Consider the following 56963-nt stretch of genomic DNA (forward strand, 5'->3'; position numbering starts at 1 on the left):
AGAAACGGACGGACCCGCTCCCACTGCTCGTCGCTTAATCCGTGTCGATCCAAGATGGCGCTCCCTTCGCCAGTCTTGAATCCGATCTGCGCGGAAAAGGGAATCCCCTAATTGTCCACAGGCCTTAGTCGGCACCAGATTGCGCCCAGTAGCGGTGCTACATTGGCCCGAATGGGTTGCGATGCCCGAACTCGCATCCTTGCGCGACTGAACCGGCCTGAACCCAGAAGTCGGATATCCCTGTCGCCGTAAAGCCGAAGCGCCGACCGAGGGATAGAGAAACACCCAGAAAATAGCGGCGCGGTCCATTATCGCGGCCCTGACTGCCTTCATGCGTTCACCCGCGCCGGAGCATTTCGCCCCGGCGCGGGTAGGCGTATGGTCAGAATTTGTAACCCAAGGTCATGCCATAGGTGCGCGGCGGAAGATAAGTGACGCCGATGATGCGGCCGGTGGAGATCGCAAAGGTGCTGCTCTCGCGCAGCGTGTTGTTGATATTCTTGATCCACAACGACGCCGTCACCGTGTCCGTCCGGTCGATCCAGCGTAGCGATGCGTCGAACATCGTATAGGCCCGCGTGCCTTCCACCAGTCGCTTGAACTCGGTGAAATAGACATTGCTCTTGCCCGACATGTCCCCGCTCAGCGTCAGCGTGCCGGTCTCGGTCAGGACCGGCAGGTCCACCTCTATCCCCGCGCTATAGGCCCATGTCGGCGAATTGCGCGTCGGGTTGCCCGCCAGCTGGATGTTGCACGGCGCGTTGGCGTTGAGCGCACCGGCCCCGCATGGCGCGCCAAAGGCGGTCGGATCGGGATTGGTGACGGGGTTGTAGGCGGGCTGCCCCGCCTGCGCGACGTTGACGGGGTTCAATGGATCGACGGTGATGAAGTCGTCATATTTGCTGTCGGTGTAGGACAGGGAGCCACGCAGGCGCACGCCATCGACCGGACGGGCCATCAGGTCCGCCTCGACACCGGTGGCCGACGTCTTGGCCGCATTTTCAAAGATGGTGGTAAAGCCCGCGGGGCCGCCGCCGATCGTCTTGTTGATCTGCAAATCGTCCAGCTTGTAATGATAGGCCGCCAGATTGATCTGCAATCTCCGGTCGAGCAGTTCCGCCTTGATGCCCAGTTCGTGGTTCTTCATCTTTTCCGGCCGCACGATCGTGGTGCTGCCCGCCGCATTTTCGCCCGACCCGGCCTTGAAGCCTTCGGAATAGGTATAATAGAGCAGCAGGTCGCGGTTGGGCTGCCATTGCAGGCCGATTTCCGGCGTGAAATCCTTGAACGTCTTTTCGCGGTAAGTGCCTGCGACCGTCGTCTTGCGCACCTGCGCCACAGCGGGATTGCCGTTGGCGGTCAGGATGATCGACGGGTTGGCGCTGTCCACCTTCTCATGGCTGTAGCGGCCACCCAGTTTCAGCGACACGCCATTGAGGCCAAACGCCTCGCCCATGTCGAAATTCAGCTGCCCGAACGCGGCATAGGCGCGGGTGCCCAAGCTGGATTTCAGGCAGACGCGGTTGGGCGATGTCCCGGCGGGGAAGTTGCACATCGCCAGCGCTTCGGCCAGCGTCACGGAACCCACAGGCGCTGCGACATTGTCGACGAAGGTTGGCCGCGTCGCCAGCACGGTGATGTTGGACGCCAGGTCGTTGGTCGAACTCAGGCCCACCTGATCGCGTGGCCGCTGCCGCTCGTGGAAATAATAAAGGCCGACAACGCCCTTCACGATGGCGCTGTCATATTTGAATTGCAGCTCGTTGCTGAACTGCTGCGCATCGATGGTGCGGGTCTGGATCGACGTCGAATTGGGCAGGGTGGCGACCAGCGCCGACCCGTCGAGATCCTGAATGAGTTGCGTCTTGAAATCGCGATAATTGGTGATGTTGCCGATGCTGAATGCGTCGCTCAGCTCGATATTGAGCGTGCCGGTGACCGAATAGCTTGTGGTGTCGACCGAGGGCGGCTCGTCGCTGCCCAGATCGCGCGGGTTCGTGGCAAAGCCGCCGGTGCCGGTCGGGGCCAGCCGGGGGACGCCGGGGAAGGCCGGACCGCGATAATGGACCGCGCCGCTATTGTCATTCTGGCGGAAATATTCGCCCGACAGCAGGAAATCCACCTTGTCCGACGCGATCAGATGGACCTGCCCGCGCACCATGTAACGGAACAGGTCATCGACATCGCTGCCGCCCTTGAACGGATTGCCGCCATAACCATCGCGCGCCTCGACCTTGCCCGCCAGGCGAAAGCGGATGGCATCGACGATCGGGCCACCGACCGCGGCTTCGGCGGTCATGGCATTATAATTGCCATAGCCGATGCGGGCATAGCCGGCAAAATCCGCGGTCGGCTTGGCTGTGATCAGGTTGATCGAACCGCCAACAGCGTTGCGGCCATAGAGGCTGCCCTGCGGCCCGCGCAGCACTTCGACCCGTTCCAGATCGAACAGGGACGTCAGTTGCGCTTCGGCACGGGCGACATAGGCGCCATCGACATGCAGCGCGACGCCAGTGCTTGACCCGGTCGTCGAAGTATTGGCACCCACGCCGCGAATGAACACCTTGGCCTGGTTGAAATCATTGCCGAAGGTGACCGATGGCACCAGCTGCTGGATGTCCTGCAAATTGCTGACCCCGGCATTGGCCAGTTGATCCCCGCTGACCGCGGATACCGCGACGCTGACGTCCTGCAAGGACTGGCTGCGCTTCTGCGCGGTCACGATGATGTCCATGCCGTCGGTCTGCGCCTGAACAAGGGGGCTCAGCCCGATGCTGGAAACCGATGCGAACAAGGCGCACATGGCGCGCGCATTGATGGATGCTTTCAAAGCGTCTCTCCCTGGAACCGGACATCGTGAAATTGTGTCCTGGGAATACAATTAGCATGGCGCTTGAGTGCGCACAATCGGCCCCATCACCTGTCTTTAGGATCATGTGGCTAATTGGCCACTATCGCCTCCAGCGCCGTCAGGATCGGTGGCATCGCCTGGCTCAATCCTTGCGCCCGCGGGCTGAACAACAGGCCGATCGTACGCCGCGCGCCAAAGTCCTTGAGCGCCGCGCGCGCCATGCCCGGCCAGCCATAGCCCATCGGCATCACCGTCACGCCCAGTCCGGCCGCGACCATCTGCATCACCCGCTCGTCATTGGTCGCGCGAAAGGCGAAATGCGGGCGCACGCCGCGATCGACAAAATAGCGGCTGGTCGCCGACAGCGCCTCGCAATGACGCCGCACGATCATCACCTCGCCCGCCAGTTCCTCCGCCGCGATCATGGCCCGTCCGGCCAGTGCATGGCTGGCGGGCAGCGCCAGCCCATAGCCTTCTTCCGCGATCGGTCGCGCCGCATAGCGATCCGCCCCGTCGCGCACCAGGGTCAGCGCCACGTCGATCCGTTCCGCGTCCAGCCGCGCCAGCAACTCGCGCTCGGTCCCCGGCACCAGTTCCAGCGCCTGCGCATCGCCCGGTGCGCAGCCCGCCACCGCCTGCGCCACCAGCGCGCCGGGGATGCTGGTCAGCAGGCCGATGCGCAGCGGTGCGCCCTGCGCCGATCGCGCGCCTGCCTGCTCGGCCAGGTTGAATTCCCTCTCGATCCGTCGCGCATGGCCCAGCAGCCGCGCCCCCGCTCCGGTCAGCTCGACCCGCTGGTTGCTGCGCAGGAACAGCGGCGCGCCGACCGTCTGCTCCAGCTTGGCGATACCGACCGACAGGGTCGGCTGCGACACATGGCAATGCGCCGCCGCGCGGGAGAAATTGCCTTGGTCGACCACGGCCAGGAAATAGCGGAGCAGATAGCGTTCGATCATAGATGGAAACTATACACTATGCCGCGCCCTTTCAATTTTTCTCTTGGGCTGCCAGCCGCTAGGATGGGGACAATGGAGAGATGCCAATGACCGATTTCGATTTTGCCCTGGGCGAGACTGCGGACATGATCCGCGACACCACCCGCCGTTTTGCCGATGACCGCATCGCCCCGCTGGCCGGGCGGATCGACGCGGAGGATTGGTTCCCCCGCACGCTCTGGCCCGAAATGGGCGAACTGGGCCTGCACGGCATCACCGTCGATGAGGCGGACGGTGGCCTGGGCCTTGGCTATCTGGAGCATGTGGTCGCGCAGGAGGAAGTCGCCCGCGCCTCCGCCTCCATAGGTTTGAGCTATGGCGCCCACTCCAACCTCTGCGTCAACCAGATCCGCCGCTGGGGCAATGCCGAGCAAAAGGCGCGCTACCTCCCCAAACTCATTTCCGGTGAGCATGTCGGCAGCCTCGCCATGTCGGAAACAGGCGCGGGGTCGGACGTCATGGCGATGAAGCTGCGCGCCGACAAAAAGGGCGATCACTATATCCTGAACGGCACCAAATTCTGGATCACCAATGCGTCGGAAGCCGACACTTTGGTCGTCTATGCCCGCACCGCGGACGGATCGAAGGGGATCACCACCTTCCTCATCGAAAAATCCATGCCGGGCTTTTCGATCGGGCAAAAGATCGACAAGGTCGGGATGCGCGGATCGCCGACCGCCGAACTGGTGTTCGACGATTGCGCAGTGCCGGAAGAAAATATCATGGGTCCGCTCAATGGCGGCGCTGGCGTGCTGATGTCGGGCCTGGACTATGAACGCACCGTGCTGGCGGGCATCCAGCTTGGCATCATGCAGGCCTGCCTCGACGTTGTCCTGCCCTATGTCCGCGAGCGTCAGCAGTTCGGCAAGCCGATCGGCGCGTTCCAGCTGATGCAGGCCAAGATCGCCGACATGTATGTCGCCCTCAACAGCGCGCGCGCCTATGTCTATGCCGTCGCCAGGGCGTGCGACGCGGGCCGCACCACCCGCTACGACGCGGCGGGCGCGATCCTGCTGGCCAGCGAAAACGCGGTGAAGGTCGCGCTCGAAGCGGTGCAGGCACTGGGCGGCGCGGGCTATACGAAGGATTGGCCGGTCGAACGCTTCATGCGCGATGCCAAGCTGCTCGACATTGGCGCAGGCACCAACGAAATCCGCCGCATGTTGATTGGCCGCGAACTGTTGAACGCGTGAATCACGGCTTGCCCACGAACAGGAACGCGACCCCCGCCATGATGCAGGCGAAGGCGGCGAAATGGCGCCAGTGCAGCGGTTCGCCCAGCACTACGACCATGAACCCGCCGAAGATCACCAGGGCGATGGCTTCCTGTGCGACTTTGAGTTGCCCCGCCGACCAGCCATGGGCAAAGCCGATGCGGTTGGCAGGGACGGCAAAGCAATATTCGACCAGCGCGATGCCCCAGCTGATCAGGATGACCAGCACAAGCGGCTTGGTCATCCCGCCTTTCAAATGCCAGTACCAGGCGACGGTCATGAAGAGGTTTGAAATGACAAGGAGAGCGATGGTGGGCATGAACAGCCTCGAACAGGGCAGGGGGCTACCCTGTGGCACCACCGGGCGCGGGAGCGCAAGGGCATGAGCGCGCCAATCCTCGACACCAAATTGTTCCCCGATAGCGACGCCTTCCGCAGCAATGCCGCGCACAATCGCGCACTGGCCGACGAATTGCGCGCCAAAGTCGCCGCCGCAGCGGCAGGCGGCTCCGCCAGCGCCCGCGACAAGCATACCGCACGCGGCAAGCTCCTCCCCCGCGACCGCGTCGAGCGGCTGCTCGATCCCGGCTCGCCCTTCCTGGAAATCGGGCAGCTTGCCGCCAATGGCCTCTATGGCGATGAAGTCCCCGGCGCGGGCCTGATCGCCGGGATAGGCCGGGTCGCGGGTCGTCAGGTCATGATCGGCTGCAATGATGCGACGGTAAAGGGCGGCACCTACTACCCCGTCACCGTGAAAAAGCATCTGCGCGCGCAGGAAATCGCACTCGAAAACCGGCTGCCCTGCATCTATCTGGTCGACTCAGGCGGCGCGAACCTGCCCAACCAGGCGGAGGTATTTCCCGACCGCGACCATTTCGGCCGCATCTTCTATAATCAGGCGAATCTGTCCGCGCAGGGCATTCCCCAGATCGCCTGCGTCATGGGCAGCTGCACCGCGGGCGGCGCTTACGTCCCCGCCATGTCCGACGAAACCGTCATCGTCCGCAATCAGGGGACGATCTTCCTCGCTGGCCCCCCGCTGGTGCAGGCCGCGACCGGCGAAGTCATCACGGCGGAGGATCTGGGCGGCGGCGACCTGCATGGCCGCAAGTCGGGCGTGGTCGATCATGTCGCCGACAGCGACGATCATGCGCTCACGATCGTGCGCGACATCGTCTCGACCCTGCAACCCGACCGCAAGCCGGACCTCTCCTCACGCGAACCCCGCCCGCCCAAATATGATGCGAGCGATCTCTACGGCATCATCCCCGACGATGTCCGCGCGCCCTATGACGTGCGCGAGATCATCGCCCGCATCGTTGACGCCTCCGAATTTCACGAATTTAAAGCTCTCTACGGCACCACGCTCGTCTGCGGCTTTGCCCATATCTGGGGGATGCCGGTCGCCATCCTCGCCAATAACGGCGTCCTGTTCAGCGAAAGCGCGCAAAAGGGCGCGCATTTCATCGAACTCGCCTGCCAGCGACGCATCCCCTTGCTCTTCCTCCAGAATATCTCCGGCTTCATGGTCGGCGGCAAATATGAGGCGGAGGGAATCGCCAAACATGGCGCCAAACTCGTCACCGCCGTCGCCACCGCGCAGGTGCCAAAGATCACCGTCCTGATCGGTGGCAGTTTTGGCGCAGGCAATTACGGCATGTGCGGCAGAGCCTACCAGCCCCGCTTCCTCTTCACCTGGCCCAATGCCCGCATCAGCGTGATGGGCGGCGAACAGGCCGCATCCGTCCTCGCCACCGTCCACCGCGACGCGGCTAAATGGACGCCGGAAGAAGCCGAAGCCTTCAAAGCCCCCGTCCGCCAAAAGTACGAAGAAGAAGGCAACCCCTATTACGCCACCGCCCGCCTGTGGGACGACGGCGTCATCGACCCGGCGCAAACGCGGGATGTGCTTGGGTTGGCCTTTGCGGCGACGCTCAACGCCCCGGTCGGTGACAGGGCGCAATTCGGGGTGTTCCGGATGTGATGGCGCGCGCAGACGACAACGCCATACCTCCCCGGAACGGGGAGGGGGACCGCCCGAAGGGTGGTGGAGGGGTCTTCAACACCACCTCCGCGACGATCAGGATGGCAAGGCGCGAACGACGTTCCGGCAATCTTCCCGAAGTGATACTGTGGCACGCGTTGCGTCAGCGCCCCGGCGGCTTCAAGTTCCGCCGCCAACACCCGATAGGCCCATATAGTCTGGATTTCGCCTGCCTGTCCGCGAGGCTTGCCATCGAAATCGACGGCGAAGTTCATAATCGCGGCGATCAACCGAAAAACGATGCCGTCCGCGATGCCCATATGCGCGAGCGCGGGTTCGACACAATCCGCATTCCCGCCAGAGAAGTCCTGCAATCGGTCGACACTGTCGTCATCTCCATTGTCTCCGCGTGCCGTGAGCGCCAACCCCTCCACCAGCCTTCGGCTGGTCCCCCTCCCCGTTCCGGGGAGGTAGAAGGACGCCTGCCATGATCCAATCCCTCCTCATCGCCAATCGCGGCGAAATCGCCTGCCGTATCATCCGCACCGCGCGCGCGATGGGCATCCGCACCGTCGCCGTTTACTCCGACGCCGACGCACAAGCCCTCCACGTCCGCTCCGCTGACGAAGCCGTCCATATCGGCCCGTCGCCGGTGCGTGAATCCTATCTGCTGGGCGACCGCATCATCGCCGCCGCCCAGCAGACCGGCGCGCAGGCGATCCACCCCGGCTACGGCTTCCTCAGCGAAAACGCCGAGTTCGCCCAATCGGTCATCGACGCAGGCCTCATCTGGGTCGGTCCCAATCCGTCCTCCATCACCGCCATGGGCCTCAAAGACGCCGCCAAGCAGCTGATGCAGGACGCCGGCGTCCCCACCACGCCCGGCTATCTCGGCGCGGACCAGTCGCCCGCCTTTCTCGCAGCGCAGGCTGACGCGATCGGCTACCCGGTCCTGATCAAGGCGGTCGCGGGCGGCGGCGGCAAGGGAATGCGCAAGGTCGATGCCCCCGCAGACTTTGCCGACGCGCTCGCCTCCTGCCAGCGCGAGGCTGCATCCAGCTTCGGCAACGATCATGTCCTGCTCGAAAAATGGGTCACCAACCCGCGCCATATCGAGGTGCAGGTCTTTGGCGACACACACGGCAATGTCGTCCACCTGTTCGAGCGCGACTGTTCGCTTCAGCGCCGCCACCAGAAGGTGATCGAGGAAGCGCCCGCACCCGGCATGGACGCCGCCACCCGCGAAGCCATCTGCCAGGCTGCCGTCCGCGCCGCAAAGGCGGTGGACTATGTCGGCGCAGGCACGATCGAGTTCATTGCCGACGGTTCGGAAGGCCTGCGTGCCGACCGCATCTGGTTCATGGAAATGAACACCCGGCTTCAGGTCGAACATCCCGTGACCGAGGAAATCACCAGCGTGGATCTGGTCGAATGGCAACTGCGCGTCGCATCGGGCGAACCGCTGCCGCTGGCGCAGGATCAGCTCAGCATCAACGGCCACGCCATGGAAGCCCGGCTTTATGCGGAAGATCCGATCAAGGGTTTCCTGCCCTCCATCGGTCGCCTCGACACGTTCGACCTTGGCGAAGGCTGTCGTATCGACACCGGCGTGGGGCAGGGGGCGGAGATTTCACCCTTCTACGACCCGATGATCGCCAAGATGATCGCGCATGGTCAGACCCGCGATGAGGCCCGCGAAACCCTCGCCGCTGCGCTCGACGATACCGCCATCTGGCCGCTCAAGACCAATGCCGGTTTCCTCGTCAAGGCGCTGGAGCATCCCGATTTCGTCGCTGCCCGGCTCGACACCGGGCTGATCGGGCGCGAAGGCGATGCGCTGATGCCGCCCCATCATCCCGATGCCGAAGCGCTGGCCGACGCGGCGGCTGCGCTGACGCCGGGCGGGGTGCTGGCGGGCTTCCGTCTCAACGCGCCGGTGCGGGCGGAGGCGCCTTTCCTGCTCGACGGAGAGACCGTCACCATCGCTTTCGACCCGCGCGGTGGGGAGGCTGATCCCAACCATGAGGATGCGCTGATTGCACAGGCGGGTCAGGTCTGGCGGCTGGCCCCATGGCGCGCCAACGGCGGTGCAGGCGGCGCAGCCTCCGACGGCGCAATCCTCTCCCCCATGCCCGGCCGCATCATCACCGTGTCGGTCGCGGCGGGTGATGCAGTGGTCAAGGGTCAGAAGCTGCTGACGCTGGAAGCCATGAAGATGGAACACAGCCTCATCGCCCCCTTCGACGGCACAGTGGCCGAACTCAACGCCAGCGAAGGCGGACAGGTGAGCGAAGGCGTGCTGCTGGCGAAGATCGACAAGGCGGAGGGGTAAGGCGGAAAGACTCTACAACCGTTCGTCCTGAGTAGCCGCTGAGCGAAGTCGAAGCGGCGTATCGAAGGATCGCGCCATATGCTTCGATACGGGATTTCGACTTCGCTCAATCCCTACTCAGCACGAACGGATATGATTGATCGCATCCATACCATCACCCGCCTGTCCTACCGAACTTCCATCTGCTATAACCAACTGTAATCGCTAAACTTTCTATTAAATCCCATCGCTCATATGGGCGAAGATCGAACAGTTAGACCCAAGGGGGGGCAAAATGGCCGGCCGTTATTTCGACCAGTGGACCATCGGCGACAATATCGCCCACGACATCCGCCGCACCGTGACGGAGACGGATAATCTCCTCTTCACGACGATGACCCATAATCCTCAGCCGCTCCATCTCGACGCGGAAGCGGCCAAAGCCTCGGAATTTGGCCAGATTCTCGTCAACGGCACCTTCACCTTCGCGCTGATGATCGGCCTGTCGGTTGGCGACACGACGCTCGGCACGCTGGTCGCGAACCTGGGCTATGACAAGCTCGTCATGCCAAAGCCGGTATTCATCGGCGACACCATGCGATGCGAATCCGAAGTCACGGACCTGAAGGAAAGCCGGTCCCGCCCGGACGCGGGAATCGTCACTTTCACCCATCGCCTGATCAACCAGCGTGACGAAATCACCTGCCAATGCCTGCGCATGGCGCTGCTGAAGAAGGCGACGGCCTGAGCGATGATCGGGCGGCCCATGGCCAATATTTTGCGCAAAAGACCGTTGCCAGCCCGATTTCCCTCGCCTATAGCCGCGCACATCGGGGCCTTAGCTCAGCTGGGAGAGCGCGTCGTTCGCAATGACGAGGTCAGCGGTTCGATCCCGCTAGGCTCCACCATATTTCCAGAAAGGCCGGATTTCGCGCAGCAGCGAAGTCCGGCTTTTCCCGTTGGTCCCCGGCTCCAGTCCGGCGGCAATGGCCCTTCACCCGCTCGGCTTGCCGTTCTAGACCGGCAGCAATAGGGGGATCAGTCCATGTCCAATGCGCCTTTCGCCATCACCGCCCATGACGTCGCCGACGCCGCCCGCATCATTGCGCCCGCCGCCATCGTCACGCCCTTGCTGGAAAATGCGGCACTGAACGCTTTGGTCGGCCGCCGGGTTTTCCTGAAGTTTGAGGGCGCGCAACATACCGGATCATTCAAATTCCGCGGCGCCTATAACCGCCTCGCCCGGCTGAACGCAGCTGAGCGCGCGGCGGGCGTCGTCGCCTGGTCATCGGGCAATCATGCCCAGGGCGTGGCCGCCGCCGCCCGCTTGCTCGGCATCCCGGCCACTATCGTGATGCCCGCTGACGCGCCCGCGATCAAGTTGGCCAACACCCGCGCGCTGGGTGCAGATGTCGTAACCTATGACCGCCATCGCGACAGCCGCGAAGCAATCGCGGCCGAATTGGCAGGCGATCGCGGCGCGACCATCGTGCCGTCTTTCGACGATCCTTTCATCATCGCAGGGCAGGGGACGGCGGGACTGGAAATCATGGCGCAGGCGCAAGCGGCGGGCGCTTCCGTCGGGCAGATACTCGTCTGCTGTGGCGGCGGCGGCCTGACGGCCGGAATCGCAACGGCGGTAAAGGCCCAGTCACCCGACACCGCCATCTACAGCGTCGAACCACGCGACTTTGACGACACCGCCCGGTCGCTGGTCAGCGGCGCGCGCGAACAGGTCGTCCCCGGCGCAAGATCGATCTGCGACGCCTTGCTGTCGCCCAGCCCCGGCGAACTGACCCTGCCGATCATGCAGGCGCTGGTGACCGATGGCCTGACCGTCAGCGACGATCAGGTGTGCGACGCGATGCGCTTTGCCTTCTCGACGCTCAAGCTGGTGGTCGAGCCGGGCGGCGCAGTCGCGCTGGCGGCCATCCTGGCGGGGCTTGCCCCATCGTGTGAGGGTGCAAGCGTCATCGTCATGTCGGGCAGCAATGTCGATCCGGCGATGTTTGCGCAGATCATCGCCCAATGATCGACCCGCGCGCCATCCGCACCTTCCTGGCCGTTGTGCGCAGCAATTCAATCAGCGGCGGCGCGCGCCTGCTTAACATATCGCAGCCGTCCGTATCCAACGCCATCGCCCAGTTGGAGCAGACGCTGGGCGTGTCCCTGTTGGAACGCTCGCGCAGCGGCATCATGCTGACGCCGGAAGGGGAAGCACTGCTGCGGCGGGCGGAATCGATCGACAGCCTGCTGCGCGATGCGGAGGCGGAGGTGAAGCTGGCGAGTGCGGGCGTCGCCGGGCCGCTGCGCGTGGGTGGCACGCCCGGCGCGCTGGTCAGCCTGCTGCCCGATGCAGTCCGGCGGCTGGAGGAGCAATTCGGCCAGTTCGCGCTCCATGTGGTGGAGCGGCCCGACCATGATCTCGCGGCCATGCTGCACCGGGGCGAGATTGAACTGGCCTTCGTCACCACCGGCATAGAAGAACCGCCGGAGGGGATAGAGGAACGCACCTTCTCGCGCGATCCTTTCGCCCTGATCGTCGGGCGGCAGAATGATCATCTGCCCGCGCGGGTTTCCCTGCGCGACATGAGGGCGATGCGCTGGGTGCTGCCCGAAGCGCGCGGCGCGTTTCGCCGACAGATCGACGCGCTGTTCATGGCCGCCAACGTGCCAGCGCCGCAGGACATCATCCGCTGCGATTCCCTGTTGACGACCAAGGCGCTGGTGCGGGGCAGCCGCCGCGTGACGATATTGCCGATGCAGGTCGCGTCGGCGGAACTGACGATCGGGGTGCTGCGCGCAATTCCGATAGAGGAAGCGCAATTTCCCCGCGCGATCGGTGTCCGGCAGGTGGCCGGGCGACGGCTCTCGCGGCTGGGCACGGCGCTGCTCGATGTGCTTATCCATAGCTCCACGCTATGACATTGCCAAAAATCATTATTTTTGTTGTGGATCAAATTGCGGCATAAGGCGCTTCAACATAGAGGCTTCGGGAGAGCGCGCCGTGCGGCAACTGATCCGCAACATCAGCATATTCGACGGCACCGGCAGCGCGCCTGCGCCCGGCGCGGTTCTGATCGACGGCGACCGCATCGCGGCTGTGCTGCGCGAGGATGCTGACATTGTCCAGCTCACTGTCGATAAGGTGATCGACGGGCAGGGCGGTACGCTGATGCCCGGCATGGTCGATTCCCACACCCATCTGACCTGGGGCAGCTCGGTCGAGAAGATTTACCACCAGTTCATCCTGCCCGCCGACGAACTCAAAGTCGCGGCATGGCGCAATGCCCGCGTGCTGCTCGACCATGGTTTTACCAGCGCCTATTCGGCCGGTGCGCTGGGCGATCATATCGAACCCGAACTGGCCCGCGCCATTGCAGCGGGCGAAACCCCCGGCCCGCGCCTCGTCCCCTCGACGCTCGAACGCAGCCCGGAAGGCGAAGAGGGCGTCGAAACCGGGGACGTGTTCAACGGTCGTGGGGCGCAATCCATGCGCGATTTCGTCGCCTATTGCGCGGACCAGGGCGTCCAGTCGCTCAAGCTGGTGATTTCGGGCGAAGATGCGTTGAAGCCCGGTTCGTCGGGCGACATCCTCTACACCGACGAGGAAATGCATGCGGCGGGCGACGCGGCCAAGCAAGCGGGTCTGTGGATAGCTACCCACGCTTACTCGCCCCGCGCCATCCAGCTGGCCCTCGAAGCCGGCGCGCGCATTCTCTACCATTGCTCCTTCGCTGATGAAGCGGCGATCGACGCGATGGTCGCGCACAAGGACCAGATTTTCTACGCCCCCGGTCCCGGCGTATCGGTCGCCGCGCTGGAAGCGACCCCACCGCCCCATGTCAATATGGCGTCGATGAAGGCCAGCGCCGCCGAACGGCTGGAACTGGAAGCGGTGCTGGTGCCAGAACTTAAGCGCCGCGGCGTGCGCGTGCTGATCGGCGGCGACTATGGCTTTCCGTTCAACCCCAATGGCCGCAACGCCCGCGACCTCGAACATTTCGTAACCCGCTTCGGCTTTACGCCTGCTGAGGCACTGAGCGCTGCGACGATGCTGGGCGGGGAGCTGATGGGGCTGGATGTGGGCCAGGTGAAGGCCGGCTACCTCGCCGACCTTTTGCTGGTCGATGGTGATCCGACGCAGGACGTCACCATCCTCCAGGACGCCAGCCGCCTCAAGATGATCATGCAGGGCGGCAAACTGCACAAAGCCCCCGTCACCGAGCCGGTAACGGCCTGATAACGCCACAAGAAAGACGATCATGTTCGATGTTGCGATTATCGGCTGCGGGCCGGTAGGGGCCTTTGCGGCCAATTTACTGGGCAAAAGCGGCCTGTCGGTCCTGGTGGTCGAGCAGGAAGCCAACCCCTATCCGCTGCCGCGCGCGGTGCATCTGGACCATGAAATGATGCGCCTGTTCCAGTCGGCGGGTGTGATCGACGCGGTCGCGGGCGACATGCGCGATACCGAAGGGCATCTGCATATCGGCGCAGACCATGGCGTCATCAAATATATGGGCACGGTCGGCCGGGCGCGGCCGTTCAGCTGGTCCAACGACTATTTCTTCTACCAGCCCGAACTGGAGCAGCATCTGCGCGACGCGCTCGCCGGGTACGACAATGTGACTGTCCAACTCGGTGTCGGGTTTGAGGGGCTGGCGCAGGACGCTGATGGCGTGACGCTGCACCTGACCGGTGGCGACACCGCGCGTGCGCGCTATGTCATCGCCTGTGACGGGTCGCGTAGCGCCGTGCGCAAGGCGCTCGGCATCGCGCTCGACGATCTGGACTTTGAGGAACCCTGGCTGGTCGTCGATGCCGAAGTCGATGGTCCTGTCCGCTTCCCTGACCTGTGGGGCGTGCCCGAAGCGGCCGACCTGCAAAAATTGTCGGTGATGATGTGCGACCCCAAGCGCCCGGCAACGATCGTGCCGGGGCGTGGCAATCACCGCCGCTGGGAATTCATGTTGCTGCCCGGCGAAGATGATCAGGCGATGATGGAACCGCATAGTGTCGCTGCCTTGGTTGCGCCCTACCTCTCCGGGGTGCCGCACAAGGTGGTGCGCGCGGCGACCTATCGCTTTCACGGTTTGATCGCCGAGCGGTGGCGGCAGGGCGGCGTCTTTCTGGCCGGCGATGCCGCGCACCAGACGCCGCCCTTTTTCGGGCAGGGCATGTGCCACGGCCTGCGCGACGCCGCTAATCTGGCGTGGAAGCTGGCGGCGGTGGTCAAGGGTGATGCGCCCGCTACACTGCTCGACACCTATCAGCCCGAACGCGACCCGCATGTTCGCGCCGTGATTTCTGCCGCCGTAGGCGCTGGCCGCTACATTTGCGTGCTGGACCCGCAGGCCGCCGCCGCTCGCGATGCCGAGATGCGCGAAGCGGCCAAAGTGACGCAGCAAGGCACTGCCGCAGACCTGATCCCCGCCATTTCGACCGGCATCGTGGCGCTCGGCACGCCGGGTGCTGGCGAACGCTTCATCCAGCCGCGCGTTGGCGGCCAATTGCTGGACGATGTGACCGGCCATGGCTGGCGGTTGTTCGCCCGCCATGCCGTTGAGGCTGCCAGCGACGTGACCGTTGTGGCGCTCGATACGCTGGACGATGGCGGCGCGATCGCCGCCTGGCTCGACGCACGGGGCGCAGACGCGCTGCTGCTGCGGCCCGACCATTATGTGTTCGGCACCGGTGAACCGGCGGACCTGATTGCGCTGCGCGACGCGCTGATCGCCGGAACCGTTGCTCAGGAGATTGCGGCATGACACTGACCCTTGCCCACGCACGCACGATCATCGACACCGCGCTTGCGCAACCGCGTGGCGACAACGCCCCTGCGCTCGCCGTCGTGGTGCTGGACGCAGGCGCGCATCCCGTCGCCTTCGCGCGGGAAGATGGTGCCAGCCTGTTCCGCTTCGACATTGCCAAGGCCAAAGCCACGGGCGCGCTGGGGATGGGCGCGGACACCCGCGTCATTGCCGGGCGCGCTGCCAACAATCCGGCCTTCTTTCAGAGCGTGGTGGCCGTCACGGGCGGTCAGCTTGCTCTGTCACCCGGCGGCGTCCTGATCCGTGAGTTGGAAGGCGCGGTGATCGGCGCCGTCGGGATCAGCGGCGACACCGGCGATTGTGACGAAGCCTGCGCCATTGCCGGCATATTGGCCGCCGGCCTGACCCATGGAGACGTGAAATGAAGTTGCGCAGCATCGAATTGTCGTTGCCCGGCGCGGCGAAGGCGGCCGCCTTCCTGACCGATATCTGGGGCATGGCCCCGGCGGCGGTCGAGGGGGAAACCCATTATCTGCGCGGGTCGGGCAGCTTCCCCTATCTGATCGCGCTGAAGGAATCGGCGGACTGCTATGTGCGGTCCACCACCTTCGTCTGCACCACCGATCGGTTGGAGCAGCTAAAGCGATCGGTGACCGCAGCCGGGCTGGTTGCCGCGCCAGTAGTTTCGGAAGATTTGGGCGGCGGCCATGGTGTCATCGTCGAACTGGTCGAGGGTGAATTGCTGCGCTTTCTGGTCGATGCCGACGAAGTCGCACCGATCGAGGGGCATGACCTGCCCGTCAAGCTGACCCATGTCGTGTTCAACAGCATCGACGCGGAAATGACCGGTCATCTGGTCGAGGATGCGCTGGGCTTCCGCGTGTCGGACCGGACCAAGGGCATGGTGTTCGTGCGCTGCAATGACTCGCACCATTCGACCGCCTTTGCCCGCGCGGGCATTTCCAGCCTGAACCATATCGCGTTCGAGATGGAAGATCTGGACGCGGTGATGCGCGGTATCGGTCGCCTGCGTGACCAGAATATGGCCCCGGCCTGGGGACCGGGGCGCCATGGTCCGGGCGCCAATGTGTTTGCCTATTTCATTGCCCCGTTCGGCCCGGTCATCGAATTTTCGACCGCCGTGAACAAGGTGCCCGACGATTATCAGGCGGGCGCACCGGACGACTGGACCTGGCCCGCCAAGCGGATCGACCAGTGGGGCATGTCCGACAAAGATTTCGATGGTCTGCGCGCCGCCGAGGAAAAATTCCGCCATCGCCGCGACTGGGAAGCCAGATCGCTGGACGTCCTGACAGAGGGAAATATCTAATGCGTTACGTCAGCTTCCGCCGTCCCGACGGCACCGCCAGCTTCGGTCGTCTGGACGGCGAAACCATCGTCGAACTGGCGAGCGATGCCGTGCCGAGCCTGAAGGCTGCGCTGACCGATGGAAGCCTGCCTACGCTGGCCGATGGCGCATCGTTCGCCGCTGCCGATGTCGTGCTGCTGCCGGTCATTCCCGATCCCGCCAAAATCCTCTGCGTCGGTCTCAACTATGCCGAGCATGTCAAGGAAACCGGCCGCGAGCAGAAGGCGCATCCCGCCATCTTCGTCCGCTACGCCGACAGCCTGGTTGCCGATGGCCAGCCGATGGTGAAACCCGCCGTGACCGAGCGTTTCGATTATGAAGGCGAACTTGCGGTCGTGATCGGCAAGCCCTGCCACAAGGTCGTAGCCGCCGACGCAATGGCCTATGTGGCAGGCTATAGCGCGTTCAACGATGGGTCCGCCCGTGACTGGCAGCGTCACAATATTCAGTTCACGCCGGGCAAGACCTTCCCCGGCACCGGCGGCTTTGGTCCCGCGCTGGTGACGCCGGACGAGATCGCTGATCTGGGCGCGCTCCGTGTCCAGACCCGGTTGAACGGCGACATCGTGCAGGACCAGCCGGTCAGCGACATGATCTGGGATATCCCCACGGTCATCGAATATATTTCCGCCTTCACCCCGCTCAGCCCCGGCGATGTCATCGCCACGGGAACGCCCGGCGGTGTCGGCGATAAGCGCACCCCGCCGCTCTACATGAAGGCCGGGGATAAGGTGGAGGTCGACATCGGCACCATCGGCACATTGAGCCACCGCATCATCGACGAAGCCTGAATATCTACGGACGACCCAATTAAAAGAAGGGGAGGAGTTACCATGCGTAAACTGACTATTTCGATCGCGGCGCTCGCCAGCGCGAGTGTCTTTGCTTTGGCCGCACCGGCTATGGCGCAGGATGTGGTGCCGCAGGCGGCGGCAGAGGAGGCCAATTCCGACATCATCGTGACCGCGCAGCGGCGGCAGGAGAAGGTGACGGAGGTTCCCATTTCGATCACCGTCGCCAGTCAGGCGCAGCTGGAACGGCAGCAGGTTAATAATCTGAACGACCTGAACCGCGTCGCGCCCGCGCTGGAAATCCAGTCGGCTCCGGCCCAGAATACCGGCGGTGGCGGTTCCATTCGCGGCATCGGCACGCAGAGCTTTTCGCCCGGTGCCGTCGCTTCGGTCGGCGTCGTCGTCGATCAGGTGAGCCAGGGCAACGCCAACATCTCCGACCTGTTCGACGTGTCGCGGATCGAAGTGCTTAAAGGGCCACAGGGTACGCTGTTCGGCCTGACCACGTCGGCCGGTGTCATCAACATCACCACCAACGCGCCCGATCCCACCCAGTTCAGCGGCCGCGTTCGTACCGAATTGTCCGATCAGGGCACGGCTGGCTCGAAATATGGTCAGCAGGTGATCCAGGGCGTCATCAACGTCCCCGTCAGCACCACCAGCGCGCTGCGCGTGTCGGGCATGGCGAACCTGCGTCAGGGCGTGAACCGCAATGCGACCACGGGCGACTGGAACGACGTCAACCGCTATGCGGTGCGTGGCCGTTATCTGTGGAACGTGACCGACGACCTCACCTTCAACCTTCTGGGTGACTGGTCGAAGGGATCGACCGAAAATGGCGGTGACTTCTTCACCTTCCTGTCGAACACGGCGGCCAACACTGCATTGCTCAACAGCTGCGGCATCACGCCGGGCGAGGGCAATCAGAATTATTGCCTCGGCGCGGCCAACGAATTCAGCAGCAAGTTTGAGGGCTGGGGTGGTTCGGCCCAGTTGGAATATGACGCAGGCCCGCTGACGCTGACCTCCATCACGGCCTATCGCAAGAATGAGACGAGCAATACGGGCGGCAATATCTACCGCGCAGACTCGCTGGCTTCGACGCTCAGGAGCGGCGCGACGGGCACGAAAATCCGTCTGTTCACGCAGGAATTCCGCGCCTCGTCGCCCAGCAATTCGACCTTCGAATATACGGTCGGCGCTTTCTACTCGAACCAAAAGACGGTGCAGCAGCCTGAACGCTTCACCATTTCGGTCCGACTGCCCAACGGGATTGTGATCCGTCCGGTCGATTCGCTGGGTGCGCTCAACGAAATCACCGATGAATCGCTGGCGGTGTTCGGGCAGGGCACGCTGCACGCGACAGACAGCCTTCGCGTGATCCTGGGTGGCCGCTACACCGGTGGCCGCCTGTCGCTGGACCGCACCGACGCGGCTAACGGCTCCAAAAGCTTTCAGATCCTGAACGTCGATCGCATTTCATGGCGCACTGGCCTGCAATATGACATCAACCGTTCCTTGATGGCCTATGCTACCGCGTCGCGCGGGTTCAAGGGTGGCCAGATCGCGGTGCCGACTGCGCCGTTGCTGCCTTATGTCGTGCAGCCTGAAGTGCCGATGTCCTACGAAGCGGGGATGAAGGCGACCCTGTTTGGCGGCGCTGTGCTGGACTTCAGCCTGTTCTACAGCAAGATCAAGAATTTCCAGGCGCAGGAATGTGTCGTCAATCCGGTTACGGCCCAGCTCGTCTGCGCCCAGACCAACATTGACGGCGTCAAGACCCGCGGCGCGGAAATCAATCTGTTCGGTCGTATCTCGGACCGCCTGTCGATGAATACTGGCTTCATCTACACCAAGGCGACATATCCCGGCGGTTTCATCGGCAATGACGCCACCAATATCGGCGGTAAGCAGCTGGCCTATTCTCCCCGCTATAAATTCACTCTATCGGGCGAATATGAGCAGCCGCTGACAGCAGGTCTCAACGGCTTCCTGGCTGCGGATACGATCTGGAAATCGCGCATCCGTTATCAGAACACGTCGCGCGCCGAAGAGACCTTCCGTGCGCACTGGACGGTCGGTGGCCGCGTGGGCGTGCGGAGCGAGGATGAGCGCTATTCGGCTGGTCTGTTCGTACGCAACCTGTTCAATGTCCATGAACCCTCTTTGCTGCAGAGCAATTTCGGTTCGGGCATCGGTGCGATCTACGGGCCGCAGTCCTTCCGACAGGTTGGCCTGCAACTCGACGCGAAATTCTGATGATGAGGGGGCATGGCGGCGCATTTCGCGTTGCCATGCCCTGTTTGTTTGAACCGGGGCGGCTAGGATAGAGCGCATGAGCAACATCAGACATGCAATAGCCGCCATGGGGATCGACCTTGGTCCCGAAGTCCTTGCGCAATGCCGCGCGCTGTTCGATGCGGAACAGTTGGCCCTTCAGGCTGCTGTGCCAGTGACGCAGGGCGATATTGCCTATGGCCTGCATGAACGCCACCGGCTGGATATCTACGCGCCGCTGGGCGTCAGCGGTCCCGCCCCGGTGCTGGTCTTTGTCCATGGCGGGGGGTTTCTGAAAGGCGACAAGGGAGGGGCGGAAGCCTGGCCCAACGCCAATGTCGGGCGGATGGCGGCGCAGGCGGGCTTTGTCGGCGTGGTCATCAACTACCGGCTCGCCCCCGATCATATGTGGCCTGCCGGGTCGGAGGATCTTGCGGCGGTCGTCGCATGGCTCAAGGCGAATGTTGCGCAGCATGGCGGCGATCCTGACCGGATCGTGCTGGCCGGCACATCGGCGGGGGCGGTGCATGTTGCGGGCTTCCTCAAGCTGGCGGGTGACGCGGACGTTCGTGGCGCGGTGCTGCTGTCGGGCTTGTACGGCTACACCCCTTTGGATGAGCGGGATTTGCTCTATTATGGCCACGCGGCCCTCTATGCAGAGCGGATGCCGATGGAGGCGGTTGCGACCACCAGATTGCCGTTGCTGGTCGCCTGTGCGCAATATGATCCGCCGCGCTTTCAGGCTGAATTTCTGGGGCTGATGCAGGACCGGCTGGCCCGTCACGGCGCGATGCCGCGCGCGGTCATCATGACCGGCCACAATCATTACACGATGCCGATGCATCTGGGCACCGCCGACCGGCGGCTGGCCGACGAGATATGCGCCTTCGTGCGCGACATAAGCCATTAAAGTTGGAGACGATATGATGTTGGATCGCAGGACGATGCTGGCAGCTGGAATGGCGGCTGCTGGCGCAATGGCGGCACCCGCAATCGGTGCGCGCAAGGCGGCGGCCAACCCGGCTTTTCCCAAGGGCTTTCTGTGGGGCGTGGCGACTGCGCCCCACCAGATTGAGGGCAATAATGTCGCGAGCGATCTGTGGTTTCTGGAAAACCAGCAGCCCACCGTGTTTGCCGAACCGTCGCGCGACGCCTGCAACAGCTTTGCGCTGTGGGAAACCGATCTCGACATCGTCAAGACTATGGGTCTCAACTGCTATCGCTTCGGCATCGAATGGGCACGGATCGAGCCGGAAAAGGGCCTGTTCAGCCAGGCGATGCTGGATCATTACAGGGCAATGATCGAGGGTTGCCGCGCGCGGGGCCTCGCCCCGGTGGTGACGATGAGCCACTTCACCGCGCCGCGCTGGTTCAGTGCGCAGGGTGGCTGGACCAACCCGGAAAGCGCGGACCTGTTCGCGCGCTATTGCGACCGGGCGATGCGGGCGCTGGGCGCTGGCATCCACAGTGTCATCACCTTCAACGAACCCAATATCCTGTTGCTGCTCAAGCCCATGTTGCCGCCACAGGTTTGGGAAATTCAGAAGCTGACGCTGGAAACCGCGGCCAAGCGATTGGGCGTGCCAAAATTCCTGTCCGCCAATGTCGCGGGGGTCGATGATCTGCCTGCGCTGCAAAAGGGGCTGCTTGCCGCGCATAAGGCGGGCAAGGCCGCGATCAAGGCGGTGCGACCGGACCTGCCCGTCGGCTTTTCGCTGGCGATGATGGACGATCAGGCGGTGGGCAGGAACAGCCTGCGCGACCAGATGCGGCAGGAACTTTATGGCGCGTGGCTGGACGTCGCCAAGGCCGACGATTTCATGGGCGTGCAGAATTACGAGCGCGCGCTGTGGACCGACAAGGGCCGTCTGCCCGCGCCCAAGGGATCGATCGTCAATTGGGGCGGCACCGAAGTGTGGGCGCCTTCGCTGGCGGGCGCAGTGCGCTATGCCCATGAAGCCACGGGCGTGCCGATTCTGGTGTCGGAACATGGCGTTGGCACCACTGATGACGGCATCCGCCAAAACTTCATCCCGGCTGCGTTGGCTGACCTCAAAAAAGTGATCGATGACGGCGTGCCGGTGCAGGGCTATTGCCACTGGTCGCTGCTCGACAATTTCGAGTGGATTTTCGGCTATAAGGTAAAGTTTGGCCTGCACAGCGTCGATCCGCTGACCTTCGCCCGGACGGCCAAGCCAAGCGCGGCGGTCTATGGCGCGATCGCGCGCCGCAACGCGGTCTAAATGCGCGCGCCTGTCCTATCGATCCCGCGTGAGGCGGGGATCAGCTTTGCCATCAATGCGACGCTGAGCCTTGCCTTTTTCCTGGCGGTGTTCGGGCTGGATAGGCGTGCAGTGTCCTGGGCAATGCCCGATGCGCTCGCGTTCGACTTCGTGCCGCAGAGCATCGCGGTATCGCTGATGAGCGCGCTGGTTCCGGCCCTGATCGCCCGCAAGCGCCTTGCCATGGCAATCGGGCTGCGGTCGATTGTGCTGCGCGCGATCGCCTTTGCGCTGGCGGGTGCGGCGCTCGGCGGATCGATTGCCTATTTGACGGGTCGTGCAGGTCTTTCTCCTGTGGACTGGCACGTCGCACTCGCCGTGAAGCTGACCTATGGCGGGTCGCTCGGCGCATTTATAACAATCCTGACATTGCAGAGGATGACCCGATGAAATTGCTTCCCCTGGCCTTGACGCTGGCCGTCGCGACACCTGCTTTTGCCCAGTCCGATGTGCGGATTGAAGGCATAGCTGCACCCGACCAGAGCAAGGCGGTCGCCCTCTATCCCGACCAGCCTGTGGTGGCAGCGGGACAGGATGAGCAATGGTCGCACATGCAGGTGACGATCGGCACCAATGCGATGGACAATATCATGGTCCGCAATGTCGTGCGGCCGACCATCACCCCCTATCTGCCCGATCCGGCCAAGGCGACCGGCGCGGCTGTGATCGTCGCACCGGGCGGCGCCTTCATGTCGCTGTCGATGACAAGCGAGGGCAGCGACGTTGCGCGCTGGCTGGCTGACCATGGCGTTGCCGCCTTCGTGCTGAAATATCGGCTGAACGTGACGCCGCGGGACGACAAGGCGTTTCTGGGCGCCATGGGCGCGCGCTTTGCCGACGCCGCCAAGCCCGGTGCGGTACGCACCATTGAGGAACCGCGCGCGACGCAGGATGCGCTCAAGGCGCTGGAAATCGTGCGCAGTCGCTCGGCGACCTGGGGCATTGATCCCGCCCGCACAGGCATGATCGGCTTTTCCGCAGGCGCGATGACGACGCTCAACGCCACGCTGGAGGGGAAGGGTGAGCAGCGCCCGGCCTTCATCGGCTATATTTACGGCCCCATGACGCAGGTTGCCGTTCCCGCCGACGCACCACCGATGTTTAACGCCATCGCCATGGACGATGGCCTGTTCAAGGGCCAGGGTTTCGCCATTGTTGAAGGCTGGCGCAAGGCGGGTCGTCCGGTTGAACTGCACGCTTATGAGCGGGGCGACCATGGCTTTGGCGCGGGTAAGCCCGGCACCACGACCATGGGCCTGATGCCGCAATTTTTCGCCTGGATGGAGGCGCGCGGCCTTCTGTCTAAGCGTCCCTGACCCCAAGGAATCCAGACCATGTCGAAAGCCCTCCGCCTCGCCGCGCTGCTGGCCTGCACTGCCTTTGCAACCCCGCTGCGCGCCGACGATCTGGCCGACGGTTTCCGCAATCCGCCGCAATCGGCGCGACCGCGGGTCTGGTGGCACTGGATGAACGGTAATGTCACCAAGGACGGGATCGACAAGGATCTCGACTGGATGGCGCGGATCGGGATTGGCGGGGTCCAGAATTTCGACGCCAGCCTCCAGACGCCGCAGATCGTGCCGGAACGGCTGGTCTATATGACCGATGGCTGGAAGGATGCGTTCCGCCATGCGGTCAGGACAGCGGATGCCAAGGGGCTGGAATTTGCCATAGCGGCCTCGCCCGGCTGGAGCGAGACCGGCGGTCCCTGGGTGAAGCCGCAGGACGCGATGAAGAAGCTGGTCTGGTCCGAAACGCTGCTCGCCGGTGGCCAGCGCGTCAAGGGCGCGCTGGCAACGCCGCCTTCAGTGACCGGGGGCTTCCAGAGCGCGAAATTCGTCGATCCGCTGGCGATGGGCGCTGAGGTGGCGCAGCAACCCGCTTTCTATCGGGACGCGCTGGTGCTGGCTTATCCTGTGGTCGCGCAAAGCCTGCCGACACCGACGATCAGCCAGGGCGATGGCAAGAGCGTCGATGCTGCGTCCTTGTCCGACACTGAGTTGGACAGTGTCGTGCAGGTTGCAAAGGGCGATCCGGCCAGGCCCGGCACGCTGGTGCTGGATTATGGCACGCCCGTCATAGTGCGGTCGGCCAGCCTGTTCGTACCCCATGCGCGACCTCCCTTTGGCGATCCGGAATATCTGCCCGCGCTGGAGGTGGAGAAGGACGGCGCATGGCAACGCATCGGCGCATTTCCGCTGACCGAGGCGACGACGACGATCGGTTTTGCGCCCGTGACGGCGCGTCGCTTTCGGCTGGTGCTGGCCCCCAATGACGGGGTGAAGGCACCGAGCCTTGGCGATGGCGCGCCCGGTGCGATGAAGTTCGATGTCTTTGCTCAGCCCCCCAAGCCGACCCTGGCGATCGGCGACCTGCGTCTGTTCGCCGAAGCGAAGATCGACCAGTATGAGGCCAAGGCAGGCTTTGCGATCGTTGCCGACTATAACAGGCTGAGCGATGGCGCGGCGCAGAGCGGCCCGGCTGTCGATCCGGCCCGCGTCGTCGATCTGACCAGTCATCTGCGGCCAGACGGCACGCTCGACTGGACGGCGCCAAAGGGCAGCCAGTGGCGCGTCGTCCGCATGGGCTATTCGCTGACCGGCAAGACCAACCATCCCGCCACGCCCGAAGCGACGGGGCTGGAGGTCGACAAATATGATGCCGCCGCGGTGCGCCGCTATCTGGAAACCTATCTGTCCATGTATCGCGACACGGTTGGTCCCGAATGGATCGGCGACAAGGGCATCCGCGCGCTGCTGACCGACAGTATCGAGGTCGGCGCGTCCAACTGGACGCCGCGCATGGTCGAGGAATTCAGGGCGCGGCGCGGCTATGATTCGGTGCCGTTCCTGCCGACGCTAACCGGGACGATCGTCGGATCGCCTGCGCAAAGCGACGCTTTCCTGCATGACTATCGCCAGACGCTGGCTGACCTGTTGGCCGACGCCCATTATGGCACGGTGGCGAAAGTGGCGCATGAGCAGGGGCTGAAAGTCTATGGCGAGGCGCTGGAAAATGCGCGCCCGGTTTTGGGCGATGATCTGGCCATGCGATCCCATACCGACGTGCCGATGGCGGCGATGTGGACCTTCAATCGCGGCGGCGCGCCGCGCCCGACGCTGATCGGCGACATGAAGGGGGCCGCGTCGGTCGCGCATATCTATAGCCAGAATATCGTGTCGGCTGAATCGATGACGTCGGCCTTCTCGCCCTGGGCCTTTGCGCCTTCGGACCTGAAGCGGGTGATCGATCTTGAGTTTGCGTCGGGGGTCAACCGGCCGATCGTCCATACGTCGGTCCATCAGCCGGTCGATGACAAGCTGCCGGGGCTTAGCCTGATGATATTCGGGCAATATTTCAACCGCCATGAAAGCTGGGCGCAGATGGCCAAGCCCTGGGTCGATTATATGGCGCGCACCGGCTTCCTGCTTCAGCAGGGCCGCGACAGCGCCGATGTCGCCTATTTCTATGGCGAGGATACGCCGATCACGTCGCTGTTCGAACATGGCGTGCCGACCGACCTGCCGACCCGTTACGCCTATGATTTCGTCAATGCCGACATAGTGGCGAAGACATTGACGGTCGATGGCGGGGAACTGGTTGCGCCCAGCGGCGCGCGGTATCGGGCGCTCTATCTGGGCGGTACGAGCCGGGTAATGACGCTCGCCACGCTCCAGCGGATCGCCGCGCTGGTCGATGCCGGGGCGACGCTGATCGGTATGGCCCCCGAACGCACGCCGGGGCTGAAGGATGATGCAACGGCATTCAAGGCGCTGGTCGAAAAGCTGTGGAGTAGCGGGGCGACCGGCAAGGGCCGGGTGATCGCCAGCCGCGATGTCGAGGGCGCACTGGCCAGCGCCGGTGTCGGTCCAGATTTCCGGGTGACGCAGGGCGGGGCGGACAAAGATTATCGCTTCGTCCATCGCAAGCTTGCCGATGGGGATCTCTATTTCGTCAACAACCGCACCGACCGGGCCGTGCCTATCGAGGCGCGATTCCGTGTGACCGGCAAGCAGCCCGAGATCTGGCGCGCGACCGATGGCAAGGCAGAGCCTGTCTCCTATCGCACCGAGGGCGGCGAGACGGTGATACCGATCGACGTTGCGGCGGAGGATGCCTTCTTCATCCTGTTCCGCACGCCTGCCGCAGCGCTGTCGATGACGGTTCCGGCGAGGATCGCAAAGACGGTCGGGAGCATCGCCACCCCATGGAGCGTCCGCTTCCAGCCGGGACGTGGCGCGCCGCAGGGCGTCGAGATGCCGACCCTGACGCCGCTGGAGGCAAGCGCCGATACGGGGGTCAAATATTTCTCTGGCACCGCGACTTACACCACGCGCTTCACCCTGCCAAAGGGGGTTAAGCTTGGCGCGCCGCTATGGATTGACCTTGGCAAGGTTGGCGATCTGGCGCAGGTCAGCGTCAATGGACAGGCCGCAGGCACGGTCTGGCTGGCCCCTTATCGGCTCGACATCAGCAAGCTGGTCAAGCGCGGCGATAACGCTTTGGAGGTGAAGGTTGCCAATCTGTGGGTCAATCGCCTGATCGGCGATCAGCAAGCCGGCGCGCAGAAGGTGACCTTCACCGCCGCGCCGACCTACATGCCGGACGCACCGCTACGGCCGTCCGGGCTGATCGGGCCGGTGACTTTGGTGGCGGAGTAGCGGGTCAGATGCGCCGGGCGATCGCGCCCGCCGCCCATCCCATGCCGACCGCCAGCGCAATGGCGGTCAGGCCATAGAGGAAGGACCATTGCTCGGCCGCCGTCGCCATAAATTGTTCGAAGCCCGATTTGCGCACGGTGATGTCGCGGACGGCCGCGGCGACGACTCGGCCATCCTGCACCAGAAATGTCTCGGCAGTATAATCGCCCACGATCACGCGCGCCGATAGCGGCAGGCGCGCGCGGTACAGCACGCCGTCGCTGATTTCGACGGTGCCGGAGCGCTCGACGAACAGGCCGGATCGTTCGCGCAGGTCGACCAGACCCTGCTGAAACCGGCTCAGTTCCGCGCTTTCGTTGAGCGAGGAGGGCGACAGTTGCAGCTTGTCTACGCCCAGTTCGTAGATGGCGGCGGTGCGTTCATCGACGATGCGGTCGATCGGGCGGGACGATGCCATGGCGTAGAAGCTGGGTGCAGAGCGGAAGCTGGCGCGATCGGCATTGACCCAGATGCCGGCCACCTTCTGCTTTTCGCGCATCGTGATCGACTGTTCCGGCCCCTTCAGCACGACGACAATGTCGGCGGGTTTTTCCGGGCGGACGCCATCGGGATAGACGATCGCGCCGAACAGCAGCAGGTCCGCGCCGGTGAAGCTGTACTGGATTTCAATGTCGCGCTGCGACACGTCCGGCACCAGTTGCGGGGCGTTGGCTGCCACCAGCAGCAGCGCGGGGGCAAGCCGCCACAGATCGCGCCGCCGCATCAGCTCAGCTCTATCGTGAAGATTTCATCGGGTCGCCAGCCCAGCCCCAGCGCCATGCGCGCGGCGACCAGCAGGACGATGAAGGCCAGCAGCACGCGCAGATATTCCGGCCGGATCGTCATCGAAAGCCGCGTGCCGACCTGCGCGCCGGTGACGCTGCCGATCAGCAGCAGCATCGCCAGCACCAGATCGACCGCCTTGGTAGTCATCGCGTGCATCATCGTCGTCGCCATGGTGACGAACAATATCTGGAACAGCGACGTACCGACGACCGACTGGGTGGTCATGCCCAGCAGATAGAGCATGGCGGGGACAAGGATGAAGCCGCCGCCCACACCCAGCAGCATCGTCAAAATGCCCGTCGCCATGCCTAGCAAGAGCGGCGCAAGCGGGGAGATGTAGAGGCCGGAGCGATAGAAGCGCCAGCGCATCGGCAGCGCGGCGACGAGCGGGTGGTGCCGCCGCTTGCGGGCCTGCACACGCTTGCCGGTCTTGAGCGCGACCAGCGCCTGGATCGATTCCTTGGCCATCAATATGCCGATGCCGCCCAGCATCAGGACATAGAGGATGCCGATCACCGTATCGATCTGCCCCAGATATTGCAGCAGTCGGAAGATCAGGACGCCCAGCCCCGCGCCGACCACACCGCCAGCAATCAAAACGCCGCCCATGCGAAAATCGACCGTGCCGCGCGATATATGGGTGACAACGCCCGATACGCTGGCCCCGGTGACCTGCGAAGCGGCGGATGCGGCGGCGACGGTGGGGGGGATGCCGTAGAAGATCAGCAGCGGGGTCGTCAGAAATCCGCCGCCCACGCCGAACATGCCTGACAACAGGCCAACGACGCCGCCCAGGCCGATAATGACCAGCGCGTTCACCGAGAGATTGGCGATGGGCAGGTAAAGATCCATGGCCTGTCCGGGGGTAGTGATAAAATGTGTCGAGTGAAAGCGGCGCGACGCTCCGCGCCTCAAAAATCTGCGGCCAGGGTGATGGCAAGGCCGGAGGCAGGGGCCGCGCGCCCGGCAACACGCTCCCGCCATTCGATCGCGATGCGGGCGGGGGCGTTGGGCAGGGGCAGGCGGACCTGCATTTCCGGGCCGATGTCGAGCCGCCCGACGCCGGGCTGCGCGCCGCCGGACAGGGCCGCGCCGATGCGCAGCCTTGATGTGCTGACTGGCGAGAGTAGCGAGACTTTGCCGTCTATGAAAGCGTCGCGCCGGTTGAACCCGACCATGCCGGCCTGCGCATAGGCTTCCGCCTCCAGTCCGTAGCCTACTGGCGTGGGGCCAAAGCCGCCGACCGCCATGACCGTTGTCGCGTTGCGCGCGCCCTCGCCGAGCGCGATGCGGCGCTCGACGGCCAGGCTGACGGGGATGGTGCGGACGGGCTGGATGGCGAGGCCGATGGCGGCTTCTGGCGCTGCGGGGCGCTGGAGCGCGCTGGTCGCACGGGCATAGGCAACCGTGCGGCTTGGGGCGGCGGGTGTCAGGTCATAATCGATGCGCAGCCCGGCCTGTGACGCGCCCAGTCGGCCGATGGCAGCATCGGTGGCAGACGTGCCATTGTCCCGCCACAGCATCCAGGCGCTGCCATGCCAGCGATCCACGCGGTTCGACGTGGACAGGAGCAGCGGTGCGGGGGAGGGAGACGGGGTTGCGCGATTATAGTCGGGGTCGGTCGCATAGTGGCGGTTCGCGAACGCCATGGAGAAGGCAATGAAATCGAGCAGGTCCACCGGCATGGCGGCTTGGGCCGGGGTGGCAGGGGTGGTTGTCACTGCCGGAATGGTTGGGGAGAGGAGAGACGCCATAGCGGTGGTCCATCGCCTGTTTGGCGAAGGACCGGCTTTTCCGTGGGCATCCCCCGGCACCATTGGCGGCGGAATAGGCAGGCGCGTCGCGGCCACTGACGCGAATTTTTGGGGCGCTATCAATGGCAATGGCGGCCCCGGCTGGCTCCACAGGCGCATTGCCACCCAGCCGACCATCACCAGGCCGAAGAAACGGAGCGGGCGGCCACTGGCGGACGCGATCATGGGTCGGACCGCATGTCGGGAAAGCGATGCTGGGTCTTGTCCCAGACGAGCGGGCGGCCAAGCAATGAGCGGACATATTGGAAGATGGCGCGACGCGCCGCTAGGATGGCGATGAGGTTGGCGATGAAGGTGCGCGGCACCGCGCCCAGCCCGTAACGCCAGCCATAGGCCTGCCCCACGAACAGCGCGCGCATCAGGCCGCGCCAGCTCATCAGCCAGACATTGACCCACAGCAGAGCCACGATTGTGGGAGATAGCGGGCGGGGCGGGATCGGCACGACAAGGCCGATCAGCCAGAGCATCCCCCATAAGGCCACAGTCATATAGGCAGCGAACAGGACGAAGGCGGACAGGGCGGCGCGCCGGTCGCGCAGCCGCATCCACCATTCCGCCGGACCGCCGCGCCAACCCATCCGGTCCCATCCGGCCAGCGAAATGCCCACGATCCAGCGGGCCTTCTGCTTGACCGCGCTGTCGATCGTGTCGGGGAAATATTCGCGGGTCGCGACTAGGTCTCCGTCCGCGTCGCGCATCCGCACGAATATGCCGCGCCCGCCATTGTCGCGGATGCGCAGTCCCGCCTCGTAATCTTCGGTCAGCGATGACGGGTCGAACGGGCCATGGGTCGGATCGTCCGCCAGTGCTGCGAGCGTGTCCCGCTCGAATGCGCAGGCAACTCCGGCGGACGGCACCGAAGCGCCCAGCGCTTCACGCACGGTCAGATATTTTCCATGGCTCTCCGCAAATTCATCGCAATAATGATTGGCGATGGCGCGGGACAGCCAGGAGCCGCGACCGGTGAGCGGCAGCACCGGCAATTGCACAAGTTGGAACCGATCGATCAGCACGTCGAACAGGCGGATTTCATCGGCATGGACGACATCTTCTGCGTCATGCAAGACGACGGCCTTGTAGCGAAATCCGTCCCGTGCCTCCTCGTCCAGCATGGCGCGCCACAGGACATTGAGGCAATCGGCCTTGGTCGTGGGACCGGGATGCGGGTTGATGCCGAGCAGGATGCGCGGTTCGCCCTGCGCCACGGCGGCGATAGTGTCGATCGTCGCGGCGTCATTAGGATAGGCGCCGACAAAGATGCGATAGTCGGCCTGGCCCCACCGTCCCAGCGCATGGCGCAGCATCGGCCCGATCACGTCTGCCTCGCGCCAGGCGGGTACGAAGATGGCGATGCGACCGGGGCAGGGCGATGGCGGCAGGGTCGCGGTCGTCATCCGGGCATGGCGGCCATAGACGAACAGGTCGCGCCACGCCTTGCGCGCCAGAAACAGCAGGTCGATCAGAAAATCGTCGATCCCGCCAATGGCCAGGCCGACAACCGCGAAAAGCAGAATTTCATGATGAAGGATCGCAAGGCCCGCGACCAGCATGTCCCCCAAAGCCTTGACCCCCATGCCTCGACAGGGGAGAGGATGACATTGGTGTCAGCAGCTTCCAAGTCTTTTGCGTAATTTATGCAAACCGGCAGCGATAAAACAGGACGAACCGAAGAATGACAAAGCCGCGACCGTCGGTATTGCGCGAATTTCTTGCCGGGCAGGCGGGTAGCGCCGTGTTGCTGATGATAGCAGCGGCGCTGGCGATGCTGCTGGCCAATCTGCCCGGTGGCGGCGCACATATTTACCACGACTTGATCCATGCGCAGGTCGGTCCGGTCCTGACCCCGAAGCTGGGACCGATGACGGTGCATCTTTGGATCAATGACGGGCTGATGGCGATTTTCTTCCTGCTGGTCGGGCTGGAAATCAAGCGGGAATTTCTGGACGGCGGTCTGTCGACCTGGGAGCGGCGGCGGCTGCCGATCATCGCGGCCGTTGCGGGCATGGCGGTGCCTGCGCTTGTCTATCTGGCGGTGACGGGCGGACAGGCGGAACTCACCAACGGGTGGGCGATCCCCGCGGCGACAGATATCGCCTTTGCCATCGGGGTGCTGGCGCTGCTCGGCGGTCGGGCGCCGGCCTCGCTCAAACTGTTCCTGACCGCGGTGGCGATCGTCGATGACATGGGGGCGGTGGCGATCATCGCGCTGGTCTATACAAAGGGATTGGACGTGGCTGCGCTTGCCGGGGCTGCGGCGGTGTTGGTGGTGATGATGGGCATGAATCGGGCGGGGGTGAAGGCGTTGCCTCCCTATCTCATCGGCTTCGTCATCCTCTGGTATCTGATGCTGTTGTCCGGGGTCCATGCGACGGTCGCGGGTGTGCTGGCTGCGATGACGATCCCCATCCGTTGCACGCCGGGGACGCCCGATGCGGAAGATAGCCCGCTCCACCGGCTGGAACATGGCGTGCATCCGTGGAGCGCCTATCTGATCGTGCCGCTGTTCGGTTTCGCCAATGCCGGGCTGACGCTAAACGCGCAGGTGTTCGGTGCGTTGCTGGCTCCCTTGCCCCTGGGCGTGGCGCTGGGCCTGTTTGTGGGGAAGCAGATCGGGGTGTTCGGCAGCGTGTGGATTGCGACGAAACTGGGCATTGCCGAGCGGCCAGCGGGCGCGAACTGGACGCAGGTCTATGGCATGGCCATGCTGTGTGGTATCGGTTTCACCATGAGCCTGTTCATCGGCGCACTCGCCTTCCCCGGATCGGCGCTGCTGGTCGAGGAGGCCAAGGGCGGGATTTTGATGGGGTCGCTGGTTTCGGCTCTGGCGGGCTATGCCGTCTTGCGCTGGATCGCGCCATCGCCGCGTTAGGCGGGTTCGCCAAGGTGGGATTCTTATGGTATAAGACTGACCGCTACCTTGGTGTGTCTCATGCCAGGTCGCCAATAATCGACCAATCTTCCAGGAAAAATACCAGGAGAGGGCGAATATGAGTATGGAGACGGACGTCAATTATCTGCTGCATCGCCAGCAGATGTCGCTGATCAAGGCGCAGGCCAGCCCCTCGCGGGAAGGGCGGAGCGCCTATGAGAGTCTGGCACAACGCTATATCGAGCAGATCGATGCCTACCGGCAGGAAAATGAGAGGCTGATCGTCCGCGCCCATTGAGGGGGCGGGCGTCAGCGGCGCTCCAGCAACCGCTCGATCGCCAGATGATGGGCGGCGTCATCGCCACACTCCTTTTCCAGTACCGCCTTGATCCGCTGCAATTCATCTTCGGTCAGATGTTCGATGCCGATAAAATCGTTGCGGGCATTGTCCACGGCGCGGATTAGTTCGTCCAGCTTGGCCTGGATCGCTGATCCGTCGCGATTTTGCGCATTCTGGATCAGGAACACCATCAGGAAGGTGACGATGGTGGTGCCGGTGTTGATGACCAGCTGCCATGTGTCCGAATAATCGAAGATCGGCCCGGTGGTGATCCAGACCAGCACGACGGCGCTTGCCAATATGAAGGCGAGCGGCTGCCCGGCCCAGCTGGCTACCCGGTGCGACAGGGCTGCGAAAAATTTGTCCACGATGCTGCCATCCTCTGCGCACCGCGGCGCGGTGCATTTATGCTGCGTTCAGGCATGTGTTGCCATGAAGCGTTCATGACAGCCATCGCTTTCCGTGTCCTCGCCAGCGCTCTTGGCGCATCCCTGCTGGCCTCCTGCGCCACTGTCTCCCCCGAATCGCGTCTGCGCACCGGGCTGCTGGAAGCCGGACTGCCGCCCCGAATGGCGAGTTGCATGGCCGAACGCATGGTCGATCGGCTGAGCCTGATGCAGTTGCGGCGGCTCCAGTCGCTGGCCTCGCTCCGCAAGTCTCACATGGGCGAGATGAGCGTCGATCGCTTCCTCTACAAGGTGCGCGCGCTGGAGGATCCTGAGATTTTCCTGGTCACCAGCAAAGCGGCGATCGGCTGCGCTTTTTAGCCCTATTTTGCAATAATCGGGGCCAGCGCTCCGCAAGGGTTTTGCAATTTTGCAAAGTCGTTTTGCGAAATCGCTCTGGCCCTGCAATCCCGTCTGTGCTTTAGCCGTCGCCATCACGGTTCGACGGAAAAGGACGGCACGCTCCATGAATATTCATGAATATCAGGCGAAAGAATTGCTCGCGAAATATGGCGCGCCGATTGCCGCTGGCTATGCCGCCTTCTCGGTCGAGGAAGCTGTCGAGGCTGCCAAGAAGCTGCCCGGACCGCTCTATGTCGTGAAGTCGCAGATCCACGCCGGTGGCCGTGGCAAGGGCAAGTTCAAGGAACTGCCCGCCGAAGCCAAGGGCGGCGTTCGCCTCGCCTTCAACCTGGACGAGGTCAGGGCCCACTCGACCGACATGCTGGGCAACACGCTGGTGACGATCCAGACCGGCGACGCTGGCAAGCAGGTCAACCGCCTCTACATCACCGACGGCGCGGACATCGACAAGGAATTTTACCTTGCCCTGCTGGTTGATCGCGCCAGCAGCAAGATCGCGTTCGTCGTATCGACCGAAGGCGGCATGGACATTGAAGAAGTCGCTCATTCGACCCCCGAAAAAATCCACAGTTTCTCGGTCGATCCGGCGACCGGCTTCATGCCGCATCATGGCCGTTCGGTGGCTGCTGCACTGGGCCTGACCGGTGATCTCGCCAAGCAGGCGTCCAAGGTTGCTTCGTCGCTTTATGCGGCGTTCCTCGACACCGATGCCGAGCAGATCGAAGTCAATCCGCTGGCGCTGACCAAGCAGGGCAATCTGCTGGTGCTGGACGCCAAGGTCGGCTTCGACGGCAACGCCATGTTCCGTCACAAGGATATCGCCGAACTGCGCGACCTGACCGAGGAAGATGCGGCCGAAGTCGAAGCGTCCAAATACGACCTCGCCTATATCAAGCTGGACGGCAATATCGGCTGCATGGTCAACGGCGCGGGCCTGGCCATGGCGACGATGGACATCATCAAGCTGAACGGCGAATTCCCCGCCAACTTCCTGGACGTAGGCGGCGGCGCCACGACCGAGAAGGTGACCGCGGCGTTCAAGATCATTTTGCAGGACCCGGCGGTCAAGGGCATCCTGGTCAACATCTTCGGCGGCATCATGAAGTGCGACATCATCGCCGATGGTATCGTCGCAGCGGCCAAGGAAGTGAATCTCTCGGTTCCGCTGGTGGTTCGCCTGGAAGGCACCAATGTCCAGCAGGGCAAGGATATTCTCGCGGCTTCGGGCCTGGCCATCGTTCCCGCGGACGATCTGGGCGATGCAGCGCGCAAGATCGTGGCGGAAGTGAGGAAGGCAGCCTGAGGCCGCTTTTTACCTGAACTGACACCAAAAGGGGTGCGGGTAGTCCGGTTACGGGCTGCCCGCGCCCGTGTTGGCATTTATAGTGGAGGATGTTGAAATGAAGATCCTTGTCCCCGTGAAGCGGGTGATCGATTATAACGTAAAGCCGCGCGTCAAGGCGGACGGCACCGGCGTCGATCTGGCGAACGTCAAGATGAGCATGAACCCGTTTGACGAGATTGCGATCGAGGAAGCCATCCGCCTGAAGGAAAAGGGCGTGGCGACCGAGGTGATCGCCGTGTCGATCGGCGTCGCCAAGGCGCAGGAAACGCTGCGCACGTCGCTGGCGATGGGCGCTGACCGCGCCATCCTGATCCAGACGGATGAGGAAGTCGAACCGCTCGGCGTGGCGAAGCTGCTCGCCAAGGTGCAGGAAGAGGAAGGCGCTGGCCTGATCATCCTGGGCAAGCAGGCGATCGACGACGACAGCAACCAGACCGGCCAGATGCTGGCGGCGTTGCTTAACCTGCCGCAGGGCACGTTCGCATCGAAGGTAGAGGTCGAGGGCGACAGCGTGTCGGTGACCCGTGAAGTCGATGGCGGGCTGGAGACGGTCAAGCTGTCCACCCCTGCGATCATCACCACCGACCTGCGTCTGAACGAACCGCGCTACGCTTCGCTGCCCAACATCATGAAGGCGAAGAGCAAGCCGCTCGCACAGAAAACGCCTGCCGATTATGGCGTCGACATCAGCGCCCGGCTGGAGACGCTCAAGGTCGTCGAACCGCCCAAGCGCACCGCCGGCGTCAAGGTCGCCGATGTCGATGAACTGGTTGCCAAGCTCAAGGCCATGGGAGTTGCCGCATGAAAACGCTCGTCTGGGTTGAACATGAGGGCGGAGCCGTCAAGGACGCCACCCTGTCTGCCGTCACCGCCGCTGCCAAGCTGGGTGAAGTGCATCTGCTAGTCGTGGGAGAAGGCGTCAGTGCCGTTGCCGATGCGGCAGCGAAAATCGCGGGCGTGGGCAAGGTCCATGTCGCCGATGACGCGGCCTTTGGCCATGCGCTGGCGGAGAATGTCGCACCGCTGATCGTGGAACTGATGGGGCATCATGATGCCTTCATCGCGCCCGCCACCAGCAACGGCAAGAATATCGCCCCGCGTGTCGCCGCTCTGCTCGACGTGATGCAGATCAGCGACATCCTGTCGGTTGAGAGCGAAGATACGTTCACGCGCCCGATCTATGCCGGTAACGCGATCGCGACGGTCAAGAGCAAGGACGCCAAGAAGGTCATTACCGTTCGCGGTACGGCATTCGAAAAGGCGCAGCGGGATGGCGGTTCGGGGACGCTGGAAGCTGTGGCGTCGACCGGCGACAAAGGGCTGTCGTCCTTCGTCGGTGCCGAGATCGCTAAGCTGGAGCGTCCCGAACTGACCAGCGCCAAGATTATCGTGTCGGGTGGTCGAGCGCTCAAGGACGGGCCGACCTTTGAGGAAGTGATCTTCCCGCTGGCCGACAAGCTGGGCGCGGCTGTGGGCGCAAGCCGTGCGGCTGTCGATGCGGGCTATGTCCCCAACGACTATCAGGTCGGGCAGACCGGCAAGATCGTGGCACCCGAAGTTTATGTCGCGGTCGGCATTTCCGGCGCGATCCAGCATCTGGCGGGCATGAAGGACAGCAAGACCATCATCGCGATCAACAAGGATGAGGATGCGCCGATCTTCCAGGTGGCCGACATCGGCCTAGTGGGCGATCTGTTCAAGGTTGTGCCGGAACTGACCGGCAAGCTGTAATCCGATGTAATGCAATGAAAAAGGGCGCGGGGTGAAAATCCCGCGCCCTTTTTTGCGTCACTCGCAGTTTACGTCGTTCCTGTCGATGGCGCGGCCAGCCAGTGCGCCGGCACCGCCGCCCAGGATCGTGCCGAGGGTTTTCGAGCCACCCGGAGCGATGACATTGCCCAGCACACCACCAGCGATGGCGCCGACGATCGTTCCGGTCGTGCCGTCGTCACGCTTGCAATAATAGCGGCCGTCGCGATCACGATAAATCTGCTCGTCGTCTCGGATCGGACGGCGCTGGTAACGGGGTGGCCCGCGACGGTCGCTGGGGCGGTCATAGCCATAGCCACGATTGCCGCCACCGTCAGAGACGCAGGCGCCCAGCGGAAGCATGGCGACCAGGGCAACCGCCAGAATGGGTTTGCGCATCATGACACCAGCGGCGTGGCTGTGTGGCTTACCGGGGTAGTGATTTTGGTGTCGGTGACGCGCTGGTCGGCCAGGTCGGCCTTGGCCTGGTTGTAGCGGCTGACGAGATCGTCGCGGAACTGGTCCAGCTTGCCGTCGTCATACAGCTTCTTGCCGACATAACCGGCGATGGCGCCGAAAATCAGGGTGCGGATCATGGGATGGCTCCTTTGTTGGTGTCCAAGATGTCGGCCAGTCAACGGGCGGCGACGCCATGGGTTCCGGCAGAGCGGACAACAAAGAGAGCGGACAAATTACTCGGCAGCGTCGGCCAGCCGTTCGGCGCGGGCGTCGGCAGCGGCGGTTTCGCGGCGGGCGCGGGCCGTGTCGGTCAGGTCCTGACGCTGGGCCATGGCCAACCACGCGGCTTCGGCGCGGAGGCAGCGATCGCGGACATTGGCCAGGGTCGCGGCGTCGGCATCGGTGCGGGCCTGCGCGGCCAGGCTGTGATAGTCGGTAACGGCCATGAGGCTCTCCTCAAAATCAAAGGATGAAGGGGCCGGGCGCGAAGGATGACCCCCGCGCCCGATCCCGGCCGTCTGAATTATTCAGCGTGGGCGATGTTCACCGCAGCCATCTTGCCGCGCTTGTCCTGCTCCAGGTCATAGGACACGCGGTCCTTTTCACGCAGGGTAGCCAGGCCAGCGCGCTCGACGGCGCTGATGTGAACGAATGCGTCTGCACCGCCATTGTCGGGGGCAATGAAGCCATAGCCCTTGTCGGCGTTGAAGAACTTGACGACGCCAGTGATGCTGCTCATTTGGTATTCCTTCTTTCTGTGCGGCGAACCCCGTGTGGACGCGCCGGGTTGCTAAGGGGCAGGGAAAGAAGGAAGTAGGTGCCGCAAAGCGCCGAAAACCGTCGATTTGCGACTGTAGCCGCGCCTATGTAGGGCAGGCAGGAGCAAATAGCAAATCGCATGACGGACTGCGGTGTTCCGGGCAGCGGGATTTGCGTGGTTGGGTATGCGGCTCCGGTCTCGCCTGTGCATCCGCCACAAGGCCGATCCGGGCGCAATCGACGCGACTCGGTCAGCGGACATGGTGACGGCTGAATATCGGAAAAAATGGTAGCGGAGGAGGGACTTGAACCCCCGACACGCGGATTATGATTCCGCTGCTCTAACCAGCTGAGCTACTCCGCCCCATGGGGCCGCGCGGGGCGTGTCGCCCTGCGGTGAGGCGGCGCTATACGCAGCGGGGACGGGTCGGTCAACGGGGGTAATGCGGGTGAAACGCAACTTATTTGCGGCGCACGCTCCAGCCTGCGGGCAGGGCCGTGGGATAGGCTGCCATTGCGCCCGAATCGATCGCGCCCACCGCCTCGCTCACCATCGGACCAAGCTGGCTCATGTCGGGATTATGGCCTGCGCCCGGCACGGTCAGCAGCGTGGTGGGCTTGCCCGCGGCGGCAAACAGCGCGTCGGCCTGGCCTAGCTCGACCCGGTCATCGGCGGTACCCAACATCATGACGAGCGGTGCATGAATCTTGGTCGCCGCGTCCAGATTATTCCATTTGTCGGGTAACAGCAGGCCCACGCCTCCGGGGGCCGATTCCTCCAGCTTGTCAAACGTGGAAAGTGTGACCACGCCCGTCACCGGCACCGTCGCCCCGACATGCAGCGCCACTGCACCGCCCAGCGAATGGCCGACCAGAAAGACATGCGCGTCCGATCCGATGAGTTCTCGCGCCCGCGCCACGAAGGCGCGACCGTCCGCCATCAGCCCCGCCTGTGTCGGGCTGCCCGGATTGCCGCCAAAGCCGCGATAGGAGACGACGATGACATGATCGCCGCGCCCGGTCAGATGTTCGGCATAGCGGGCCGCAACCCCCTGGTTCGATCCCCGGCCATGAAAGAAGAGGATGACGTCAGGATCGCCCGGATCACCCGGCCAATAATAGCCGGTCAGCGCCAGCCCGTCCTCGGTCCGCACCGGCAGCGATTGGGGCGGTGCCTTGGTCCATTGCGCGACGCTGATCGGCGTGGCGTCGGCTTTATAAATCTGCTCCCGCACGCTCGAAGCGCAGGAGGCCAGCATCAGTGCAGCCGCAATAAACGCCGTTTTACTGCCCCGCATCACCGTCCTCATGCCGTTCTGCGCCAAGAATAGCGCAATCACAGGGGTCCGCACGATTTTTCTGTTGCAATCTTTTTAGGGCCAAGTCCTAATGTTGCAACGCACAACCGGCCATGATGGCTGAGGGAGGATCGACAACTTGCCCTTCCATGAAATGTTTGAGCCTGATGGTTCGATACGCCCCTGCTACGCTGAAGTGCAGAAATGGGTGGAGCGAACGGGCATTTCCGGGCTTAACCGTCGACTGGACGAGGCAGAGGCGATTTTCCGCCGCATCGGCATCACCTTTGCCGTCTATGGCGAGGGGGGCGACCCCGAACGGCTGATCCCCTTCGACCTGCTGCCGCGCATCTTCACTGCGCAGGAATGGCGCGTGCTGGACAAGGGCATCCGCCAGCGCGCCCGTGCGCTCAACGCCTTCCTGCACGACGTCTATCATCGCGGCGAGATCGTGAAGGCCGGCATCATGCCCGCCGACATCATCTACCAGAATAGCGCCTATCTGGCGGAAATGGCCGACTTTTCGCCACCGGGCAAAGTCTATAGCCATATCGTGGGCATCGACATCGTCCGCACCGGGCCGGGTAGTTTTGAAGTGCTGGAAGATAATTGCCGCACCCCGTCGGGCGTGTCCTACATGCTCGAAAATCGCGACATCATGACGCGCATGTTCCCCGAATTGTTCGCGCAGGGGATCGTCGCCCCAGTCGATGACTATCCCGCCGAACTACTGAAAAGCCTCAAGGAGGTCGCCCCGCCCGCGTGCAAGGGCGATCCCGTCGTCGTCGTACTGACCCCCGGCTCGCTCAACAGCGCTTATTACGAGCATAGTTTCCTCGCCGACCTGATGGGCGTCGAGCTGGTCGAACCGGCGGACCTGTTCGTCGATGAAGGCCGGGTGTGGATGAAAACCACGCTGGGACCAAAGGTGGTCGACGTCATCTATCGTCGCATCGACGATGAATATCTCGACCCGTTGGTGTTCCGCCCCGACAGTCTGCTGGGCGTGCCGGGTATCTTCAACGTCTATCGCAGCGGCGGTGTCACGCTGGCCTCGGCCCCCGGTTCGGGTATCGCCGACGACAAGGCGGTCTATATCTATGTGCCGGAAATGATCCGCTTCTATCTGGGCGAAGCGCCGATCCTCGACAATATCCAGACCTGGCAATGCGGCAAGCCCGACGAATGCGCTTATGTGCTGGAAAATCTGCACGATCTGGTCGCCAAGGAAGTCCATGGATCGGGCGGCTATGGCATGTTGATCGGGCCGAAATCGTCGAAGGACGAAGTGGAAGCCTATGCTGCCCGCATCCGCGCTGATCCCGGCAAATTCATCGCCCAGCCGACGCTGGACCTGTCCACCGTCCCCACGCTTGGCCCCGCCAGCGTCGTTGGCCGCCACGCGGACTTCCGCCCTTACTGCCTGGTCGGCAAGCAGTTGCGGCTGGTGCCAGGCGGCCTCACCCGCGTCGCGCTGACCGAAGGGTCGCTGGTGGTCAATTCCAGCCAGGGCGGCGGGGTAAAGGACACATGGGTCATGCAGGATTGATGATGGCTCGTCACACACACACACATCCGTTCGGGCTGAGCTTGTCGAAGCCCTGCACTTCTCTTCAAGAAAGAACAGCCCTTCGACAGGCTCAGGGCGAACGGGGAAGGGGGTATCCCACATGCTGAGCCGGACCGCCGAAAATCTCTACTGGATGGCGCGCTATATGGAGCGGGCCGAGGCTACCGCGCGGCTGCTGACCATGGGGCAGCGGATGGCCATCTTGCCCGGCGCGCATCATCGCGACGAATGGCGCTCCGTCGTGCGCGCCACCGGCAGCGGCCACCAGTTCCCCGAAGGGGTGCAGGTGACCGAAAGTGATGTCGTGTCCTTCCTGATGCTGGACCTCGACAATCCCAGCTCGATCCGATCCTGCCTCCTGAAGGCCCGGTCCAACGCCAAATCGGCGCGCACCATGCTGACGCAGGATATGTGGGAAGCGCTGAACGATGGCTGGCGCAAGCTGGACAGCTATGATGTCGGCGAAGCGCGGCAACAGCTGCCGGCCCTGATCGACTGGGTCAAGACGCGAGTGATGACCTTCCGCGGTGCCACCCATTCGGGCCAGCTGCGCAATGAAGGCCATGATTTCCTGCGCTGCGGCTCCGCACTGGAGCGGGCGCAGATGACGCTGCGGCTGCTGGACGTCAAATATTATGTCCTGCTGCCCGAAACCGAAGTGATAGGCGGCAATCGGGACCATTATCAATGGACGTCGGTGCTGCACGCTCTGTCTGGCAGCCGCGCCTATCATCATGTCTATGGCGGCACCTACACCCCCTGGCAGATCACCGATTTCCTGATGCTCAACCGCATGTTTCCGCGCAGCGTGGCCTATTGCTACGACCAGCTGGCCTATCGCCTGCACCGGCTGGAAGGGTGGCACGGCACGCGCAATCCCTGCCATGAGACGGTGCAGCAGATGGTGAGCGCGCTCGAACAGCTCGACAGTGGGGAAATCTTCCGCTTCGGCCTGCATGAAACGGTGCAGCACGGGCTGCAAATGACCAATCAACTGGGCATGGAAATCGCCCAGGCCTATCATTTCGGCTAGAAGGGGGAAGGGGGGCCTTTCATGAAATTGCTTGTCCGCCACCAGACCGTCTATCGCTATGACGCATCGGCCGGACGCGTGGCGATGCGGCTGAAGCTGATGCCGGTCGATACCCCGGCGCAGACCGTGCTGGACTGGCAGGTCAGCGTGAACGGCGATGTGCTGACCGATTTTCGCCCCAACAGCTATGGCGAGATGGAGACGATCTGGATCAGGCGAGACCGACATGATCATGCCGTCATCGTGGCCGAAGGGCTGGTCGAAACCCGCGAGACTCATGGTGTGGTCGGCGCTCCGGTCAGCCGGGTCAATCCACTATACTATCTGCGCGAAACCGCGCTCACCTGCGCGTCTGATGGCATCGCCGCGATGGCGCGCGCCACGCCCGAAGGCGATGGTCCGCTGGCGCGCCTCCATGCGCTGTCCGCCGCCGTCACGGACGCCGTTAGCTATCGCGCGGGCGTCACCACCTCCGCCACCACCGCCGCGCAGGCCTTCACGCTGGGGGCAGGGGTGTGCCAGGATCACGCCCAGATCTTCATCGCCGGAGCGCGATCGCTCGGCATACCGGCGCGCTATGTGTCGGGCTATCTGCTCGCGGGCGACGGTAGCGAATTGCACGAAACCCATGGCTGGGCCGAAGCACTGGTGCCGGAACTGGGCTGGGTCGGCTTTGATCCCTCCAACCGCGTCTGCGTGACCGAACGCTATCTGCGGGTCGCCAGCGGGCTGGACGCAGACGAGGCTGCGCCGATCCGGGGGACGATAACGGTTGCGGGCGATATCTCGATTGACGCGGACGTCCGTATCGCGCAGGCGGATGACGGCGTCGAGGAACGGCAGTTGCAGCGGCAACAGCAGCAGTCTATCCCGCCGTCCGACGCGCAGCATTGAAAAAGCTTTCGGGGGCCGGGGACGAATGACCTATTGTGTGGCGGTGCGGGTTGACCAGGGACTGGTCATGCTGTCCGACACCCGCACCAATGCGGGCATGGACAATATCGCCCGTTTTCGTAAGAGCTTCACCTATCTGGTCGAAGGCGAACGGGCGATCACCCTGCTCTGTTCGGGCAACCTGTCCATCACCCAGGGGGTGAAGGCCACGCTCAGCAAGGCGATCAAGGACGCCAAGCTCGACCCCGACGTCGAAACCATCCTCAATTGCAGCACCATGCACCGCGTTGCGCAGATCGTCGGCGACGCGATGCGCGCGATGCAGACGCGATATCGCGAAAGCATCGAAATGGGCGGCTCCGGCGCCAGCGCCTCGATCATGATCGCGGGCCAGCGCCGCGGTGGCAAACCGCGCCTCTATCTGGTCTATAGCGCAGGCAATTTCATCGAAGCGACCGAGGACACGCCCTTCTTTCAGATTGGCGAGCATAAATATGGCAAGCCGATCCTGGACCGCATCATCAAGCGCGAAACCACGCTGGAGGACGCGACCAAGGCGGTGCTGGTGTCGATGGACTCGACCCTGCGCTCCAATCTCTCGGTCGGGATGCCGCTCGACCTGACCGTCATCCCCACCGACAGGTTCGACTTCCGCGTCCGCACCCGGATCGAGGCTGACAATGAGGAATTCGCGATGATCTCCCAAAGCTGGAGCGCGGCGCTTCGCAAAGGGTTCGAGGATCTGCCCAACGTATTGGATTGAGGCGGGCGGGGCATCGGCGAAGCCCGTTTCAAAGCAGGATTTTCTCCGATTTCTGGCCGCAGATGGATCATCCGGCGTGCTACCTACATCCCTGCTTCCCACGCCCCAAGCAAATCCTTCGCTTGCCTGCGCGCCGTCACGGCCTATCTCTCCCATCAACACGAATCGCAGCTGAAAGCCTGATATGACCGCCACCCATTCGACCCGCATGTTGATCCTCGGTTCCGGCCCGGCTGGCCTGTCCGCCGCCATTTATGGCGCGCGAGCGGGTCTGGCGCCGATCGTGGTGCAGGGGATGCAGCCGGGCGGGCAGCTGACCATCACCACCGACGTCGAAAATTACCCCGGCTTCAAGGACGTGATCCAGGGGCCGTGGCTGATGGAGCAGATGCAGGCGCAGGCCGAGCATGTCGGCGCGCAGATGATGTATGACCAGATCGTTGACGTGGACCTGTCGCAGCGCCCGTTCCGCCTGACCGGCGACGGTGGCGTGGTCTATGTCGCCGACACGTTGGTCATCTGCACCGGCGCGCAGGCGAAATGGCTGGGCGTCGAGGGTGAGGAGCATTTGCAGGGCAAGGGCGTCAGCGCCTGCGCCACCTGCGACGGCTTCTTCTATCGCGGCAAGAAGGTGGTGGTCATCGGCGGCGGCAATACCGCGGTTGAGGAAGCGCTCTACCTCACCAACCACAGCCATGACGTTACGCTGATCCACCGCCGCGATACGCTGCGCGCCGAAAAGATTTTGCAGGAACGGCTCCACGCCCATCCGAACATCAAGGTGCTGTGGAACAAGGCGGTCGATAAATTCGTCGGCGGCGGAACACCCGAAGGGCTGGTCGGCGTGGACCTGATCGATACCGTGACCGGCGAAAGGTCGCACGAGCCGACCGATGGCGGATTCGTCGCGATCGGCCACCACCCCGCGACCGAACTGTTTACCAGCAAGCTGCCGATGGACGAGGGCTATCTGCTGGTCGAAAAAGGCACCACCCGCACGTCCATCCCCGGCGTATTTGCGGCAGGCGACGTCACCGACAAAATCTATCGGCAAGCGGTAACTGCGGCAGGCATGGGCTGCATGGCGGCGCTGGACGTAGAAAAATTCCTGGCCGAAGCCGATTTTGAGGCGATGGTCGAGGCGTGACTACTTGCCGTTCGGGCTGAGCGAAGTCGAAGCCTTCCACTGAGCGGAGCGAAGTGCCTTCACTACGTTCAGGCGGACCCTTCGACTTCGCTCAGGGCGAACGGATATTATTGCGCCACCTTGCCCCGCGCAAATGCCACCAGCGACCCGAACGTCTCGAACGTGTCGCCGTCAATATCGTCGTCCTCGATCAATATGTCGAAGCGATCTTCCATCTCGGTCAGCAGTCCCGCGACGGCCATGGAGTCCAGCTCCGGCAGCGCCCCGAACAAGGGCGTGTCGGCGTCGAAACCGTCGACCTGATCCTGCGAAAGGCCCAGCACGTCGCGCAACAGCGCCCGCGTCAAAAGCTCGATGTCATCGGTCCGGTCGACCGGCTGAGAATTATGCGCCCGCATGGTGGGCGACGTCCTAGTCAGTCCCGGCCTATCCGACAAGCGCGGAAATGGCCGTGCGGGCCGCTGGCAGCCAGTTGGAGGCGTGGCGCGGGTTGAAGGCGTCGATGCGGTGGAGCGGCACTCGCTCCTCCATCCAGTCACTCTTATAGGGATTGTCGCCGGTGCCATAGTCGATCATCGCGACTCGATCGCCGTCGATCGCCTGCGCAAACATCGCATGGCTGAGCAACGTGCCGGGCGATCCGGCGTCATGCGCGCGATCATGGGAGAGTTTGTGGATTAGGGCCACGCCATTCTCCACAGTCCATAATTGGGTGGCGACCGCGCGCTCCCCGTCCCGCGCAAAGCCCAACCGCAAGCGTCCTGCCTCACTCTCCTGTTCGGCAAGCGCCCGCAGGAAATCGAGGCCCGGCTCCGGTTGCTTCCAGCTGCGCCCATGCACATCGACATAATCGCGCCACAGATCGTCAGTCAGGTGATCGCTGATCGACAGGTCATAGCGGCTGCCCCGCGCCCGGCGCTTGACCAATGTGCGCAACCGGCCGGGACGGCTGGCCCAGTAGGTCGCGAAATCGCGTCCATTGACCCGCAAAATATGCCGCCCGCCCATTGGCCGCGACAGCGCAAACCATCCGGTCCTGCGCAGGCTGGCGAGCATCTCGGCGCTTGCTTCGACCGGATAGAGATCAATCTGGCTGGTGGTGCGCAACAGGTGACCGCTCAGCGCTTCGAGTAACAGCGTCCGCTGCCCCTCATCGGGATCACCCGTAAATTGCGGCGACCAGTCAAAACTATACCAGTTGGCCAGCGCCGACACCCGGCGACTGTCGTGGCCAAGCAGGAACAGCCACGCCTGCGCGCCATCCTCTTCCGCCACAACCACCCGCACCGGGACATCGGCAAAGCAATGGCGGTGCAGAAAATCGAACCAGTCATACCGCCCGAACAGGCAAGGCACGGCTTCGCGGTCGAGACGGCCATGCAGCGCGTCCCGCACATCCGCGAGGCTGTGATATTCCCTTGTCGTCGGCAACCGACTATCTCCGCATTCGTCTGGACAGGGCTTAGGGCCAAAGTCTGGAAATGGAGTTAAGCGTGCCACAAGCTGAACCGACTGCCGCGATCCTGCCGATCGATCACCTGCTGTTGCGGGGCGATCCGGCGCGGGCTGCGCTGGACGGGCGGTCGGGCAGCTATAATTTCGCCGAGCTGGAGGAGACGCTGGGGCGGCTGGCAGGCTGGCTGGCGGGTTTCGGGCTGGAGCCGGGTGCGCGGGTCGCAAGCTGGATTGCCAAGGGGCCGGTTGCCGCGCTGATGCCGCTGGCCGCGCCACGCGCGGGTCTGGTCCATGTGCCGGTCAACCCACTGCTCAAGCACGCACAGGTGGCGCATATATTGGCGGACAGCGGGGCGGCGCTGCTGATCGGCACGACCGCGCGACTCGCCACCTTGGCGCCGGGCGAAGTGCCAGAAGGCTGTCAGTTGCACCGAGAGGATGACGCCGCCTGCGCCATGAGCGGCGGCACCGCGCTGGGGCCATCAACGGCAGGCCCGGACGATCTCGCCGCCATCCTCTACACCAGCGGATCGACCGGACGGCCCAAGGGGGTAATGCTCAGCCACGCCAATCTCTGGCTCGGCGCGGTCGCGGTGGCAGATTATCTAGGCCTCACGCGGCAGGACCGCACCGCCTGCGTCCTGCCGTTCAGCTTCGATTATGGCCAGAATCAGCTGTTTTCAACTTGGGTTTCGGGCGGCTGCGTCTATCCGCTCGACTATCTGACACCGCGTGACGTCATGAAGCTGGTCGACCGGCGCGACATCACGACACTGGCAGGCGTCCCGCCACTCTGGGTGCAAATCACTGAACTGGACTGGCCGCCGGAGGTCGCGGCCAAGCTCAAGCGCCTGACCAACAGCGGCGGCGCACTCACCCGGCCGCTGGTTGCAAAGCTGCGCGCCCTGTTTCCGCAGGCGGACCTCTATCCCATGTATGGCCTGACCGAAGCCTTCCGCTCCACCTATTTGCCGCCCACGCTCGTCGATACTCACCCCGACTCGATGGGGTCGGCGATTCCCTTCGCTGAAATACTCGTGGTCCGTCCCGATGGCAGCATCACCGACGATGACGAGCCGGGCGAACTGGTCCATTGCGGGCCGCTGGTGGCGCAGGGCTATTGGCGCGATGCCGCCCGCACCGCCGAACGCTTCAAACCCGCGCCGCCTGCGTCCCGCTATGGCGGCATGGCGGTCTGGTCTGGCGATACGGTACGGCGCGACGCTGAAGGTCTGCTCTATTTCGTTGGCCGCGACGATGCGATGATCAAGTCGGCGGGCAACCGCATCAGCCCGACCGAGATAGAGGAGGCAGCCGTCGCCGTGCCGGGAGTCGCCGAAGCGGTGGCACTGGGGGTGAAGGATGAAAGGCTGGGACAGGCGGTCAAATTGCTACTGCGCTCCGCGGACCCGGACGTTGCCCCAGCGGTCGCCGCGCACCTCAAGGCCGAACTGCCCAATTTCATGCAGCCGCGCGAAATCCTTGTGCTGGCCGCTTTTCCCCGCAATCCCAACGGCAAGACTGATCGAGTCGCACTGGCGCGGGAGTATTGCATTTGAAACCGATGGGACCGATCCCGCCCTGGTTTGCGGCGGAAGAGGGGATGTTGCTGGTCGGCGGCTATGGCGCGGCCAGTCTGGTGGACGAGGCAGGCGACACGCCGCTCTTTGCCTATGACATGGACATTGTCGCAGCGCAGATCCGCCGCTTCCGCGAGGCGATGCCCGCAGCGCTCCATCTCCATTATGCGATCAAGGCGAACCCTTATGCGCCGCTGCTGACAGCGATGGCGGGGCAAGTGGACGGCTTCGACATTGCGTCGGGCGGTGAGCTGGAGATGGCACTGGCGGCGGGCATGGACCCGGCGCGGATCAGCTTTGCCGGGCCGGGCAAGCGCAATGACGAACTGGAAGCGGCGATCTTTGCCGGGGTGACGCTCAACCTCGAATCCGAAGGGGAGGGGCGGCGCTCGCTCGCCATTGGTCAGCGGATCGGCAAGATCCCGCGCGTCGCGGTGCGGGTGAACCCGGACTTTGATCTGAAAGGCTCCGGTATGCGGATGGGCGGCGGTGCCAAGCCCTTTGGCGTCGATGCCGACCATGCCGCCGCGCTGGCGAGGGCGATGATAGATGGCGGCGCGGACTGGCGCGGCTGGCACATATTTGCGGGCAGCCAGAATCTGGACGCAATGGCGATCATCGAGACGCAGGCGGCGACGATCGCGCTCGCCGCCCGCCTGTCCGACGCGGTTGGCGTTACTCCGCCGCTGGTCAATCTGGGCGGCGGATTTGGCCTTGCCTATTTCCCCGGCGATGTGCCGCTCGACATCCGCCCGATCGGCGTTGCGCTCGACACCGCGTTCGAATCGCTGCCTGATATTCTTACGGGCAGCGCCTTTGCGATCGAACTGGGCCGCTGGCTGGTCGGGGAGGCGGGAGTCTATCTGACTCGCGTTATTGACGTGAAGGTCAGCCAGGGCGAAACATTCGTCGTCGTCGATGGCGGGCTGCATCATCAACTGGCGGCCAGCGGCAATTTCGGCACGGTGGTGCGCCGCAACTATCCGATCGCACTCGCCAACCATTTTGGCGCAGCGCCTGCCGCCGATCCGGTCACGGTGGTGGGGTGCCTCTGCACGCCCATCGACCGGCTGGGTGACAAGATTGCACTGCCGCCGGTGCAGGAAGGCGACCTGATCGCCATTTTCCTTGCCGGAGCCTATGGCGCATCGGCCAGCCCCGCTGCATTTCTTGGTCATCCAAGTCCTCGCGAAGTTTTACTTGGATGAGTTGTTGGTGACTTAACTCCTAACGGTATCTTTACCCTTTCCCGGCAAGAAGAGGTCGGAAGCCCTGTGCTGACCGGCCCGCCTTGCCCTCTTTGGCGGCTGGTCGCGCATGGCCGCACAAAGAGGTGAGATTATGCGTTTCGTGTCGGTTTCCAGGCTGCTGATCGGTGCATCGCTGCCCGCGCTCGTCCTGTCTGGCTGCGCTTCGGGTGGCGCCAGCGGACCGCAATTGCCGCCAGCCTCCTTCGTTTCGACGCGCGAAGGGCCGGGCGAGGAATATATTATCGGCCCATTGGACGACCTCACCATCTTCGTGTGGCGCAATCCTGAATTGGGGGCAAAGGTGCAGGTGCGCCCCGATGGCCGCATCACCACGCCGCTGATCACCGACATGCCAGCCGTGGGCAAGACGCCCAAAATGCTGGCGGACGACATCAAGCTGGCGCTGACCCAATATATTGAAAATCCGCTGGTTTCTGTGATCGTCAACAATTTCAGCGGCACGTTCAGCCAGCAGGTGCGGATCGTCGGCGCGACCGAAAAGCCCGCCTCGATCCCCTACCGCGCGAACATGACGTTGCTCGACGCGATGATCTCGGTCGGTGGGCTGTCCGAATTTGCAGCGGGCAACCGCGCGCGGCTGGTCCGGTTCAACAAGAATAGCGGCAAGCAGCAGGAATATAAGGTCCGCCTCAACGACCTGCTCAAAAAGGGCGACACGAAGGCGAACGTCATGCTCGCCCCCGGCGACGTCATCATCATCCCCGAAAGCATGTTCTGATCATGGCCGGTCTCTACGACGAATTGCTGCTGCTGCTCCACGGTGTCTGGAGCCGACGCTGGGTCGCGCTGGGCGTGGCCTGGGGCGTATGCATGTTGGGCTGGCTGGGCGTGGCGCTCATCCCCAACAGCTATCAGTCCAAGGCGCGGGTCTATGTGAACACCCAGTCGCTGCTGGAGGACAAGGTGGGCATCACCCAGGTCCAGTCGCAGCAGGATCTCGACCGGGTGCGCAGCACGCTGGCCAGCACTGAAAATCTGGAAAAGGTCGTGCGCAACACCGACCTGTCCCAGACCGTGTCCAGCCAGCGCGACATCGCCGCGAAGATCACGACCCTGCGCGAAAATATCACCGTCATGGCGCAGGCTGACCCCAGCATGATCGACATCACGGCGGCGTCCGCCGACAGCAGCCTGTCGGACGGTGCGAATGCGCGGATTTCGCAGCAGATCGTGCAGAAGCTGATCGACATTTTCCAGGAGGAAAATCTTTCCGGCGACCGCAACGAAACCAAGCAGAGCCTCGCCTTCCTCGACCAGCAGATTGCGGCACGGGGCAAGCAGTTGGAGGCCGCCGACCAGCGCCGCGTCGAATTTGCGCAGCGCTATGTCGGGCTGTTGCCCGGTGCCGGTTCGATCAGCCAGCGGATGGATGCCGCGCGGCAGGAAATCAACACGATCGATTCGCAACTGGTTCAGGCACAGAGCGCGCTGAGCGCGATGAACGGCCAGTTGGCGGGCACGCCGCAAAGCCTGCCGGGCGTCGGCCCATCGGGCGGGCCTTCGGCACTGGGTCAGGCGCAGGCCAATCTGGCCGGGATGCGCGCACGCGGCTGGACCGCCAATCACCCTGACGTGATCGCAGCCCAGCGTGAGGTCGACGCCCTGCGTAAGGCAGGGGGCGGCGCGAACGGTGGTGGCGGCAGCACGCCCAACCCTGCTTATCTGTCGATCCGTTCGATGCAGGCCGAACGCGCCGCCACGGTGCAGGCGCTCGGCACGCGCAAGGCGCAGTTGCAGGCCGATCTCAACACGATGATGGCCAAGCAGGTCAATGAACCCGGCGTCGCGTCGGAGCAGGAAAAGCTCGACCGCGATTATGAGGTTCTGAAAACCCAATATGACAAGCTGCTCGCCGATCGCGAGGAAATCCGTCTGCGTGGCGAGGTCAAGACCGAGACCGGCTCCGTCCAGTTCCGCGTCATCAACCCGCCCAGCGTGCCGACTGCACCTGCCGCCCCCAACCGGCCGCTGCTGTTGCTGGGCGTTCTGATCCTGGGGATTGGCGCAGGTGTCGGTGTCGCCTTTGCGATGGGTCAGCTCAAGGGGACATTCCCCACTGCTGCGCGGCTGGAACGGGCGATCGGCCTGCCGGTCGCAGGCTCCATCAGCCAGACGATCAGTGCGGCGCAGGTCGCCATCGATAAGCAGCGGATGAAATGGTTTGCCGGTGCCAGCGGGGGCTTGGCCGCCGTCTGTCTGCTGCTGATCGTCGTCGAATTCGTCCAGCGCGGTATGGCGTGAAGGAGCCAGTCACCATGAACCAGCATAGCTCCATCAAGGGCGGATCGCTGATCGAGCGGGCAACGGAAATCTATGATTTCTCTGCCGCCCTGCGCGGTCGTGCCGTCCCCGCCGTCGATATCCCCGCCGACCTGCCACCCGCGCCGGTTGCCGCTGACCCTGTGTCGGCTTCACCGTCGGCTTTTCGCGCTTTGCCCTGGACGGGGCCAGTCCAGCCAATCGATCGTATCAAGCTTGAGGAGGCCGGTTTCCTGCGCCCCGACGGCGCAGTCACGGCGATGAGCGAGGAGTTCCGGTTGCTCAAGCGCGACCTGCTTGCCCAGTTGCAGGGGCAGGAACGCGGCAATCGCATCCTCATCTGCTCCGCCCATAGCGGCGAAGGCAAGACCTTCTGCGCGGTCAATCTGGCGCTCAGCCTGGCGGCGGAAAAGGATCGCGAAATCCTGCTGGTGGACGCCGATTTCGGCAAGCCCGGCATCCCCGAAACTTTGGGGCTGGATGGTGGTCCCGGCCTGATGGACGCGCTTGCGGATCCGACGATCGCGATCGAAGATTGCGTCATCCGCACCGACCTGCCGTCGCTGTCGGTGCTGCCCGCCGGGCAGCGCAGCAATGCCGACACCGAATATCTTTCGTCGGCCCGCACCGAACAACTGCTGTCGCGGCTGACCGAGGGACGGCCCGAACGCATCATCATCTTTGATTCGCCGCCGTTGCTGGCCGCTTCGCCCGCCGCCGTGCTGGCCAGCCATGTCGCGATCGCACTGCTGGTCGTGCGCGCCGACAGCACATCGGAAAGCGCCCTGCGCGACGCTGCCGGGATGCTCAAGGGCAGCGCACAGGTCCAGCTTCTGCTCAATGCCGTCCGCTTCAACGGCGGCGGCCGCCGTTTCGGCAGCTATTATGCCAAGGGGAATAGTCCGTCATGACCGTCCGTCAGTGGATCAGCGGCGCATCGCTCGCCGCGCTGGCCGCAGCGAGTGCGCCAGCATTCGCCCAGACGACCAGCGCGAATCGGCGCGTCAATGTCACGCCCTATATCGGGGTAGATCAGGTAGTCATGGGTCCGCTCAAGGGCGATGGCGATGTGCTGACCTACACCAATGTGACTGCCGGAGTAACAGCCGAGGTCCAGACTCGCCGGGTCGAGGCGGTGATCGACCTGCAATATAATCACAGCTTCAGCTGGAGCAAACAGATGCCCGATCAGGATGTGCTGAGCGGCATCGCCAGCGCGACCGTCAATGTCGCGCGTGGTCTGTCGCTCCACACTGGCGGCATGGCGTCGCGCGTGCGGACCGATGGCCTGTCGGGCGCATCGACGTTCAATGACAGCTACACCAGCCAGGTCTATGCCGGCTATATCGGCCCGGCCTACACGACACAGATTGGCGACATCACTGTCAACGGCTCCTATCGGCTGGGCTATGCGCGGGTCGAGGATGACCTTGATTCCAACCTCTCCAACGCGCCCGTCAGCGGTTCCTTCGCGGACAGCTGGACGCATAACCTGACCGGATCGGTCGGCTTTGCCCCCGGCACATTGCTGCCGGTCGGCCTGACTGCCAGTGCGGGCTATGACCGCGAGGATGCAAGCCAGCTCGACCAGCGGTTCGAGGACAAATGGGGTAGGGTTGACGCCACGCTGCCGGTATCGCGCACCGTCGCGCTGATTGGCGGCATCGGCTATGAACAGATCGAGATCAGTCAGCGTTCGCCCCTGCTGGATACGGCTGGCGTGCCGGTCATCAGCAACGGCCGCTATGTCACCGACAAAAGCTCGCCGCGCGCGCTGATCTATGAATTTGACGACATCATCTGGGACGCCGGCGTATTGTGGCGGCCCAGCCGCCGCACCTCGCTCCAGGCGCAGGTCGGCCAGCGATATGGCGGCATGACCTATCAGGGCAGCTTCACATGGCAGGGCGCAAACAGCAGCTTTGCCGTCATAGTGTTCGACGGTATCGACAGCTTCGGTCGCCTGATCACGGCCAACGCCGCCGCGCTGTCGGGCAGCAGCTTTGATGTGGCGCGCAATCCCTTCACCGGGGACATTACCGGCTGCGCCTTCTCCACCACCGGCGGGGGACAATGCTTCAACGATGCGCTGGCAGGCATCACCGATGCCAATTTCCGCTATCGGGGCGTTTCGACCCAATATTCGCTGCGGCGCGGCCAATGGGGCTGGGGCGTAGGGGCCGGCTATTCGCAGCGCAAGTTCATCACGCCGCAGGGTCAGAGCGTCCTTGTGCGCGGGTCGAAGGACGAGAACTGGTACGGCAATGCGTCGATGACCTATATGTTCAACGATCGCAACAGCATCGATACGGTCGCCTACGTCAATTATTTCGACGCCAGTGGCGGACGCCCCGACGTCCTCAATTATGGCGCGTTCACCAGCTATTACAAAAGTCTGACCCGTCGCCTGTCGGCATCGGCATCGGTCGGTGTAGATGGCGTGCAGGCTGATGACATCGACACGGTGATCAACGCGATGGGCCAGGTCGGCCTGCGCTACAGCTTCTAACGGGTCGGTTGGAGAATTTAGATGTACGATCAATATTATGGATTGCAGGGCCGCCCGTTCCAGCTGACGCCGGACCCGCATTATTATTTTGAAAGCGCGACCCATCGCAAGGCCTTGTCCTATTTGGGCTATGGTCTGGCGCAGGGGGAGGGCTTCATCGTCATCACCGGCGATATCGGCGCGGGCAAGACGACCTTAGTCGGCCATCTGATGCAGACTATCGACCCGGTGCGGCTGACGGCGGTCAAGATCGTGTCGACCCAGGTAGAGGGCGACGACATGCTGCGTCTCGCTGCGCAGAGTTTCGGCCTGGCGACCGATGGCCTGCCCAAGGCCGCGACGCTGCAGAAAATCGAAGCCTTCCTTCACGCCCAGGCGCGCGCCGGACGGCGCACCCTGCTGATCGTGGACGAGGCGCAGAACCTGCCTGTTTCCGCGATCGAGGAATTGCGGATGCTGTCCAACTTCCAGCTGGGCGGGCAATCGCTGCTCCAGATTTTCCTGCTGGGCCAGCCGGAATTTCGCGACCTGCTGAAATCGCCGCAACTGGAGCAATTGCGCCAGCGCGTCATCGCCACCCACCATCTAGAACCGATGATGGCCAAGGAAGTCGAGCCCTATATCATCCATCGTCTGACCGTGGCGGGCTGGGTCGGCAACCCGACCTTCACGCCTGCCGCCTTCGCGGCGCTCTATGCCGCTACCGGAGGCGTGCCCCGCCGTCTGAATGCGCTGGTCAGCCGCGTGCTGCTGATGGGCGCGATCGACCAGTTGCGCGAGATAGACGCGGATGTGGTGCAGGCTGTTGTCGCCGACATGGGGCTTGATGTCGATGTCGCCCCCCAACCTGTTGCGCCTTCGCTGCTCGACACGGTCGAAGAGGCTGAGGAAGCAGCCGTGGCGGAAGCCGGGGTAGAGGCCGTCGCGGAGCAGGAAGAGGCAGAAGAGGCAGCACCAGCGCCATTCGCTGCCCCCTTTGCCGCGCCAGCGATCGAGGATGTGCCGACGGCTGAGCTATCGCCGGACATCGAAATCGACGAACCCTTTTATACGGCGTTCGATGCTGTGGAGGAACCGGCTGAAATCTGGGCCGCCGAGGACGAGCCAGCGGTGGAGCAGCCGGTGGCCGTCGAAGAACCTCAGCCGGAACAGGCCATGCCGCAACCCGTCGCCACGATTGGCGCGGCACAGGTCGAAGCGCTGCGTCACGACATGCTGGCTGAGATTGAAGGGCTGCGGGCGGAAATCTCCTCGCTTCGGGCCGTGCAGGCCCATGTGCCTTTCGCCCCTGCACCGATGGTCGATCCAGAAGCGCTCAAGGATTGCTTCACCCTGATCGAGGAACGGCTGCAATCGCTGGAGTTCCGCGCGGAGGAACAGGACACGGCCCTGCGCCGGGTGCTGACTCTGCTGGTCGACTGGGTCGAGCGGGAAGAACAGATGGCCGCGCCGCGCGACAGCGCAGCCGCCTGACACAGGACTTGCCCCAGGCGGGCGGCCCGACCAAGGTGCGCAACATGATACAGAATGCCCTGTCCGTCGATGTCGAGGACTGGTTTCAGGTCGGCGCATTCGAGCGCACGATCCGGCGCGCCGACTGGGACGGCCTGACCCACCGCGTCGAGGGCAATACCGACGCGGTGCTGGACCTGTTCGCGCAAGCGGGCGTCACCGGCACCTTCTTTACGCTGGGCTGGGTGGCCGAACGCTATCCTGCGCTGATGCGCCGCATCGTCGCGGCGGGCCATGAGGTCGCCAGCCATGGCTATGATCATGCGCGCGTGTTCACCTTCACGCCGGAGCAGTTTCGCGCCGACCTGCGCAAATCACGCGCGATCCTGGAGGATGCCAGCGGACAGGCCGTCACCGGCTATCGTGCGCCCAGCTTCTCCATCGACCCGCGCACCCCATGGGCGCATCCCATATTGGCGGAGGAGGGCTATCGCTATTCCTCCAGCGTCGCGCCGATCCGGCACGACCATTATGGCTGGCCCGATTCGCCGCGTTTTGCGTGGAAACCGGTGCCGGGGTCCGATCTGGTCGAACTGCCCGTGACGACCGCGAAGCTGGGCAAGCGCACGCTTGCGGCCGGGGGCGGGGGCTTCTTTCGCCTGCTGCCCTATGGCTTTTCACGGTGGGCGATCCGGCAGGTCAATGCGCAGGCGGGGCGGCCTGCGATCATCTATTTCCACCCGTGGGAAATCGACCCGGACCAGCCGCGCCGCACCGATGCGCCGCTGCGCTCGCGTGTGCGGCACTATAGCAACCTGTCGGTCATGGCGGCCAAGCTGCGTCGCCTGACAAGTGATTTTGCCTGGACGCGCGTGGATGCGCTGGCCGACGCGCAGGCGGCGCTCGCGCCATGATGCTGGGTAATGGCGCAGGCATGGCCGTCACCATGATGGACCTGACCGACCCGGCGCAGGCGCGCGCGGTCGATGCCTTCGTGCTGGGTCATGCCGACGGATCGCCCTTCCATCGCCCCGCCTGGCTGCACGCGATCGAACAGGCGACCGGCAATCGCGCGCTGCTGCTGGCGGCGGTCGGACCGTCGGGGCGGATCAGTGGCATCCTGCCCCTGCACCATGTGCGCAGCCGCCTGTTCGGCGCGGCTCTAGTATCCACCGCCTTCGCCGTCGATGGCGGCATATTGGCGGACGACCAGCGCGCCGTTGCCGTGCTGGCGACGGCGGCCCAAAGGCTGGCGAGCGAGCGCGGGGGCCTGTCGCTGGAACTGCGTGGTGGTCCGACGCCGGGCGACGATTGGCAGAGGCTGGACGGCGCGCATGTCGGTTTCGTCCGTCCGCTTGCCGCCGATGATGAGGCGGAATTGCTGGCCGTCCCGCGCAAGCATCGCGCCGAACTGCGCAAGGCGCTCGCCAACCCGGCGTTGAGCGTGGAGATTGGCCGCGATGCGCGCCATTTGCGCGACCATTTCCATATATATGCCACCAGCGTCCGCAACCTTGGCACCCCGGTTTTTTCGCCGCGCCTGTTCCGCGCGGTGCTGGACCATTTCGGCGAAGATGCCGATATATTGATCATCCGCGAGGGTGAGCGGCCAGTTTCTGCCGTCCTGACGCTTTACCACAATGGGCGGGTCATGCCCTATTGGGGCGGTGGTCTGGCCGATGCGCGGCGGCTGCGGTCCAATGAACTGATGTATTATCGCCTGATGGCCCACGGCCGCGCACGCGGCATGACCCATTTCGACTTTGGCCGGTCGAAGGTCGGCAGCGGCCAGGCAGCGTGGAAAAAAAGTTTCGGCTTCGATCCCCGACCCCTGGTCTATCATGGGTGGTCAGCGGACGGCGGACGGCGCGATGTCGACCCCGGCAGCGCCCGCTATCAGCGCCGCATCGCGCTGTGGAAAAAATTGCCGCTACCGCTCGCCAATCTCATCGGTCCGCTGATTTCGCGCGGTCTTGGTTGAAACGGATACGAAATGTTCAGCCCCTGCGTTTAGATCGGGCGGCAGGGTGGTAACAGGGATGACGTCCATGAACATGATTAGCGGACTGGCCGTCATCGTCGAGGAGGCGCGCCTGACCGACGCCGCCTGCGTCGCCGAACTGGACGCCTGGGTCTGCGCACATCCCGATTCGACGCCCTTCCATCGCCCCGCCTGGATCATGGGCGTGGAGGCAGGGACTGGCCAGAAAGCCAAGCTACTGGTCGCACGGATGGCGGGCGGCGATATTATCGGCCT

At 63.8% G+C, this 56963-nt stretch carries 54 protein-coding genes and 2 tRNA genes (1 of these 56 running past the window's edge); 40 read left to right on the top strand and 16 right to left on the bottom strand.

Annotated features, from left to right (window positions below; genetic code table 11):
- Positions 1-382: 382 nt before the first annotated feature.
- Together KRZ98_RS19835 and KRZ98_RS19840 are read right to left on the bottom strand one after the other, a co-directional pair.
- Positions 383-2830 (bottom strand): TonB-dependent receptor, encoded by a 2448-nt coding sequence (locus tag KRZ98_RS19835; protein ID WP_217674982.1) that lies wholly within the window; start codon positions 2828-2830, stop codon positions 383-385.
- Between the two features lie 110 nt (positions 2831-2940).
- The gene (locus KRZ98_RS19840) at positions 2941-3807 is read right to left on the bottom strand and encodes a LysR family transcriptional regulator (RefSeq protein WP_217674983.1); all 867 of its coding nucleotides are present in this window, start codon (positions 3805-3807) and stop codon (positions 2941-2943) included.
- Between the two features lie 86 nt (positions 3808-3893).
- Here KRZ98_RS19840 and KRZ98_RS19845 point away from each other — a divergent pair, with 86 nt between their 5' ends.
- Positions 3894-5039, top strand: coding sequence for an isovaleryl-CoA dehydrogenase (locus tag KRZ98_RS19845; protein ID WP_217674984.1), 1146 nt, complete (start codon positions 3894-3896; stop codon positions 5037-5039).
- 1 nt (position 5040) lies between these two features.
- Here the strand turns inward: KRZ98_RS19845 and KRZ98_RS19850 are convergent, their stop codons facing one another.
- A complete protein-coding gene (locus tag KRZ98_RS19850) occupies positions 5041-5379 on the bottom strand; it encodes a DMT family protein (RefSeq protein WP_217674985.1) in 339 nt (112 codons plus the stop codon).
- 63 nt (positions 5380-5442) lie between these two features.
- Here KRZ98_RS19850 and KRZ98_RS19855 point away from each other — a divergent pair, with 63 nt between their 5' ends.
- From KRZ98_RS19855 to KRZ98_RS19940, 18 genes are all read left to right on the top strand, one after another.
- Positions 5443-7044, top strand: a complete 1602-nt coding sequence (locus KRZ98_RS19855) for a carboxyl transferase domain-containing protein (RefSeq protein ID WP_217674986.1) — start codon at positions 5443-5445, stop codon at positions 7042-7044.
- A complete protein-coding gene (locus KRZ98_RS19860) occupies positions 7044-7535 on the top strand; it encodes an endonuclease domain-containing protein (protein ID WP_254798728.1) in 492 nt (163 codons plus the stop codon). The genes KRZ98_RS19855 and KRZ98_RS19860 overlap by 1 nt, the downstream gene beginning before the upstream one ends.
- Positions 7532-9376 carry an acetyl/propionyl/methylcrotonyl-CoA carboxylase subunit alpha gene (locus tag KRZ98_RS19865; RefSeq protein ID WP_217674987.1) on the top strand — a complete coding sequence of 615 codons (1845 nt, stop codon included), beginning with the start codon at positions 7532-7534 and terminating at the stop codon, positions 9374-9376. Before KRZ98_RS19860 ends, KRZ98_RS19865 begins: the two co-directional genes overlap by 4 nt.
- 244 nt (positions 9377-9620) lie before the next feature.
- Positions 9621-10103 carry a MaoC family dehydratase gene (locus KRZ98_RS19870; RefSeq protein WP_368389858.1) on the top strand — a complete coding sequence of 161 codons (483 nt, stop codon included), beginning with the start codon at positions 9621-9623 and terminating at the stop codon, positions 10101-10103.
- Between the two features lie 84 nt (positions 10104-10187).
- Positions 10188-10263, top strand: a tRNA-Ala gene (locus tag KRZ98_RS19875).
- A 137-nt stretch (positions 10264-10400) separates the two neighbouring features.
- Positions 10401-11387, top strand: a complete 987-nt coding sequence (locus KRZ98_RS19880) for a threonine/serine dehydratase (protein ID WP_217674989.1) — start codon at positions 10401-10403, stop codon at positions 11385-11387.
- Positions 11384-12280, top strand: a complete 897-nt coding sequence (locus KRZ98_RS19885; RefSeq protein WP_217674990.1) for a LysR family transcriptional regulator — start codon at positions 11384-11386, stop codon at positions 12278-12280. The genes KRZ98_RS19880 and KRZ98_RS19885 overlap by 4 nt, the downstream gene beginning before the upstream one ends.
- 82 nt (positions 12281-12362) lie before the next feature.
- Positions 12363-13598 (top strand): amidohydrolase family protein, encoded by a 1236-nt coding sequence (locus KRZ98_RS19890; protein WP_217674991.1) that lies wholly within the window; start codon positions 12363-12365, stop codon positions 13596-13598.
- A gap of 22 nt (positions 13599-13620) precedes the next feature.
- On the top strand, positions 13621-15123 hold the full coding sequence (locus KRZ98_RS19895; RefSeq protein WP_217674992.1) for a bifunctional 3-(3-hydroxy-phenyl)propionate/3-hydroxycinnamic acid hydroxylase: 1503 nt from the start codon (positions 13621-13623) through the stop codon (positions 15121-15123).
- On the top strand, positions 15120-15551 hold the full coding sequence (locus KRZ98_RS19900) for a heme-binding protein (protein WP_217674993.1): 432 nt from the start codon (positions 15120-15122) through the stop codon (positions 15549-15551). The genes KRZ98_RS19895 and KRZ98_RS19900 overlap by 4 nt, the downstream gene beginning before the upstream one ends.
- Complete coding sequence (locus KRZ98_RS19905; RefSeq protein WP_217674994.1) at positions 15548-16456, top strand: VOC family protein; 909 nt, start codon at positions 15548-15550, stop codon at positions 16454-16456. The genes KRZ98_RS19900 and KRZ98_RS19905 overlap by 4 nt, the downstream gene beginning before the upstream one ends.
- A complete protein-coding gene (locus KRZ98_RS19910; protein WP_217674995.1) occupies positions 16456-17286 on the top strand; it encodes a fumarylacetoacetate hydrolase family protein in 831 nt (276 codons plus the stop codon). The genes KRZ98_RS19905 and KRZ98_RS19910 overlap by 1 nt, the downstream gene beginning before the upstream one ends.
- 42 nt (positions 17287-17328) lie before the next feature.
- Positions 17329-19545, top strand: a complete 2217-nt coding sequence (locus KRZ98_RS19915; protein WP_217674996.1) for a TonB-dependent receptor — start codon at positions 17329-17331, stop codon at positions 19543-19545.
- A 76-nt stretch (positions 19546-19621) separates the two neighbouring features.
- Positions 19622-20473, top strand: coding sequence for an alpha/beta hydrolase (locus tag KRZ98_RS19920; protein ID WP_217674997.1), 852 nt, complete (start codon positions 19622-19624; stop codon positions 20471-20473).
- A 16-nt stretch (positions 20474-20489) separates the two neighbouring features.
- The gene (locus KRZ98_RS19925) at positions 20490-21806 is read left to right on the top strand and encodes a family 1 glycosylhydrolase (RefSeq protein ID WP_217675175.1); all 1317 of its coding nucleotides are present in this window, start codon (positions 20490-20492) and stop codon (positions 21804-21806) included.
- Complete coding sequence (locus KRZ98_RS19930) at positions 21807-22235, top strand: hypothetical protein (protein WP_217674998.1); 429 nt, start codon at positions 21807-21809, stop codon at positions 22233-22235. It abuts the gene before it with no gap.
- On the top strand, positions 22232-23161 hold the full coding sequence (locus KRZ98_RS19935) for an alpha/beta hydrolase (protein WP_217674999.1): 930 nt from the start codon (positions 22232-22234) through the stop codon (positions 23159-23161). Before KRZ98_RS19930 ends, KRZ98_RS19935 begins: the two co-directional genes overlap by 4 nt.
- 18 nt (positions 23162-23179) lie before the next feature.
- Entirely contained in the window at positions 23180-26506 is a 3327-nt protein-coding gene (locus tag KRZ98_RS19940; RefSeq protein WP_217675000.1) for a glycosyl hydrolase, read from the top strand.
- A 4-nt stretch (positions 26507-26510) separates the two neighbouring features.
- Here KRZ98_RS19940 and KRZ98_RS19945 read toward each other — a convergent pair whose 3' ends face one another.
- From KRZ98_RS19945 to KRZ98_RS19960, 4 genes are all read right to left on the bottom strand, one after another.
- Positions 26511-27269 carry a TIGR02186 family protein gene (locus tag KRZ98_RS19945; protein ID WP_217675001.1) on the bottom strand — a complete coding sequence of 253 codons (759 nt, stop codon included), beginning with the start codon at positions 27267-27269 and terminating at the stop codon, positions 26511-26513.
- Positions 27269-28183, bottom strand: a complete 915-nt coding sequence (locus tag KRZ98_RS19950) for a sulfite exporter TauE/SafE family protein (protein ID WP_217675002.1) — start codon at positions 28181-28183, stop codon at positions 27269-27271. Before KRZ98_RS19950 ends, KRZ98_RS19945 begins: the two co-directional genes overlap by 1 nt.
- A gap of 59 nt (positions 28184-28242) precedes the next feature.
- Complete coding sequence (locus KRZ98_RS19955; protein ID WP_368389856.1) at positions 28243-29052, bottom strand: hypothetical protein; 810 nt, start codon at positions 29050-29052, stop codon at positions 28243-28245.
- Positions 29053-29306: 254 nt separating this feature from the next.
- Positions 29307-30719: a glycosyl transferase family protein gene (locus tag KRZ98_RS19960; RefSeq protein WP_217675004.1), complete on the bottom strand. Its 1413-nt coding sequence runs from the start codon at positions 30717-30719 to the stop codon at positions 29307-29309.
- Positions 30720-30817: 98 nt separating this feature from the next.
- Between KRZ98_RS19960 and nhaA the strand changes: the two genes are divergently transcribed.
- Positions 30818-32014, top strand: coding sequence for a Na+/H+ antiporter NhaA (gene nhaA, locus KRZ98_RS19965; RefSeq protein ID WP_217675005.1), 1197 nt, complete (start codon positions 30818-30820; stop codon positions 32012-32014).
- Between the two features lie 118 nt (positions 32015-32132).
- Complete coding sequence (locus KRZ98_RS19970) at positions 32133-32312, top strand: hypothetical protein (protein ID WP_147418732.1); 180 nt, start codon at positions 32133-32135, stop codon at positions 32310-32312.
- Between the two features lie 11 nt (positions 32313-32323).
- Here the strand turns inward: KRZ98_RS19970 and KRZ98_RS19975 are convergent, their stop codons facing one another.
- The gene (locus tag KRZ98_RS19975; RefSeq protein WP_217675006.1) at positions 32324-32722 is read right to left on the bottom strand and encodes a low affinity iron permease family protein; all 399 of its coding nucleotides are present in this window, start codon (positions 32720-32722) and stop codon (positions 32324-32326) included.
- 75 nt (positions 32723-32797) lie between these two features.
- Between KRZ98_RS19975 and KRZ98_RS19980 the strand changes: the two genes are divergently transcribed.
- From KRZ98_RS19980 to KRZ98_RS19995, 4 genes are all read left to right on the top strand, one after another.
- Positions 32798-33121, top strand: coding sequence for a hypothetical protein (locus KRZ98_RS19980; RefSeq protein ID WP_217675007.1), 324 nt, complete (start codon positions 32798-32800; stop codon positions 33119-33121).
- 145 nt (positions 33122-33266) lie between these two features.
- A complete protein-coding gene (gene sucC, locus KRZ98_RS19985) occupies positions 33267-34466 on the top strand; it encodes an ADP-forming succinate--CoA ligase subunit beta (protein WP_217675008.1) in 1200 nt (399 codons plus the stop codon).
- Between the two features lie 97 nt (positions 34467-34563).
- Positions 34564-35313: an electron transfer flavoprotein subunit beta/FixA family protein gene (locus KRZ98_RS19990; RefSeq protein ID WP_006948583.1), complete on the top strand. Its 750-nt coding sequence runs from the start codon at positions 34564-34566 to the stop codon at positions 35311-35313.
- Positions 35310-36239 carry an electron transfer flavoprotein subunit alpha/FixB family protein gene (locus KRZ98_RS19995; RefSeq protein ID WP_217675009.1) on the top strand — a complete coding sequence of 310 codons (930 nt, stop codon included), beginning with the start codon at positions 35310-35312 and terminating at the stop codon, positions 36237-36239. Before KRZ98_RS19990 ends, KRZ98_RS19995 begins: the two co-directional genes overlap by 4 nt.
- 57 nt (positions 36240-36296) lie before the next feature.
- Here KRZ98_RS19995 and KRZ98_RS20000 read toward each other — a convergent pair whose 3' ends face one another.
- From KRZ98_RS20000 to KRZ98_RS20025, 6 genes are all read right to left on the bottom strand, one after another.
- Positions 36297-36656, bottom strand: a complete 360-nt coding sequence (locus KRZ98_RS20000) for a glycine zipper 2TM domain-containing protein (protein ID WP_217675176.1) — start codon at positions 36654-36656, stop codon at positions 36297-36299.
- Entirely contained in the window at positions 36656-36853 is a 198-nt protein-coding gene (locus KRZ98_RS20005) for a hypothetical protein (RefSeq protein WP_217675010.1), read from the bottom strand. Before KRZ98_RS20005 ends, KRZ98_RS20000 begins: the two co-directional genes overlap by 1 nt.
- Positions 36854-36949: 96 nt before the next feature.
- Positions 36950-37162: a hypothetical protein gene (locus KRZ98_RS20010; protein WP_217675011.1), complete on the bottom strand. Its 213-nt coding sequence runs from the start codon at positions 37160-37162 to the stop codon at positions 36950-36952.
- Positions 37163-37239: 77 nt separating this feature from the next.
- Entirely contained in the window at positions 37240-37455 is a 216-nt protein-coding gene (locus KRZ98_RS20015; RefSeq protein WP_006948571.1) for a cold-shock protein, read from the bottom strand.
- Positions 37456-37762: 307 nt separating this feature from the next.
- Positions 37763-37839, bottom strand: a tRNA-Met gene (locus tag KRZ98_RS20020).
- A gap of 97 nt (positions 37840-37936) precedes the next feature.
- Positions 37937-38773: an alpha/beta hydrolase gene (locus KRZ98_RS20025; protein WP_254798729.1), complete on the bottom strand. Its 837-nt coding sequence runs from the start codon at positions 38771-38773 to the stop codon at positions 37937-37939.
- Positions 38774-38912: 139 nt separating this feature from the next.
- Here KRZ98_RS20025 and KRZ98_RS20030 point away from each other — a divergent pair, with 139 nt between their 5' ends.
- The 5 genes from KRZ98_RS20030 (at position 38913) to trxB (ending at position 44180) form a co-directional block, all read left to right on the top strand.
- Positions 38913-40322, top strand: a complete 1410-nt coding sequence (locus KRZ98_RS20030) for a circularly permuted type 2 ATP-grasp protein (protein WP_217675013.1) — start codon at positions 38913-38915, stop codon at positions 40320-40322.
- A gap of 121 nt (positions 40323-40443) precedes the next feature.
- Positions 40444-41376, top strand: a complete 933-nt coding sequence (locus KRZ98_RS20035; protein WP_217675014.1) for an alpha-E domain-containing protein — start codon at positions 40444-40446, stop codon at positions 41374-41376.
- Between the two features lie 21 nt (positions 41377-41397).
- Positions 41398-42270 (top strand): transglutaminase family protein, encoded by an 873-nt coding sequence (locus KRZ98_RS20040; protein ID WP_217675015.1) that lies wholly within the window; start codon positions 41398-41400, stop codon positions 42268-42270.
- Between the two features lie 25 nt (positions 42271-42295).
- Positions 42296-43033, top strand: a complete 738-nt coding sequence (locus KRZ98_RS20045) for a peptidase (protein WP_217675016.1) — start codon at positions 42296-42298, stop codon at positions 43031-43033.
- Positions 43034-43217: 184 nt separating this feature from the next.
- Positions 43218-44180 carry a thioredoxin-disulfide reductase gene (trxB, locus tag KRZ98_RS20050; RefSeq protein ID WP_217675017.1) on the top strand — a complete coding sequence of 321 codons (963 nt, stop codon included), beginning with the start codon at positions 43218-43220 and terminating at the stop codon, positions 44178-44180.
- 107 nt (positions 44181-44287) lie between these two features.
- On the opposite strand, the gene KRZ98_RS20055 is transcribed toward trxB, so the two are convergent.
- Together KRZ98_RS20055 and KRZ98_RS20060 are read right to left on the bottom strand one after the other, a co-directional pair.
- The gene (locus KRZ98_RS20055; protein WP_119743962.1) at positions 44288-44578 is read right to left on the bottom strand and encodes a phosphopantetheine-binding protein; all 291 of its coding nucleotides are present in this window, start codon (positions 44576-44578) and stop codon (positions 44288-44290) included.
- A 28-nt stretch (positions 44579-44606) separates the two neighbouring features.
- Complete coding sequence (locus KRZ98_RS20060) at positions 44607-45611, bottom strand: GNAT family N-acetyltransferase (RefSeq protein ID WP_217675018.1); 1005 nt, start codon at positions 45609-45611, stop codon at positions 44607-44609.
- A gap of 50 nt (positions 45612-45661) precedes the next feature.
- Between KRZ98_RS20060 and KRZ98_RS20065 the strand changes: the two genes are divergently transcribed.
- From KRZ98_RS20065 to KRZ98_RS20110, 10 genes are all read left to right on the top strand, one after another.
- Positions 45662-47194, top strand: coding sequence for an acyl-CoA ligase (AMP-forming), exosortase A system-associated (locus tag KRZ98_RS20065; protein ID WP_217675019.1), 1533 nt, complete (start codon positions 45662-45664; stop codon positions 47192-47194).
- Positions 47191-48423: a pyridoxal-dependent decarboxylase, exosortase A system-associated gene (locus tag KRZ98_RS20070; RefSeq protein ID WP_217675177.1), complete on the top strand. Its 1233-nt coding sequence runs from the start codon at positions 47191-47193 to the stop codon at positions 48421-48423. Before KRZ98_RS20065 ends, KRZ98_RS20070 begins: the two co-directional genes overlap by 4 nt.
- A 133-nt stretch (positions 48424-48556) precedes the next feature.
- Positions 48557-49204, top strand: coding sequence for an XrtA/PEP-CTERM system exopolysaccharide export protein (locus KRZ98_RS20075; RefSeq protein ID WP_217675178.1), 648 nt, complete (start codon positions 48557-48559; stop codon positions 49202-49204).
- 2 nt (positions 49205-49206) lie between these two features.
- Positions 49207-50727, top strand: a complete 1521-nt coding sequence (locus KRZ98_RS20080) for an XrtA system polysaccharide chain length determinant (protein WP_217675020.1) — start codon at positions 49207-49209, stop codon at positions 50725-50727.
- A gap of 14 nt (positions 50728-50741) precedes the next feature.
- Positions 50742-51656, top strand: a complete 915-nt coding sequence (locus KRZ98_RS20085; RefSeq protein ID WP_217675021.1) for an AAA family ATPase — start codon at positions 50742-50744, stop codon at positions 51654-51656.
- A complete protein-coding gene (locus tag KRZ98_RS20090) occupies positions 51653-53254 on the top strand; it encodes a hypothetical protein (protein ID WP_217675022.1) in 1602 nt (533 codons plus the stop codon). Before KRZ98_RS20085 ends, KRZ98_RS20090 begins: the two co-directional genes overlap by 4 nt.
- Positions 53255-53275: 21 nt before the next feature.
- Positions 53276-54727: an XrtA/PEP-CTERM system-associated ATPase gene (locus KRZ98_RS20095; RefSeq protein ID WP_217675023.1), complete on the top strand. Its 1452-nt coding sequence runs from the start codon at positions 53276-53278 to the stop codon at positions 54725-54727.
- 44 nt (positions 54728-54771) lie between these two features.
- Positions 54772-55620 carry an XrtA system polysaccharide deacetylase gene (locus KRZ98_RS20100; protein WP_217675024.1) on the top strand — a complete coding sequence of 283 codons (849 nt, stop codon included), beginning with the start codon at positions 54772-54774 and terminating at the stop codon, positions 55618-55620.
- A complete protein-coding gene (locus KRZ98_RS20105) occupies positions 55617-56687 on the top strand; it encodes a FemAB family XrtA/PEP-CTERM system-associated protein (protein ID WP_217675025.1) in 1071 nt (356 codons plus the stop codon). The genes KRZ98_RS20100 and KRZ98_RS20105 overlap by 4 nt, the downstream gene beginning before the upstream one ends.
- Positions 56688-56754: 67 nt before the next feature.
- On the top strand, positions 56755-56963 hold the 5' portion of the coding sequence (locus tag KRZ98_RS20110; protein WP_217675026.1) for a FemAB family XrtA/PEP-CTERM system-associated protein. 865 nt of this gene lie beyond the right edge of the window; only the first 209 of its 1074 coding nucleotides appear in the window; its start codon is at positions 56755-56757; the stop codon falls past the right edge of the window.

The organism is Sphingobium sp. AS12, assembly GCF_019097845.1.
GTDB lineage: Bacteria > Pseudomonadota > Alphaproteobacteria > Sphingomonadales > Sphingomonadaceae > Sphingobium.

Bases quoted from the DNA above. Each gene is read 5' to 3' on its own strand.
- KRZ98_RS20105 (WP_217675025.1), top strand. From the start codon at position 55,617: ATGATGCTGGGTAATGGCGCAGGCATGGCCGTCACCATGATGGACCTG.
- KRZ98_RS20025 (WP_254798729.1), bottom strand. From the start codon at position 38,773: ATGCGGGGCAGTAAAACGGCGTTTATTGCGGCTGCACTGATGCTGGCC.
- KRZ98_RS19850 (WP_217674985.1), bottom strand. From the start codon at position 5,379: ATGCCCACCATCGCTCTCCTTGTCATTTCAAACCTCTTCATGACCGTC.
- KRZ98_RS20040 (WP_217675015.1), top strand. From the start codon at position 41,398: ATGAAATTGCTTGTCCGCCACCAGACCGTCTATCGCTATGACGCATCG.
- KRZ98_RS19935 (WP_217674999.1), top strand. From the start codon at position 22,232: ATGAAATTGCTTCCCCTGGCCTTGACGCTGGCCGTCGCGACACCTGCT.
- KRZ98_RS19930 (WP_217674998.1), top strand. From the start codon at position 21,807: ATGCGCGCGCCTGTCCTATCGATCCCGCGTGAGGCGGGGATCAGCTTT.
- KRZ98_RS19980 (WP_217675007.1), top strand. From the start codon at position 32,798: ATGACAGCCATCGCTTTCCGTGTCCTCGCCAGCGCTCTTGGCGCATCC.
- KRZ98_RS20090 (WP_217675022.1), top strand. From the start codon at position 51,653: ATGACCGTCCGTCAGTGGATCAGCGGCGCATCGCTCGCCGCGCTGGCC.
- KRZ98_RS19970 (WP_147418732.1), top strand. From the start codon at position 32,133: ATGAGTATGGAGACGGACGTCAATTATCTGCTGCATCGCCAGCAGATG.
- KRZ98_RS20085 (WP_217675021.1), top strand. From the start codon at position 50,742: ATGAACCAGCATAGCTCCATCAAGGGCGGATCGCTGATCGAGCGGGCA.
- KRZ98_RS19865 (WP_217674987.1), top strand. From the start codon at position 7,532: ATGATCCAATCCCTCCTCATCGCCAATCGCGGCGAAATCGCCTGCCGT.
- KRZ98_RS19910 (WP_217674995.1), top strand. From the start codon at position 16,456: ATGCGTTACGTCAGCTTCCGCCGTCCCGACGGCACCGCCAGCTTCGGT.
- KRZ98_RS20005 (WP_217675010.1), bottom strand. From the start codon at position 36,853: ATGATCCGCACCCTGATTTTCGGCGCCATCGCCGGTTATGTCGGCAAG.
- KRZ98_RS19855 (WP_217674986.1), top strand. From the start codon at position 5,443: ATGAGCGCGCCAATCCTCGACACCAAATTGTTCCCCGATAGCGACGCC.
- KRZ98_RS19950 (WP_217675002.1), bottom strand. From the start codon at position 28,183: ATGGATCTTTACCTGCCCATCGCCAATCTCTCGGTGAACGCGCTGGTC.
- KRZ98_RS20000 (WP_217675176.1), bottom strand. From the start codon at position 36,656: ATGCGCAAACCCATTCTGGCGGTTGCCCTGGTCGCCATGCTTCCGCTG.
- KRZ98_RS19895 (WP_217674992.1), top strand. From the start codon at position 13,621: ATGTTCGATGTTGCGATTATCGGCTGCGGGCCGGTAGGGGCCTTTGCG.
- nhaA (WP_217675005.1), top strand. From the start codon at position 30,818: ATGACAAAGCCGCGACCGTCGGTATTGCGCGAATTTCTTGCCGGGCAG.
- KRZ98_RS19905 (WP_217674994.1), top strand. From the start codon at position 15,548: ATGAAGTTGCGCAGCATCGAATTGTCGTTGCCCGGCGCGGCGAAGGCG.
- KRZ98_RS19920 (WP_217674997.1), top strand. From the start codon at position 19,622: ATGAGCAACATCAGACATGCAATAGCCGCCATGGGGATCGACCTTGGT.
- KRZ98_RS19915 (WP_217674996.1), top strand. From the start codon at position 17,329: ATGCGTAAACTGACTATTTCGATCGCGGCGCTCGCCAGCGCGAGTGTC.
- KRZ98_RS19990 (WP_006948583.1), top strand. From the start codon at position 34,564: ATGAAGATCCTTGTCCCCGTGAAGCGGGTGATCGATTATAACGTAAAG.
- KRZ98_RS20055 (WP_119743962.1), bottom strand. From the start codon at position 44,578: ATGCGGGCGCATAATTCTCAGCCGGTCGACCGGACCGATGACATCGAG.
- KRZ98_RS20010 (WP_217675011.1), bottom strand. From the start codon at position 37,162: ATGGCCGTTACCGACTATCACAGCCTGGCCGCGCAGGCCCGCACCGAT.
- KRZ98_RS20015 (WP_006948571.1), bottom strand. From the start codon at position 37,455: ATGAGCAGCATCACTGGCGTCGTCAAGTTCTTCAACGCCGACAAGGGC.
- KRZ98_RS19900 (WP_217674993.1), top strand. From the start codon at position 15,120: ATGACACTGACCCTTGCCCACGCACGCACGATCATCGACACCGCGCTT.
- KRZ98_RS20080 (WP_217675020.1), top strand. From the start codon at position 49,207: ATGGCCGGTCTCTACGACGAATTGCTGCTGCTGCTCCACGGTGTCTGG.
- KRZ98_RS19860 (WP_254798728.1), top strand. From the start codon at position 7,044: ATGGCGCGCGCAGACGACAACGCCATACCTCCCCGGAACGGGGAGGGG.
- KRZ98_RS19945 (WP_217675001.1), bottom strand. From the start codon at position 27,269: ATGCGGCGGCGCGATCTGTGGCGGCTTGCCCCCGCGCTGCTGCTGGTG.
- KRZ98_RS19885 (WP_217674990.1), top strand. From the start codon at position 11,384: ATGATCGACCCGCGCGCCATCCGCACCTTCCTGGCCGTTGTGCGCAGC.
- KRZ98_RS20095 (WP_217675023.1), top strand. From the start codon at position 53,276: ATGTACGATCAATATTATGGATTGCAGGGCCGCCCGTTCCAGCTGACG.
- KRZ98_RS19845 (WP_217674984.1), top strand. From the start codon at position 3,894: ATGACCGATTTCGATTTTGCCCTGGGCGAGACTGCGGACATGATCCGC.
- KRZ98_RS20065 (WP_217675019.1), top strand. From the start codon at position 45,662: ATGGAGTTAAGCGTGCCACAAGCTGAACCGACTGCCGCGATCCTGCCG.
- KRZ98_RS20100 (WP_217675024.1), top strand. From the start codon at position 54,772: ATGATACAGAATGCCCTGTCCGTCGATGTCGAGGACTGGTTTCAGGTC.
- sucC (WP_217675008.1), top strand. From the start codon at position 33,267: ATGAATATTCATGAATATCAGGCGAAAGAATTGCTCGCGAAATATGGC.
- KRZ98_RS19960 (WP_217675004.1), bottom strand. From the start codon at position 30,719: ATGGGGGTCAAGGCTTTGGGGGACATGCTGGTCGCGGGCCTTGCGATC.
- KRZ98_RS20035 (WP_217675014.1), top strand. From the start codon at position 40,444: ATGCTGAGCCGGACCGCCGAAAATCTCTACTGGATGGCGCGCTATATG.
- KRZ98_RS19925 (WP_217675175.1), top strand. From the start codon at position 20,490: ATGTTGGATCGCAGGACGATGCTGGCAGCTGGAATGGCGGCTGCTGGC.
- trxB (WP_217675017.1), top strand. From the start codon at position 43,218: ATGACCGCCACCCATTCGACCCGCATGTTGATCCTCGGTTCCGGCCCG.
- KRZ98_RS19840 (WP_217674983.1), bottom strand. From the start codon at position 3,807: ATGATCGAACGCTATCTGCTCCGCTATTTCCTGGCCGTGGTCGACCAA.
- KRZ98_RS19880 (WP_217674989.1), top strand. From the start codon at position 10,401: ATGTCCAATGCGCCTTTCGCCATCACCGCCCATGACGTCGCCGACGCC.
- KRZ98_RS19940 (WP_217675000.1), top strand. From the start codon at position 23,180: ATGTCGAAAGCCCTCCGCCTCGCCGCGCTGCTGGCCTGCACTGCCTTT.
- KRZ98_RS20045 (WP_217675016.1), top strand. From the start codon at position 42,296: ATGACCTATTGTGTGGCGGTGCGGGTTGACCAGGGACTGGTCATGCTG.
- KRZ98_RS19995 (WP_217675009.1), top strand. From the start codon at position 35,310: ATGAAAACGCTCGTCTGGGTTGAACATGAGGGCGGAGCCGTCAAGGAC.
- KRZ98_RS20075 (WP_217675178.1), top strand. From the start codon at position 48,557: ATGCGTTTCGTGTCGGTTTCCAGGCTGCTGATCGGTGCATCGCTGCCC.